Source organism: Pelotomaculum sp. FP (genome assembly GCF_004369245.1).
In the GTDB taxonomy this organism is placed as follows: Bacteria; Bacillota; Desulfotomaculia; order Desulfotomaculales; family Pelotomaculaceae; genus Pelotomaculum_C; species Pelotomaculum_C schinkii.
Window position 1 is genome coordinate 1 of record NZ_QFGB01000016.1, and the last position, 57,671, is coordinate 57,671.

General features: G+C 49.8%; 64 protein-coding genes and 1 riboswitch (1 of these 65 running past the window's edge). Of the genes, 55 read left to right on the forward strand and 9 right to left on the reverse strand.

The window, feature by feature from the left end:
- The 39 genes from Psfp_RS08365 to Psfp_RS08550 form a co-directional block, all read left to right on the forward strand.
- Positions 1-707, forward strand: a 707-nt coding sequence (locus Psfp_RS08365; RefSeq protein WP_243120546.1) for a methyl-accepting chemotaxis protein, incomplete at its 5' end; no start/stop codon positions are given.
- Positions 708-839: 132 nt separating this feature from the next.
- Positions 840-1,682 carry a protein-glutamate O-methyltransferase gene (locus Psfp_RS08370; protein ID WP_134218089.1) on the forward strand — a complete coding sequence of 281 codons (843 nt, stop codon included), beginning with the start codon at positions 840-842 and terminating at the stop codon, positions 1,680-1,682.
- Positions 1,683-1,735: 53 nt separating this feature from the next.
- Positions 1,736-2,791 carry a chemotaxis response regulator protein-glutamate methylesterase gene (locus tag Psfp_RS08375; protein WP_134218090.1) on the forward strand — a complete coding sequence of 352 codons (1,056 nt, stop codon included), beginning with the start codon at positions 1,736-1,738 and terminating at the stop codon, positions 2,789-2,791.
- Positions 2,792-2,994: 203 nt separating this feature from the next.
- Positions 2,995-3,151, forward strand: a riboswitch (cyclic di-GMP riboswitch).
- Between the two features lie 91 nt (positions 3,152-3,242).
- Positions 3,243-3,650: a flagellar basal body rod protein FlgB gene (flgB, locus tag Psfp_RS08380; RefSeq protein WP_134218091.1), complete on the forward strand. Its 408-nt coding sequence runs from the start codon at positions 3,243-3,245 to the stop codon at positions 3,648-3,650.
- A gap of 4 nt (positions 3,651-3,654) precedes the next feature.
- Positions 3,655-4,098 carry a flagellar basal body rod protein FlgC gene (gene flgC / locus Psfp_RS08385; protein ID WP_134218092.1) on the forward strand — a complete coding sequence of 148 codons (444 nt, stop codon included), beginning with the start codon at positions 3,655-3,657 and terminating at the stop codon, positions 4,096-4,098.
- Between the two features lie 15 nt (positions 4,099-4,113).
- A complete protein-coding gene (fliE, locus tag Psfp_RS08390; RefSeq protein WP_134218093.1) occupies positions 4,114-4,410 on the forward strand; it encodes a flagellar hook-basal body complex protein FliE in 297 nt (98 codons plus the stop codon).
- A gap of 29 nt (positions 4,411-4,439) precedes the next feature.
- Positions 4,440-5,966, forward strand: a complete 1,527-nt coding sequence (gene fliF / locus Psfp_RS08395) for a flagellar basal-body MS-ring/collar protein FliF (RefSeq protein WP_134218094.1) — start codon at positions 4,440-4,442, stop codon at positions 5,964-5,966.
- A 10-nt stretch (positions 5,967-5,976) separates the two neighbouring features.
- Entirely contained in the window at positions 5,977-6,984 is a 1,008-nt protein-coding gene (fliG, locus tag Psfp_RS08400) for a flagellar motor switch protein FliG (protein WP_134218095.1), read from the forward strand.
- The gene (locus tag Psfp_RS08405; RefSeq protein WP_134218096.1) at positions 6,971-7,723 is read left to right on the forward strand and encodes a FliH/SctL family protein; all 753 of its coding nucleotides are present in this window, start codon (positions 6,971-6,973) and stop codon (positions 7,721-7,723) included. Before fliG ends, Psfp_RS08405 begins: the two co-directional genes overlap by 14 nt.
- 109 nt (positions 7,724-7,832) lie before the next feature.
- Entirely contained in the window at positions 7,833-9,176 is a 1,344-nt protein-coding gene (fliI, locus tag Psfp_RS08410; protein ID WP_243120547.1) for a flagellar protein export ATPase FliI, read from the forward strand.
- Positions 9,169-9,603 carry a flagellar export protein FliJ gene (gene fliJ, locus Psfp_RS08415; protein ID WP_134218098.1) on the forward strand — a complete coding sequence of 145 codons (435 nt, stop codon included), beginning with the start codon at positions 9,169-9,171 and terminating at the stop codon, positions 9,601-9,603. Before fliI ends, fliJ begins: the two co-directional genes overlap by 8 nt.
- A 28-nt stretch (positions 9,604-9,631) precedes the next feature.
- On the forward strand, positions 9,632-11,008 hold the full coding sequence (locus Psfp_RS08420; protein ID WP_134218099.1) for a flagellar hook-length control protein FliK: 1,377 nt from the start codon (positions 9,632-9,634) through the stop codon (positions 11,006-11,008).
- Positions 11,009-11,023: 15 nt separating this feature from the next.
- Positions 11,024-11,422: a flagellar hook capping FlgD N-terminal domain-containing protein gene (locus Psfp_RS08425; RefSeq protein WP_192895332.1), complete on the forward strand. Its 399-nt coding sequence runs from the start codon at positions 11,024-11,026 to the stop codon at positions 11,420-11,422.
- A gap of 9 nt (positions 11,423-11,431) precedes the next feature.
- Positions 11,432-11,821 (forward strand): TIGR02530 family flagellar biosynthesis protein, encoded by a 390-nt coding sequence (locus Psfp_RS08430; protein ID WP_243120548.1) that lies wholly within the window; start codon positions 11,432-11,434, stop codon positions 11,819-11,821.
- A gap of 114 nt (positions 11,822-11,935) precedes the next feature.
- Positions 11,936-12,772, forward strand: coding sequence for a flagellar hook-basal body complex protein (locus Psfp_RS08435; RefSeq protein WP_134218101.1), 837 nt, complete (start codon positions 11,936-11,938; stop codon positions 12,770-12,772).
- Between the two features lie 37 nt (positions 12,773-12,809).
- Positions 12,810-13,310: a flagellar basal body-associated FliL family protein gene (locus tag Psfp_RS08440; protein WP_134218102.1), complete on the forward strand. Its 501-nt coding sequence runs from the start codon at positions 12,810-12,812 to the stop codon at positions 13,308-13,310.
- A 17-nt stretch (positions 13,311-13,327) separates the two neighbouring features.
- On the forward strand, positions 13,328-13,705 hold the full coding sequence (gene fliN, locus Psfp_RS08445) for a flagellar motor switch protein FliN (RefSeq protein WP_134218103.1): 378 nt from the start codon (positions 13,328-13,330) through the stop codon (positions 13,703-13,705).
- Positions 13,702-14,172, forward strand: a complete 471-nt coding sequence (gene fliO, locus Psfp_RS08450; protein WP_134218104.1) for a flagellar biosynthetic protein FliO — start codon at positions 13,702-13,704, stop codon at positions 14,170-14,172. Before fliN ends, fliO begins: the two co-directional genes overlap by 4 nt.
- Before the next feature lie 4 nt (positions 14,173-14,176).
- On the forward strand, positions 14,177-14,926 hold the full coding sequence (gene fliP / locus Psfp_RS08455; RefSeq protein WP_348981124.1) for a flagellar type III secretion system pore protein FliP: 750 nt from the start codon (positions 14,177-14,179) through the stop codon (positions 14,924-14,926).
- A 63-nt stretch (positions 14,927-14,989) separates the two neighbouring features.
- Positions 14,990-15,151, forward strand: a complete 162-nt coding sequence (locus Psfp_RS21580; RefSeq protein ID WP_192895333.1) for a hypothetical protein — start codon at positions 14,990-14,992, stop codon at positions 15,149-15,151.
- On the forward strand, positions 15,148-15,417 hold the full coding sequence (gene fliQ / locus Psfp_RS08460) for a flagellar biosynthesis protein FliQ (RefSeq protein ID WP_134218105.1): 270 nt from the start codon (positions 15,148-15,150) through the stop codon (positions 15,415-15,417). The genes Psfp_RS21580 and fliQ overlap by 4 nt, the downstream gene beginning before the upstream one ends.
- A gap of 15 nt (positions 15,418-15,432) precedes the next feature.
- Positions 15,433-16,197: a flagellar biosynthetic protein FliR gene (gene fliR, locus Psfp_RS08465; RefSeq protein WP_134218106.1), complete on the forward strand. Its 765-nt coding sequence runs from the start codon at positions 15,433-15,435 to the stop codon at positions 16,195-16,197.
- Positions 16,198-17,274 (forward strand): flagellar biosynthesis protein FlhB, encoded by a 1,077-nt coding sequence (gene flhB / locus Psfp_RS08470; RefSeq protein ID WP_134218107.1) that lies wholly within the window; start codon positions 16,198-16,200, stop codon positions 17,272-17,274. It begins immediately after the preceding gene.
- 138 nt (positions 17,275-17,412) lie between these two features.
- Positions 17,413-19,497, forward strand: coding sequence for a flagellar biosynthesis protein FlhA (gene flhA / locus Psfp_RS08475; protein WP_134218108.1), 2,085 nt, complete (start codon positions 17,413-17,415; stop codon positions 19,495-19,497).
- Entirely contained in the window at positions 19,494-20,798 is a 1,305-nt protein-coding gene (flhF, locus tag Psfp_RS08480) for a flagellar biosynthesis protein FlhF (protein WP_134218109.1), read from the forward strand. Before flhA ends, flhF begins: the two co-directional genes overlap by 4 nt.
- Positions 20,779-21,645 (forward strand): MinD/ParA family protein, encoded by an 867-nt coding sequence (locus Psfp_RS08485; protein ID WP_134218110.1) that lies wholly within the window; start codon positions 20,779-20,781, stop codon positions 21,643-21,645. Before flhF ends, Psfp_RS08485 begins: the two co-directional genes overlap by 20 nt.
- Before the next feature lie 10 nt (positions 21,646-21,655).
- Entirely contained in the window at positions 21,656-22,339 is a 684-nt protein-coding gene (locus Psfp_RS08490) for a flagellar brake domain-containing protein (protein WP_192895334.1), read from the forward strand.
- The gene (locus tag Psfp_RS08495; RefSeq protein ID WP_348981125.1) at positions 22,317-23,171 is read left to right on the forward strand and encodes a FliA/WhiG family RNA polymerase sigma factor; all 855 of its coding nucleotides are present in this window, start codon (positions 22,317-22,319) and stop codon (positions 23,169-23,171) included. The genes Psfp_RS08490 and Psfp_RS08495 overlap by 23 nt, the downstream gene beginning before the upstream one ends.
- Before the next feature lie 50 nt (positions 23,172-23,221).
- Entirely contained in the window at positions 23,222-24,010 is a 789-nt protein-coding gene (locus Psfp_RS08500) for a flagellar hook-basal body complex protein (RefSeq protein WP_134218112.1), read from the forward strand.
- Between the two features lie 96 nt (positions 24,011-24,106).
- On the forward strand, positions 24,107-24,886 hold the full coding sequence (gene flgG / locus Psfp_RS08505) for a flagellar basal-body rod protein FlgG (protein WP_134218113.1): 780 nt from the start codon (positions 24,107-24,109) through the stop codon (positions 24,884-24,886).
- A 10-nt stretch (positions 24,887-24,896) separates the two neighbouring features.
- A complete protein-coding gene (locus Psfp_RS08510) occupies positions 24,897-25,427 on the forward strand; it encodes a chemotaxis protein CheD (protein WP_134218114.1) in 531 nt (176 codons plus the stop codon).
- A 31-nt stretch (positions 25,428-25,458) separates the two neighbouring features.
- Positions 25,459-26,076, forward strand: coding sequence for a chemotaxis protein CheC (locus Psfp_RS08515; RefSeq protein ID WP_134218115.1), 618 nt, complete (start codon positions 25,459-25,461; stop codon positions 26,074-26,076).
- A 30-nt stretch (positions 26,077-26,106) separates the two neighbouring features.
- Positions 26,107-26,481: a response regulator gene (locus Psfp_RS08520; protein WP_134218116.1), complete on the forward strand. Its 375-nt coding sequence runs from the start codon at positions 26,107-26,109 to the stop codon at positions 26,479-26,481.
- Positions 26,482-26,519: 38 nt separating this feature from the next.
- Positions 26,520-27,512: a flagellar motor switch protein FliM gene (gene fliM, locus Psfp_RS08525; protein WP_134218117.1), complete on the forward strand. Its 993-nt coding sequence runs from the start codon at positions 26,520-26,522 to the stop codon at positions 27,510-27,512.
- Positions 27,505-28,704, forward strand: coding sequence for a flagellar motor switch phosphatase FliY (gene fliY, locus Psfp_RS08530; RefSeq protein ID WP_134218118.1), 1,200 nt, complete (start codon positions 27,505-27,507; stop codon positions 28,702-28,704). The genes fliM and fliY overlap by 8 nt, the downstream gene beginning before the upstream one ends.
- A gap of 114 nt (positions 28,705-28,818) precedes the next feature.
- Positions 28,819-29,550, forward strand: a complete 732-nt coding sequence (locus Psfp_RS08535; RefSeq protein WP_134218119.1) for a metallophosphoesterase — start codon at positions 28,819-28,821, stop codon at positions 29,548-29,550.
- 611 nt (positions 29,551-30,161) lie between these two features.
- Positions 30,162-30,791, forward strand: coding sequence for an HAD-IA family hydrolase (locus Psfp_RS08540; protein WP_134218120.1), 630 nt, complete (start codon positions 30,162-30,164; stop codon positions 30,789-30,791).
- 83 nt (positions 30,792-30,874) lie between these two features.
- Positions 30,875-31,150: a DUF503 domain-containing protein gene (locus Psfp_RS08545; RefSeq protein ID WP_348981126.1), complete on the forward strand. Its 276-nt coding sequence runs from the start codon at positions 30,875-30,877 to the stop codon at positions 31,148-31,150.
- A gap of 79 nt (positions 31,151-31,229) precedes the next feature.
- The gene (locus tag Psfp_RS08550; RefSeq protein WP_134218122.1) at positions 31,230-31,670 is read left to right on the forward strand and encodes a C-GCAxxG-C-C family protein; all 441 of its coding nucleotides are present in this window, start codon (positions 31,230-31,232) and stop codon (positions 31,668-31,670) included.
- Positions 31,671-31,936: 266 nt separating this feature from the next.
- Here the strand turns inward: Psfp_RS08550 and Psfp_RS08555 are convergent, their stop codons facing one another.
- Positions 31,937-32,683, reverse strand: a complete 747-nt coding sequence (locus Psfp_RS08555; RefSeq protein WP_134218123.1) for an epoxyqueuosine reductase — start codon at positions 32,681-32,683, stop codon at positions 31,937-31,939.
- A gap of 147 nt (positions 32,684-32,830) precedes the next feature.
- On the opposite strand from Psfp_RS08555, the gene Psfp_RS08560 reads away from it, so the two are divergent.
- The 9 genes from Psfp_RS08560 (at position 32,831) to Psfp_RS08595 (ending at position 40,879) form a co-directional block, all read left to right on the forward strand.
- Entirely contained in the window at positions 32,831-33,715 is an 885-nt protein-coding gene (locus Psfp_RS08560) for a DMT family transporter (protein WP_134218161.1), read from the forward strand.
- A 158-nt stretch (positions 33,716-33,873) separates the two neighbouring features.
- Positions 33,874-35,049 (forward strand): ABC transporter substrate-binding protein, encoded by a 1,176-nt coding sequence (locus tag Psfp_RS08565; protein WP_134218124.1) that lies wholly within the window; start codon positions 33,874-33,876, stop codon positions 35,047-35,049.
- A gap of 59 nt (positions 35,050-35,108) precedes the next feature.
- Positions 35,109-35,288, forward strand: a complete 180-nt coding sequence (locus tag Psfp_RS21585; RefSeq protein ID WP_192895335.1) for a hypothetical protein — start codon at positions 35,109-35,111, stop codon at positions 35,286-35,288.
- An 11-nt stretch (positions 35,289-35,299) separates the two neighbouring features.
- Positions 35,300-36,187, forward strand: coding sequence for a branched-chain amino acid ABC transporter permease (locus Psfp_RS08570; RefSeq protein WP_134218125.1), 888 nt, complete (start codon positions 35,300-35,302; stop codon positions 36,185-36,187).
- A gap of 5 nt (positions 36,188-36,192) precedes the next feature.
- On the forward strand, positions 36,193-37,095 hold the full coding sequence (locus Psfp_RS08575; protein WP_134218126.1) for a branched-chain amino acid ABC transporter permease: 903 nt from the start codon (positions 36,193-36,195) through the stop codon (positions 37,093-37,095).
- Positions 37,096-37,326: 231 nt separating this feature from the next.
- Entirely contained in the window at positions 37,327-38,094 is a 768-nt protein-coding gene (locus tag Psfp_RS08580) for an ABC transporter ATP-binding protein (protein ID WP_134218127.1), read from the forward strand.
- Between the two features lie 3 nt (positions 38,095-38,097).
- Positions 38,098-38,802, forward strand: coding sequence for an ABC transporter ATP-binding protein (locus Psfp_RS08585; protein WP_134218128.1), 705 nt, complete (start codon positions 38,098-38,100; stop codon positions 38,800-38,802).
- Positions 38,803-38,825: 23 nt separating this feature from the next.
- Positions 38,826-39,137, forward strand: coding sequence for a hypothetical protein (locus tag Psfp_RS08590; RefSeq protein WP_134218129.1), 312 nt, complete (start codon positions 38,826-38,828; stop codon positions 39,135-39,137).
- Between the two features lie 416 nt (positions 39,138-39,553).
- On the forward strand, positions 39,554-40,879 hold the full coding sequence (locus Psfp_RS08595) for an OFA family MFS transporter (RefSeq protein ID WP_134218130.1): 1,326 nt from the start codon (positions 39,554-39,556) through the stop codon (positions 40,877-40,879).
- A gap of 211 nt (positions 40,880-41,090) precedes the next feature.
- Here Psfp_RS08595 and Psfp_RS08600 read toward each other — a convergent pair whose 3' ends face one another.
- Together Psfp_RS08600 and Psfp_RS08605 are read right to left on the reverse strand one after the other, a co-directional pair.
- Entirely contained in the window at positions 41,091-41,897 is an 807-nt protein-coding gene (locus Psfp_RS08600; protein ID WP_134218131.1) for a CoA-transferase, read from the reverse strand.
- Positions 41,898-41,910: 13 nt separating this feature from the next.
- Positions 41,911-42,924, reverse strand: a complete 1,014-nt coding sequence (locus Psfp_RS08605; RefSeq protein WP_243120549.1) for a CoA-transferase — start codon at positions 42,922-42,924, stop codon at positions 41,911-41,913.
- Positions 42,925-44,009: 1,085 nt separating this feature from the next.
- Between Psfp_RS08605 and Psfp_RS08610 the strand changes: the two genes are divergently transcribed.
- Together Psfp_RS08610 and Psfp_RS08615 are read left to right on the forward strand one after the other, a co-directional pair.
- Entirely contained in the window at positions 44,010-45,071 is a 1,062-nt protein-coding gene (locus tag Psfp_RS08610) for a CoA transferase (RefSeq protein WP_134218132.1), read from the forward strand.
- 41 nt (positions 45,072-45,112) lie between these two features.
- Positions 45,113-45,898: a CoA-transferase gene (locus Psfp_RS08615; protein ID WP_134218133.1), complete on the forward strand. Its 786-nt coding sequence runs from the start codon at positions 45,113-45,115 to the stop codon at positions 45,896-45,898.
- Positions 45,899-46,128: 230 nt separating this feature from the next.
- On the opposite strand, the gene Psfp_RS08620 is transcribed toward Psfp_RS08615, so the two are convergent.
- The gene (locus tag Psfp_RS08620; protein ID WP_134218134.1) at positions 46,129-46,800 is read right to left on the reverse strand and encodes a response regulator transcription factor; all 672 of its coding nucleotides are present in this window, start codon (positions 46,798-46,800) and stop codon (positions 46,129-46,131) included.
- Positions 46,800-48,134, reverse strand: a complete 1,335-nt coding sequence (locus Psfp_RS08625) for a GAF domain-containing sensor histidine kinase (RefSeq protein ID WP_134218135.1) — start codon at positions 48,132-48,134, stop codon at positions 46,800-46,802. Before Psfp_RS08625 ends, Psfp_RS08620 begins: the two co-directional genes overlap by 1 nt.
- Positions 48,135-48,318: 184 nt before the next feature.
- Here Psfp_RS08625 and Psfp_RS08630 point away from each other — a divergent pair, with 184 nt between their 5' ends.
- Positions 48,319-48,831, forward strand: coding sequence for a gamma carbonic anhydrase family protein (locus Psfp_RS08630; protein ID WP_134218136.1), 513 nt, complete (start codon positions 48,319-48,321; stop codon positions 48,829-48,831).
- Positions 48,832-48,839: 8 nt separating this feature from the next.
- Here Psfp_RS08630 and Psfp_RS08635 read toward each other — a convergent pair whose 3' ends face one another.
- Complete coding sequence (locus Psfp_RS08635) at positions 48,840-49,841, reverse strand: inorganic phosphate transporter (protein ID WP_134218137.1); 1,002 nt, start codon at positions 49,839-49,841, stop codon at positions 48,840-48,842.
- Between the two features lie 10 nt (positions 49,842-49,851).
- A complete protein-coding gene (locus tag Psfp_RS08640) occupies positions 49,852-50,466 on the reverse strand; it encodes a DUF47 family protein (RefSeq protein ID WP_134218138.1) in 615 nt (204 codons plus the stop codon).
- A 192-nt stretch (positions 50,467-50,658) separates the two neighbouring features.
- On the opposite strand from Psfp_RS08640, the gene Psfp_RS08645 reads away from it, so the two are divergent.
- Positions 50,659-50,976 (forward strand): hypothetical protein, encoded by a 318-nt coding sequence (locus tag Psfp_RS08645; protein ID WP_192895336.1) that lies wholly within the window; start codon positions 50,659-50,661, stop codon positions 50,974-50,976.
- Here Psfp_RS08645 and Psfp_RS08650 read toward each other — a convergent pair.
- Both Psfp_RS08650 and Psfp_RS08655 read right to left on the reverse strand, forming a co-directional pair.
- Positions 50,953-51,399 carry an MgtC/SapB family protein gene (locus Psfp_RS08650; RefSeq protein ID WP_134218139.1) on the reverse strand — a complete coding sequence of 149 codons (447 nt, stop codon included), beginning with the start codon at positions 51,397-51,399 and terminating at the stop codon, positions 50,953-50,955. The two genes, Psfp_RS08645 and Psfp_RS08650, sit on opposite strands and share 24 nt — an antisense overlap.
- Before the next feature lie 103 nt (positions 51,400-51,502).
- The gene (locus Psfp_RS08655; RefSeq protein WP_134218140.1) at positions 51,503-51,670 is read right to left on the reverse strand and encodes a small, acid-soluble spore protein, alpha/beta type; all 168 of its coding nucleotides are present in this window, start codon (positions 51,668-51,670) and stop codon (positions 51,503-51,505) included.
- Positions 51,671-52,144: 474 nt separating this feature from the next.
- Between Psfp_RS08655 and Psfp_RS22495 the strand changes: the two genes are divergently transcribed.
- From Psfp_RS22495 to Psfp_RS08665, 3 genes are all read left to right on the forward strand, one after another.
- Positions 52,145-52,273, forward strand: coding sequence for a hypothetical protein (locus Psfp_RS22495; RefSeq protein ID WP_282434332.1), 129 nt, complete (start codon positions 52,145-52,147; stop codon positions 52,271-52,273).
- A gap of 199 nt (positions 52,274-52,472) precedes the next feature.
- The gene (locus Psfp_RS08660) at positions 52,473-54,356 is read left to right on the forward strand and encodes a PAS domain S-box protein (RefSeq protein WP_134218141.1); all 1,884 of its coding nucleotides are present in this window, start codon (positions 52,473-52,475) and stop codon (positions 54,354-54,356) included.
- Between the two features lie 68 nt (positions 54,357-54,424).
- Positions 54,425-57,671, forward strand: partial view of an AAA family ATPase gene (locus Psfp_RS08665; protein ID WP_134218142.1) — the 5' portion only. 1,811 nt of this gene lie beyond the right edge of the window; 3,247 of the gene's 5,058 nt are visible here — the first part of the coding sequence; the start codon lies at positions 54,425-54,427; the stop codon falls past the right edge of the window.

A 57,671-nucleotide genomic window follows, 5' to 3' on the forward strand; every position in this document is an offset into this window, starting at 1 on the left:
TGAGCGATATTAATGAATCCGCCGCTAATATATCTAAAATAATCAAGGCAATTGATGAGATTGCCTTCCAGACCAATATCCTGGCCTTAAACGCGGCGGTAGAGGCGGCCCGCGCCGGCAAGCACGGCAAAGGCTTTACCGTTGTGGCCGAGGAAGTGAGGAACCTGGCCCAGCGTAGCGCCAAGGCGGCCAAGGAGACCGCGGAGATGATCGAAGGCTCGATCCAAAAGACCGAAATAGGCGCCAAAATTGCCGAGGAAACCTCCAAGGCGCTGGAAGAGATCGTGCTGGGCACGGCCAAGGTAACCGACCTGATCGGTGAAATAGCCTCAGCCTCCAAAGAACAGGCTGTAGGTATCGGGCAAATCAACGAGGGCTTGAACCAGGTAGATCAGGTTACGCAGCAAAACTCGGCCGGCTCGGAAGAACTGGCTGCCGCTAGCGAAGAGATGTCCAGTCAGGCTGCGATGGTTAAGCAGATGCTCGATAAGTTTACACTTAGAAAGCAAGGTTTTACGGGCGCTCCGGCAGTTGCAGCCACCACCAAATCGCTTGCTGCGCATCAGCTTCCTGTTCAGGAGCGAAATTGGGGCATTAAGAATAAACCCGTTAAGAAGGGGGTCCTGGAAGTAGCCGCGGCGAAGGATGCCGGGGTAAAGCCGCAAGACATTATTTCTCTGAATGATGCGGAATTTGGCAATTTCTGATAAGAAAAGGGGCCAATAAGATGATACCTGTATTCGGAGGAGTATCCCAATTAATATAATTTGTTTAATTGATTAAACAGTATAATACCGGCGGGAGATTTAGGTGTCTGTTTCAAACTAATTCTCCCGTCGATGGTATTGGTGGTGAACATCATACGGCTTACCGACCGGGAGTTTCAACTGATTAGCAGTCTGGTCTATAAAATTTGCGGGATTAAGCTTGGAGAAAAAAAACGCAGCCTGGTTGCCGCGCGCCTGCAAAAAGTGTTGCTTGCAGGCGGGTTCGGCAGCTTCCAGGAGTATTATGAATATATTATCCAGGATACCAGCGGAGAGGCGCTGCTCAACCTGGTGGACCAGATTTCTACTAATCATACCTATTTTTTTCGCGAAAAAGAGCATTTTGATTTTTTAATAAATGTTGCGCTGCCTGGAATTAGTGAAGAGCAGCGGAATACTGGCAGGCGGAAGGTTAGAATTTGGTCTGCCGGGTGCTCTTCAGGAGAGGAACCTTACACCCTGGCGATGATTCTTAAGGAATATCTAGGCGGTAATGCATTACATATGGACGCAGGTATTCTGGCAACTGATATTTCGTTCAGTGTATTAGAAACAGCTATGGCAGGTATATATCCGGCGGATAAGATGTTACAGGTGCCCATATCATACCGGCAGCGTTATTTTAGCCCTTTAAAAGACGGTAACTGGGCGGTTAAGCAATGTTTGAAGGATATGGTTCTTTTCCGCCGTTTAAACCTGATGAGCCGCGAATTCCGGTTCAAAGGACTTTTTCAGGTAATTTTTTGCCGTAATGTAATGATCTACTTTGACAAAGCCACCCGTCGGGAACTCATCGAAAAGTTACACCGGTATACTGAAACGGGCGGGTATTTGTTAATCGGTCATTCCGAGACCCTAGACCGGGAGGCCGGCTTATATAAATATATCAAGCCCTCGATATATAAAAGAATATAACTTTTCATCCAAACAAAATTTTAAACAGGTCGATCTTTTTAAAGGTGAACATAATGAAAAAGATTAAAGTGCTTGTTGTCGATGATTCTGCCCTGGTAAGGGAAATTCTGGCCCGGGGATTGGCCATGGACCGGGACATCGAGGTGGTCGGGGTGGCCTCCGACCCATTTATAGCCCGCGATAAGATAGTCCGGTTGAAACCGGATGTGCTTACACTTGACGTAGAAATGCCCAGGATGGACGGAGTGGAATTTTTGCGCCATTTGATGCCCCAGTACCCGTTGCCGGTAATTGTGGTTAGCGCCCTCACCAGAAAAGGCGCCGCCATAACTCTTGCCGCCCTTGAGGCCGGAGCTGTTGATGTGGTTGTCAAGCCGAGCACTGACATAGCCCGCGGTTTGAATGTTATGTTGGGGGAATTGCGTAACAAGGTGAAAATTGCGGCCTTAGCGAATGTAAGCGCCTGGAAGGGCAACCGTGAATCTATCAAAACAATTAGGGCGGACAGCCAGGCTTTAGCCGAATCTACAGATAAGGTGATAGCCATCGGGGCTTCTACCGGAGGGACGGAAGCAATCCGCAAAATATTGCAAAGTTTTACCGCCGCAATACCTGGCGTGGTGGTGGTACAGCACATGCCTGTTGGATTTACCAAACATTTTGCTGACAGCTTAAATGATCTATGCGCTATGGAAGTGAAAGAAGCTAAAACAGGGGACAGAGTATTGCCCGGGCGGGTACTGATTGCGCCGGGTGACCGTCACATGACCGTGCGCCGTTCCGGCGGTTCCTATCTGGTTGACTGCCGGTCAGGTGATAAGGTTTGCGGGCATTGCCCTTCAGTTGAGGTGCTGTTCCAGTCGGTTGCAGAATTTGTGGGGGCTAACGCCATCGGGATCATGCTTACCGGTATGGGTAGTGACGGCGCCAACGGTATGGTGGCTATGCGCCGGGCCGGGGCCAGGACAATAGCGCAGGATGAAACTACATCTGTGGTATTCGGCATGCCGAAGGTCGCTTATGAACTCGGCGGGGCGGAATGCCTGGCGCCGCTGGATGTAATCCCATTTACGGTCATGAATTTACTGGCGCAATATAAAACGGTTTGATAATGCGCCTTGGGAGTGACAGGGGGACGGTAGTTGTACAGTTTTTCAAGGAAAGGAAGCAAAAGAACCGTCCCTCTGCTTCCGGTATTGGGTGTGGAATATCAGACTGAATTACCTTTTTTTTTTGGATAATAATTTTGCCCTTGCAGGGGAAAGTGCTTTGCTGTAGAATATTGTTAAAGTTAGTCAAAATATAATATTTTCCATGATAAAGGCAAACCTCCTGAAAGGGAGGGACGCAAAGCTAACGGGCCTAAAACTAAGACTTCGCGGGCTACAAGGCGCAGGATTTTTGGTAGGGTAATATACTACCATACCTGCGAGCTCCGGATGATTTGTCATGGCGGCTGGGTTGCCAGGGTAAGATTGATCCAAGCTCTTTACTTTGGCTTGGTTTTTTTTGTTCAAAATGATCTAATTTTATAATATTTAACCAGAAAGGGTGACGCCGTTGGAGTTGTTTTCAAATCCTATACTCCTATCACTTCAAAAAGGTCTGGATGCGGGCGCCTTGAGACAGCGGGTAATTGCCAATAATATTGCCAACGTGAATACGCCCAACTACAAAAAATCTACCGTCGCCTTTGAGAGCTTGCTTAAGAAAGCATTGGGACACGGGTCCATTGCCTTGAACAAAACCGATCCCAGACACTTTGGTGTAACTGCGCTGTTGGATGAACTGCAGCCCGAAGTGAACCTGAATGAAACAACTTCCATGCGAACCGATGGCAACAATGTCGACATCAATGAGGAGATGACCAACCTGGCGGCCAACTGGATCCAGTGCCAGGCGGTAGGTAGAGAATTAAGCGAGCATTTTTCTATTTTAAGTTACGTCATAACCGGCGGAAAGGGGTAGACAAGTGGGTATTTTCAACTCTCTGGCCGTCAGCGCATCAGGGCTTACGGCGGAAAGTCTGCGGTTGGACCTGATTGCCAATAATATCGCCAATATGAACACCAAGGGCCGGCCCGACGACCCGGCCAATCCTCCCTACCGCCGTAGAATTCCTGTCTTTGCGCAAATACTGGAGCAGGTTTCTGCCAGCGGTTCATCGCTGTCAAGTGTTAGAGGCACGGGGGTACGGGTAGTCCAGGTTCTGGAAGACGCCCGGCCGCCCAGGCTGGCGTATGAACCGGCCGATCCCATGGCCGATGCGCTTGGTTATGTAGCCTACCCGAATATTAATATCGTCAACGAAATGGTTAATATGATTTCCGCCGCCAGGTCTTATGAAGCAAACGTGACAGCTTTAAATGCCGCCAAGGATATAGCCTTGAAAGCCCTGGAGATAGGGCGCGGTTAAAGGGGGGCCATGAGAATGCAGGTATTGCCTGTCGGACAACCATTCTTACCGCCGCAGCCGGCGGGAACCGGGGCTAACCAGGAGGCCGGGGGCGCTTCTTTCGCTGGTGTTTTGGACAACGCCCTGAAAAAACTGAATGATACCCAGATCAAGGCCGATCAGCTGACGAGTGAGTTGCTTACCGGCGAAATTCAAGACATTCACCAGGTGACAATAGCTATGACAGAAGCCAAGTTGGCCATGCAGCTTGCAGTCGAAGTGAGGAATAAGATTATTGAGGCTTACCAGGAAGTTTCCCGCATGCAGGTTTAATATGTCCTTTGACAGTTGAGGTGGTTTAGTTGAGTCCGGGTGACCTTATCGTCAGGTTAAGGGAGAAATGGCAGGCTTTTAACCAAACCCAAAAAGTTATCTCAGTTTTAATTGTCGCAGGAGTCGTAGGATGTCTGTTCTATTTCGGACGGGTAATGATGCAGCCTCCTTTTGCCCCGTTGTTTACCGGGCTTGAACCCAAGGAAGCGGGACTTATCGTGGAAAAGCTCAAAACCATGAAGATTCCCTACCAGATTGCGGATCAGGGTAAAACCATCAAGGTCCCGGAGCGTCAGGTATACGAGACGAGGAATCAGTTGGCCAGCAGCGGGGCTTTAAGCGACAGCGGTTTAGGCTTTGAACTTTTTGACCAGAGTAAGTTCGGTCAAACCGACTTTGAACAGCAGGTGGGGTACCAGCGAGCCTTACAGGAAGAGTTGAGGCGAACGGTGGTCCAGCTTGACGGAGTGGAGCAGGCCAGGGTCCACCTGGTGCTTCCTCCAAAAAGCGTTTTTATCAGCGACCAGGGCACACCTTCCGCTTCTGTGGCTTTAAAGCTCAAACCCGGGGCGCGTCTTAGCCCGGAGCAGATCCAGGGTGTTTGTGACCTTTTCGTGGGCAGCGTGGAAGGCCTTAAGCCGGAGAATGTCCATGTCATAGATACCGAGGGAAATGTGTTAAGCGATAATTTTAAATCAAGCGACTCCAAGGCTGTCGCTGCCAGGACTACCCTTGATCAGAAGACGGCTCAACGGGAATATGAAAAAGAGCTCGAAAAAAGGGTCCAGCAGATGCTGTCGCAGATTATTGGCCAGAGTAACGCTGTTGTCATGGTTACAGCCGATCTTGACTTCGGCCAGAAACAGACCGTCAGCACCATTGCTTCCAATCCGGATAACGTAAAAATTAGCGAGCAGAACATTAATGAAAGCGGAACAGGCGGCGGAGGCGGGGGCGCTGTGGGAACCGATTCGAATATAACTACAACTCCTTTTGCCCAGGGTACCGGCTCTTCGAGTTATACCAAGGAAGAGAATACGATCAACTACCAGGTAAGCACCTTACAGGAGACTGTGGAAAATGCCCCCGGCAGCGTCCGCCGTTTATCTGCTTCGGTGGTGGTAAATGAAGCCGACATCCCGCTGGATGTTCAAAAGATCAGGGATGTTGTTGGGTCGGCTATCGGTTACGACCAAAACCGTGGGGATCAGATCAATGTTACAAGTATGGCCTTTGACGATTCGTATCAGAAAAAAATTGAGGCTGAAATGGCTCAGTATGATGCCGCAGCGAAAGCAAAGGAAAAAGAACGCCTTTACCTATACGGTCTGTCCGGCCTGGCCGTATTGGTCGTGTTAGCCGCAATAATACTGTGGCGGCGCCGCAGCGCTCAGCGGGATGAAGAAGAACTTGTGGAAGAGCTTATCCCGGTGAAAGCAATTGAGCTTGATCAGGAAGAAAAGGCCAAAGACGATAAAAAAGAACAGATTAGAGCCTTATCAAAGGAAAAGCCTGATGAAATAGCCGAGATTTTAAAAGTCTGGATCAGGCATTAGGGGGGTAGCTGTGCAGCCTGCAAAACTTAACGGTATTGAGAAAGCAGCCATTCTATTAATAGCGCTAGGTTCCGACCTGTCGTCCCGGGTGCTGAAGAAAGAATTTCTTGAGACTGAAATCGAACAGCTTACCAAAGAGATATCCAATATGACTCATGTTCCGTCAGAAACAACGAGCGCAGTGCTGGATGAATTCATGAAACTGCAACAGGCACGGGAATACCTTTTGCACGGCGGTTTGAACTACGCTAGAGAAATGCTTGAAAAAGCCCTGGGGAACCAGAAGGCTTCGGATATTTTGAATAAGCTGACAAGTAATATGAAGGCCATTCCCTTCAGTTCGCTTCGTAAAACCGATCCCAAACAGCTCTTAAACTTTATTAGGGATGAACATCCCCAGACTATCGCGTTGATTCTGGTCCATCTCACCCCGGAGCAAGCGGCCGTTATTCTGGCATCCTTGCCCCCCGAGTTGCAGAGCGAAATATCCAAGCGGATTGCCAGCATCGATCGCTTAACCCCTGACGTTGTCAAGAGCGTAGAGGCGGTGTTGGAAAACAAACTGTCATCCGTGCTCCAGCAGGATCACACGGCGGTGGGCGGCGTGCAGTCTCTGGTGAATATTTTGAACAGGGTGGGAAGGAGCGCGGAAAAAGTAATTCTGGAGGGGTTGGAAAGGGAAGACCCTGATCTGGCGGATGAAGTCAAGATGCATATGTTTGTCTTCGAAGACATTAAAATTCTTTCGGATCAATTTATTCAGCGGGTGCTGAAAGAGGTCGATTTCAAAGACCTGGCGCTGGCCATGCGGGGCGCCAATGAAGAGGTGCATGCCAGGATTTATAAAAACATGTCCAAACGTGCCGCCGATATGCTCAGGGAAGAAATCGAATTTATGGGACCGGTACGTCTGAAAGAAGTGGAACAGGCACAGCAAAAAATTGTTACTACTATCCGCAAACTGGACGAAAGTGGAGAAATAATTATTTCCTGGGGTGGTGACGATGTCATTCTATAAGATCATCAAGGCTGCCGAAGTGCCGGAAAACCTTCTGCACGTCTTACCGCTAAGGAGTTATACGACTCTGGTAGAACGGGAGAGCATACAATACGGGGATAATAATGCTGACGTTGCGGCAAGCATTATGAACCAGGCTACGTTGCAGGCTGAGGAAATTGTTAGCCAGGCCCGCGTTAGCGCAGACGAAATAATCAACCAGGCTAAGTCGGCAGCCGGGCAAATCGAGCAGGAAGCCTACCGGAGCGCCTTTGAAAAGGGACGCCAGGCAGGCTATGAGGCCGGTTACCGGGATGGAATGGCCCAAGCAGATCAAGAGGCGGCGGCCATTCGGGCGCAGGCTGGGGAGGTGTTGGCACAAGCTGAAACAATTCGACGCCAAACCCTGGCGGCAATGGACCAGGAGATCGTGGAACTGGCCAGGGAAATAGCGGAGAAGCTGTTGTCGGCCCAGTTGACGCTGGAGCCCGGGATGGTGCTGCAGGTGTCCATGGAAACATTACGCCTGGTTGCAGATCGGCTCAATGTGGTTTTATATATCAACCCGGTGGAATTGGAACTGGTGGAAAGAAGGAAGGATGAACTGCTGGGTGTTCTTCCGGTGAGAGCACAGCTTCAGGTGGTTGCAGATCCTTCAGTGCAGGCAGGGGGATGCAGGGTTGAAACCGAACAGGGGCAGGTGGATGCAACCATGGAAACACGACGGGAAGAGTTAATGAAAGCCCTTTACAGTGAGTGAGCGATAGTGGCTTTTCACGATTACTCCAAGATGATTTCAGTACTGACAACCCCTTATATTTAAGGAAAAGAAAAAGCTTTAGCTTTCTTACAAAAGAAGGATGATTACTTTGCAGTGTGCTCCCATCGACCTTGCCCCATGGCGCTCCCGCTTAAGAGAAGCAAAGTTAATTAAGCTAAATGGCCGGGTGACCCAGGTGATTGGGCTCACCGTTGCAGTACAGGGCATCAACGCGCCCATTGGTGAGGTCTGCGAGATCTCGATACCTGGTGGCCCGGAGCCGGTCCTGGCCGAAGTGGTGGGTTTTCGTGACGGCAGCGCGGTCCTGATGCCTCTGGGCGAACTCCGCGGGGTTTACCAGGGGTGCAGCGTTACGCCCAGCGGTAAATCGTTTAATGTCAAAGTTGGGGAGCAGCTTCTCGGCAGGGTCCTGGATGGTCTGGGGGAACCTATTGACGGGCTTGGTCCGATAGGCGGGCGCCTCAAGGACTACCCGGTGGACAACCGTCCCCCCAATCCCATGAAGAGAAGACGGATCACAGAGGCGCTCTCAACCGGAGTGAGAGTTGTGGACGCGCTGCTTACCTGCGGCCGGGGCCAGCGAATGGGTATTTTTGCGGGCAGCGGAGTTGGTAAAAGCACCTTGCTCGGCATGATTTCCAGGTACAGCAATGCGGATGTCAATGTTATCGCCCTGGTTGGGGAGCGGGGCCGTGAGGTGCTGGATTTTATTGAGACCGACCTGGGTCCTGGGGGGCTGGCCCGCTCGGTGGTTGTGGTGGCTACGTCCGAACAACCTGCGCTGGTGCGCTTGAAAGGAGCCTTTGTCGCCTGTGCCATCGCGGAGTATTTTCGTGATCAGGGCAGGGATGTGATGTTGATGATGGATTCCGTGACCCGTTTTGCTATGGCCCAGCGGGAGGTCGGATTGGCTACCGGTGAACCGCCGGCAACCAAGGGCTATACCCCCTCAGTGTTTGCCCTGCTGCCCCGGCTGCTTGAACGGCCGGGAATGTCTGCCGCCGGTTCGATTACCGCTTTCTTTACGGTGCTGGTGGATGGGGATGATTTAAACGAACCGGTTTCCGATGCGGTGCGGGGCATCCTGGACGGGCACATTGTCCTGTCCCGTTCTCTGGCGGCGGCCAACCTTTTCCCGGCGATTGATGTTTTAAACAGCGTCAGCCGCCTGATGCCTGACATAACTTCCGAGGAGCACCGGGCCTATGCCGGTAGGCTGCGAGACCTGCTGGCAACTTACCGGCAGGCGGAGGACTTGATCAATATCGGGGCCTACGTGGCTGGTTCAAACCCACATGTTGATGAAGCCATCGCTGCTTACCAAAGCATCATTAATTTCCTGAAACAGGATTTGTACGAGCATGCCCAGTACGATCATTCACTGGAAATGTTGAAGACAATTGTGCATAAAGGGGCGGGAGAACATGGCTAAGTTTCAATTTCACCTTGAACCTGTACTCAAGCAGCGCGCCGCCAAGGAGGTCTCTGCCGAACAGGCGCTGGCTTTGGCTCGTAAAGAATACAACCGGCGTTTAACCTTGCTGGAAAATACCAGGCAGAGCCTGCAAGCATTGGAGGCAACCGGAAGGGACGGGCTGGATTATTTTGAAATCAGGCAGCATTTCTTTTACCGGGCATCCATAAATGAGAAAATCAAAGTCCAGGAAAAAGGTGTCAGCGCGGCTGACCGCGTTGTTGCGCATAAGCGGGATGAGGCTGTTCAGGCCAGGCGGGAGCGGCAGGTTTTAGATAAGCTTAAAGAACAATGCGTGCAAAACTACAGGCGTGAGCTGGCTGACAGGGAGCAAAAGGAAGTTGATGAACTGTCCCTCAGCATCTACCACCGCCGGGTCAATTAGTTCGACGTCATAGAAAGGAGGTGATACAGTGCTGACAGCAGCGATTAACGATACCGTTTTGTCTCAGGGCAACGGTGGGAAGTTTGTTAATACAAAATTGAACACCGGGGAATTCGATCTGGTCATGGCACTTATGCAATTGTTGCTCCTGCCGGGACCTTCTGTAAGGCTGCAAACCCGCGACGAATCCGGGGAGAGGGGAGTTTCTGCAACCGGGCCGGCAGGTCTGGACCTTGTTGCCCCCCTTGTGCCTGAGGAGCCCCAAAAAGATGGGGCTGAGCTGACGCAGCTGGTTTGCCTGCCAGGGTGGTATCCGCCGGCCGGCGCAACAGTGGATAATTCTGGAGTAGCTGTCCAACAGCTGCCGCAAGGGGCAGCGCTTTCGTACGGTATCCAAGCAACTCCAACGGCGATGACCGGCCAAAACCAGGAAACAGTTCCCAACGAGGCTGTCGCTATAACCGGGAAGCCACTGCAGCAGCTGTCCATAACCGTACCGGAGCAAGGGCCAATTATTTTGCAAAAGACCGGATTGCCCAAGGCTGTTGCAAATGGTGTCAAGCAGGGGAGTAACCCTGCCTGCGAGCAAAACGAAACAGCGGTTAAACCGGCCGGCGGAGAGATAAAGGAGGTTGTTTTGGACCCGCAGGCCGTATCAAGAGTAAGCTTGGTGGGCAATATGTTTCAAGCGAAACAAACTGAAAATAACCATGCTTCAGAAAACAGATTTCAGAAAGCTTTTGTGGCTGATGAAACGGTCCAGCTTGTGGGAAAAGAGTCCGGGGCAAATCATAAAAATGCCGCATTATTAAAAACATACGGTTCCGATCAAATTGAACCGTTTAAATCCGGTCCGAGACCGGAATTTGTCAGTGCCATTGAAAATTCTCTGCAGCCCAATACAGCTCCGGCCGGCACTATTTTATCCACAGCCAATTTGGCAGAAAGCAACGGGAGAATACCATTGCCCGATCTGCAGGAGCGGTTGGCGCAAGAAATTAAAAATGCCCTGTCCACCGCCAGGGGCGAGGTGCAAAGGCAGGTTCAGCTTAAATTGGAGCCGGAACACCTTGGCCAGCTAACCATTAAATTGTTTTTCAACAAAGACGCATTGAGCGCTCATTTCTACACGGAGAATAACCATGTGAGAGAGATTTTGGAAGGCTCCCTGCATCATTTGAGGGACTCCCTCAGCCAGCATGACCTGAGATTGAATGAAGCCATTGTTTTTGCAGGTGATGACGGCCGGGGGGGCGGCGGTATGGGCCGTTCTTTCGAAGGACGCAACGGACCGGCCTGGTCTTACCGTGGCTCTAATGACCGCACGTATGCAGACACGCAGGTGGAATCGGCAAATACCCTGACAGCAACAACGGGTTCTTTACTGGTTAATTATTTAATTTAGAAAGAGGTGGCTTTTTTGCAGGTAGGTTCTGCCAGTGACAATTACAGTTATGCGTCGAGTACAACGAATCAGCAATCTACTTCACTTGATAAGGACGCCTTTTTGCTGTTGTTTGTTGAGCAGCTTAAAAACCAGGATCCCACCAGCCCTCAGGATACAAACACCATGATCAATCAGATGACACAATTCGGCATCCTGGAGCAGCTTTACAATATCTGTGCAGGTATTGAGCAAATCGGTCTTTCCCTGCAAGTGGGGGAAGCATCGGCGCTTGTAGGCAAGCAAGTGACAGTCCAGACAAGTGAGGGTGAGATCTCGGGGCAAGTAGAAAAGGTATCTCTCTATAATGAAGAGGTGCGGATTTTTATTGACGGAACTGGTTATGAAATGGCTCAAGTTACTGAAATCAAGTAGGAGTGAGGAATGAACCGGGATATAAATTCAATCATGCCGGTGAGGCCGCTGCCGGCAGCTTCCATTGAAAGCAGAACGGCGGCTGCCAGGGATATTAAGCGCGACTTTCAAAACGTGCTGCACCATGAGCTTGCCAGTTGCCAGGAATTGAAGTTCTCCGCCCATGCTGAAAAGAGATTAAAAGAACGCAAGATTACTTTGGGCCGGGAGGATCTGTCCAGGATTGATCAGGCCGTTAAGCAGGCAGAGGCCAAGGGCGCGCGGGAATCCTTAATTATTTACAATGACCTGGCGTTCATCACCAGCGTAAAAAACAAAACGGTTGTTACCGCCCTGGACGGAAGTGCTTTAACCAACCACGTCTTTACCAATATCGACAGCGCAATTATAGTCAGGTAGCGGGATGAAGACGTGGAAGATACCAACAACAAACCAATCAAATACAGCCGGTCCGCAAGGAGGTTGTACGGCCGCCGAACGACTGAGGCGGCCTGCCAAAAAAGGAGGATTATCATGATCAGATCACTGTATTCCGGTTCTTCAGGGATGAAAAATCACCAGGTCCGGATGGACGTTATCGGCAACAACATTGCCAATGTCAATACCACCGGCTTCAAAAGCAGCAGAGCCAATTTCCAGGACGCCATATACCAGCTGCTGCGTTCCCCCAGCGAGCCTGACGCTACTTCGGGCACCGGCTCCATAAACCCGGCCCAGGTGGGAACCGGTATGTCCATAGCGAGCATCGGGATCAATATGACCCAGGGACCTACTCAAAATACCGGCCGGCCGCTGGACCTGGCGATCCAGGGCAACGGCTTCTTCTGCGTTACCGATGGGGACAACTGTTATTACACCAGGAACGGAGTTTTCTACGTCGATAAAGACGGTTATTTGGTCGACTCCAACGGGCGGTATCTCGTGGACGGCAGCGGCGGTTCCGGAACCCCCGGCACTCTCATCCAGCTTAACCTCAGCGGAACGGCCACCGTCAGTACGATCAGCATCGGCAAGGACGGCACGGTTACCGCAACCGACACAGCGGGGGATGATATATCTCCTGCCGAAAAGATAGGTCTTTATACCTTTGCCAACCAGGAAGGCCTAAAACAAATCGGCCAAAGCTATTACCAGGAAGTAACCGGGACCAGCGGAGAAGCAACGCCCATTGACCCAGATGACGTGGGAGTTTACAGCGAAATAGTATCCTGTTATTTGGAGATGTCCAACGTTAATTTAACCGATGAATTTGTAGATATGATTACCACCCAGCGCGGCTATCAGGCCAACGGCCGGGTCATTACCACTTCCGACCAGATGCTGCAGGAGTTATTGGATTTAAAGCGGTAATTTAAAAAAATTTTGGCCCTGAAAAGTGGGTGCACCTATGCCAATAAGTAATACGTCTGAAAATCAGGTAAGAGCGGGCAAGAAAGCCAAACCAAAAAAGAAAAAAATAATATTCATACTGTTAATAGGCTTGATGTTTCTGGCCGGCTCATCTGCAGGCGCATACTTCTATTTTAACAAACCTGCCGGGGCTGCCTCCGAAGTACAAAAAGCTACCGTACCCAAAACAACGGAAACCGAAAGCCTGGATATGGGCGAGATGGTGGTAAACCTGGCCGGTAACGGAGGCGGACATTATCTCAGGGTTAAGATTACGCTGGAGTATCCCAAGGAAAAGAAGTTGAGGGAAGAACTGAAGAAGAAGAAGGTCCAGGTGTTGGATGCGATGATTATCGCTTTGCGCAGCAAAACCCTGGAGGAGGTCGCTCCTGTCGGCGCCAGTGACGCTCTTAAAAAAAGCCTGCTCAATGTCGTAAACAACAATTTGGATTGTGGCGAGGTTGTCGGTATCTATTTTACAGACTATCTGGTCCAGTAAGGGGGAGGTCGCTTTTTTTGACGGAAGAAGAAATCAAATCTTTTCTGGCTGACGGCAACAACGGCGAGGCCGATATTAAAAAAGTGCAGTTTCCCTCCCTGCAGCCGGTTAAAGGAATGGACAATGTCAAAACCGGCATGTCTCACCTGGCGGACGTCTATGTTGAGATCAGTGTCGAACTTGGCCAGGCGGAGCAAAAAGTCAGAGAAGTGCTCGCCCTGAGCGAGGGTTCTGTGATTAAGCTGGACAAGCCTGTAGGCGGCGCCGTTGAAGTAATCATGAACCAGCAGCGCTTTGCCAAGGGAGAGGTGGTTATCGTCAACGATAACTTTGGCGTGCGTATCAGCGCCATAAACCGGACGCATAATTTAAAGCTCACAGAGGGGCTGTTATGAACGGCGATTTGATCGGGGCGGTTGTGCGCTTGCTGGTGGCCTTACCCCTTATCCTCGGCATAGCCTATCTGGTTTTGAAATACGGCCTGGCCCGGCGTTATATGGTGACAACCGGAAACCGGCGGATGAAACTGGTGGAACAGCTTCCACTGGGGCCAAAGACATCCTTGAGCCTGGTTTCGCTGGGAGGTAAATATTACCTCCTGGCGCACCAGGACAATTCCGTCAGCCTGGTTAAAGAACTGGATGAAATCAAGGAGCCGGAAGAAACAATAATTGGCGATATTGTAGAGTTGAGGCCACGGACCCTTAGAGAGTTGGACCGGCTTCGGAAACCCGTGGGAGCAGGTATCACAGGAGAGCTGCCTGGCTTCTTCAAAGAGAAGTGCCGGCATCGGCTGCATAAGTTTAAAGATTTTTTATCGGCAAAATTGGCTGCCGGAAAAAGCTCAGGGAATAGGGAGTAAAAAATTGAAAGTTAAATTCCCGGTGATTTTGTTGACATTCATTCTAATATTGATATGGAGCCGGGAAGCTGTGGCAGCGCCCCTGCCTGCTGTGGATCTGAATATTTACCCTTCCGACAGTCCCGAGCAGGTGGTTGACGGCGTTAAACTCCTGGTATTGTTGACCCTGTTGTCCCTTGCCCCTGCTATTCTGGTCATGATGACTTCTTTCACCAGAATTATCATTGTGTTGTCACTGCTGCGCAGCGCCCTGGGGGTACAAATGGCTCCAGCCAACCAGATTATTGTGGGGCTGGCCCTCTTTCTTACCTTTTTTTGTATGGCGCCTACATTTAAGCAGATCAACGAGCAGGCTATTGAGCCCTATTTACATAACCAGATCAGCCAGCAGGAAGCTGAGGAACTGGGAGCAGGGCCGTTGCGTGACTTCATGCTGCGGCAAACCAGGGAAAAAGACCTGGGGCTGTTTATCAATCTGTCCGGGATGGAAAAGCCCGAGAGACCTGAAGATGTTCCTCTGCATGTGGTAATACCTTCGTTTGTTATTAGTGAACTCAAGACTGCTTTTGAAATAGGGTTCTTGATTTTTATACCCTTTCTGGTTATTGACATGGTAGTAGCCAGTATCTTGATGTCCATGGGTATGTTTATGCTTCCGCCGGTGATGATCGCCCTGCCCTTTAAACTGCTGCTCTTTGTGATGGTGGATGGCTGGTATCTGGTGGTTAAATCCCTGATGGAAAGCTTTAAATAGCAGTTTTTGATATGGAAGCAGGGGGACGGTTCTTTTGCTTCCGGAAGCAGGGGGACGGTTCTTTTGCTTCCTGCTCTGAAAACAGCTGTACGGCTGTTCCACGGAGCGAATCCAAAAAATGATATTTTCATGATACGCTGCGCCGCCGGCGGCGTGGGTAACTACTACGGAGCGAAAAGCTTAATGCAGGCTATAGGCTGCGCTGAATGGGGGGTAGATGGTTGACCCAGACTTTCGTGATCCACCTGGCCCGTGAAGCCCTTTTGCTGACTTTGAGCCTGGCCGGCCCGGTGATGGCTACGGCGCTGCTAATCGGCCTGGTGATTAGCGTCCTGCAGGCAACTACTCAGATCCAGGATCAGATGTTGAACATGGCGCCGAAAATCGTAGGTGTTTTTATTGTGTTGCTGGTGCTGGGAGCCTGGATGCTTAACATTGCGATAAACTTTACGAACAACATCTTCGCCCAAATCCCGAATATTGTTCGTTAACGGGGGATTTAAACGGTGCCCGATTTAGGCCAGTTTACCGCTTTCTTATTAGTTTTTTTAAGAGCGGCCGCCTTTATGATGTCAGGCCCGCTGTACGCGATTAAGGGTATACCGCCGCTTGCAAAAGTGGGATTTTCTCTGGCCCTGGCTACAGTGGTTTTCCCAATGGTGGAATTAAACACCCCCCTGCCCGAAGATAGTTGGGGCTTTGGGTTAGCGGTAATCAGTGAAACCGGAGTCGGTCTGCTTCTTGGTACGGCCGTTACCATGGTTCTAAACAGCATCAGGATGGCCGGGCAGTTCATAGATTTGCAGATTGGCTATGCCATGGCAACTTTAGTTGACCCTACGAACGGAGCGACAAGTACGCTGCTGGCCCAATATCTCCACCTGCTGTCGCTGGTATTTTTTCTAATGTTGGACGGGCATTATACCCTGATTCTAGCCCTGGTCAAAAGCTACGAACTGGTACCCTTAAGCGCCGCGGGATTTAGCGGTGGCGCAGCCTACATCCTCCTGCAAATATTTTCCGGTGCTTTTACCACCGCCTTGCAGGTCAGCGCGCCGGTTTTGGCCGTATTGCTGATTGCCGATCTGGGCCTGGGCTTTTTGACCCGTACTACTCCGCAGATAAATGTCTTTTTAACCGGATTCCCCATCAAAATAGCCGTTGGCCTGTTAACTTTGAGTTTTTTAATTCCGCTATTGGGGACCGTGATCCATGCCATAATGAACGCCATTGAAAGAGATCTGTATTTGCTGATGAGAGAGCTGGTATAAGTGGCCGATAGCGCACAGGAAAGAACGGAACAGGCAACACCGCGGCGGATCAAAGAAGCGCGCCAAAAAGGGCAGGTATCGAGGAGCCCCGACTTGACCGGCGCCTTGTGCCTGATGGCTATGGTGGCGCTGGTGTACGCGATTAAGGGTCAGTTTATTTTAGACCTGCAGCGCTACCTGGCCGGGTATTTCAGTGATGTGGCACATATTCATTTTTATGAAAAAAGCCCGGTATCGCTTCTAAATAACGCGGCAACGTTTTCCTTGAAGCTTCTGGCGCCTTTTTTCGGGGTGTCCTTACTGGTGGTTATTGCCTCCAGCCTGGTCCAGGTGGGATTCTTATTTTCTCCCGAGGTGCTCAAGCCAAAGGCGGCGCATTTAAACCCCATGCCAGGCCTGCAGCGTATGTTTTCCACCCGGAGTCTGGTGGAGCTGGTCAAGTCTGTTCTAAAGTTCGGGATTATCGGCTGCATCACTTACTCTCTGATTAAGGCCAACCTGGGGGAGCTTTTGCTGGTGCTGAACCGCCCTCCCGCAGGAATTTATCAGACCATCATCGGTTTTATTCTGACGGTGGCCTGGTGGGGGGCGCTGGCCTATCTGGCCCTGTCTTTGTTTGATTATATGTACCAGCGTTACGATTATAGGAAGAGTTTGAAGATGAGCAAACAAGAGGTAAAGGAAGAATTCAGGCAAACCGAAGGCGACCAGCAGATCAAGTTCAGACAGCGTGAGATGCGCCGCAGCATGTCCTTGAACAGGATTATCAGTGAAGTGCCCCAGTCAACCGTGGTGGTAACCAATCCGACTCACCTGGCCGTTGCCCTGCTCTACAGGCAGGGTGAGATGTCCGCGCCCAGGGTGGTAGCTAAAGGCGCCGGCCGGTTGGCCGAGCAGATCAGGAAAATCGCCCGGGAAAATAAGGTTCCGGTGATGGAAAACAAAGAGCTGGCGCGTTTTCTATACAAAAACGTTGATGTCGACCAGGAAATCCCCCTGGAGATTTATCAGGCAGTGGCGCAAATCCTGGCGATGGTCTACCGGCTGAAGGCAAAAGAACACTACCGTGCAATTTAGTGGTTGGTGGTTGGTGGTTGGTAGTTAGTGGTTGGTGGTTGGAAAAGGGAAGAGTTTGGGATTGAAAAAATCTAAAGAAATGCCCGGATACCTACGGCCAACGACTAACGACTTACGACCAATATCGGAGGTTTTGTTATGGCTCCTTCCGCTTCCCTGTCCGAAACGGCCAGGATCTATTTAAAAAAAAGCAGCGACCTGATTGTTGTAGGTCTGATCATCGGTATCGTCCTTTTGATCATCATCCCGCTTTCGCCCGGATTTCTGGACTTGCTGCTTGTTTCCAGCATGACCCTTGGGTTGATGATCCTTTTGATCACCATGTTCACCGTTGAGCCCCTGCAATTTTCGGCGTTCCCGACGCTTTTACTGATAACCACCCTGTTCCGCCTGGCGCTGAACATCTCCTCCACCCGGCTGATCCTGGGCAACGCAGCAGCCGGTAAGGTGATCGAGGCTTTCGGTCAGTTCGTAGTCGGCGGCAGCTATGTGGTCGGTATGGTGGTATTCGTCATTATCACCATCATCCAGTTCGTGGTTATCACCAACGGCGCCGGGAGAGTGGCGGAGGTGGCCGCCAGGTTTACCCTGGACGCTATGCCCGGCAAACAGATGAGCATTGACGCGGAGTTTAACGCCGGTTTGATTAATGAGTCCCAGGCCCGCGACCGGCGGAAACAGATACAGCGGGAAGCTGATTTTTACGGGGCTATGGACGGCGCCAGTAAGTTTGTCCGGGGCGACGCCATAGCCGGGATCATTATTATCATGATCAATATTCTCGGGGGATTTGTCATCGGTGTAGCCCAGCATAATATGTCGATGCTTCAGGCGGTGCAAACCTATACGCTGCTGACCATCGGAGACGGCCTGGTTACCCAGATCCCGGCGCTTCTGATTTCAACCGCGACAGGCATTTTGGTTACCAGGTCCACTTCCGATTACAGTTTTGGCAAGGAGCTCTCCGGCCAGTTGTTCAGGTTTCCCAATGTGTTTATATTGGCCGCGGCCATCCTTTTTATCCTCGGGCTGATCCCGGCCATGCCGAATTTACTGTTTCTTTCCCTGTCCGGGATCATCGGATATACCGCTTACAGCATGATTCAGGAGGAGAAGAAAAAGACAGCCAGAGAGCAGGAACGAATCGCCGCCCGGCAGGTCCAGGCGCAAAACAAGGAACCGGAAAATGTCTTCACCTATTTTCAGGTGGATACCCTTGAAATCGAGATAGGCTATAACTTGATTCCCCTAACCGATGAGGGCCGGGGCGGCGACCTGCTGCAGCGCCTGGCCGCCGTCAGGCGGCAGTGTGCCGGGGAAATGGGTATTTACGTCCGGCCGATTCACATCCGGGATAACCTCCAACTAAACCCCGGCACTTATTCGATTAAGCTTCGTGGAATTGAGATAGCTTCCGGTGAATTGCTGCCGGGCCATTTCCTGGCCATGGATCCGTTGGGCCAGGAAATAGATATCAATGGTATGCCGACCACCGAACCGACATTTGGCCTTCCCGCCTGGTGGGTGAGCGCAGGTGAGCGGGATCGAGCAGAGTCGGCAGGCTGTACCGTGGTGGATTGTTCCACAGTGCTGGTAACTCATTTGACTGAAATCATAAAAACAAACGCTCATGAACTGTTGGGCAGGCAGGAAGTTAAAGAGCTGCTGGATATGGTTAAAGAAAATAACCCGGTGGTGGTGGACGAGCTGGTTCCGGACCTGCTAAGCATGGGTGAAGTGCAAAGGGTTCTACAGAACCTGCTCAGGGAAAGAGTCTCTATCAGGGATCTGGCCGGTATCCTGGAAGCCCTGGCTGACGGGGCAAGGACAAGTAAAGATACCGATTACCTTACGGAATGTGCGCGGCAGGCTCTGGGCAGGACCATTTGCCGTCAATACGCCGGAGTTGATGCAAAAATCTCGGTGATCACCCTGCACCCAAAACTGGAGCAGACCCTGGCTGATTCCATTGAGCAGACCCAGCTTGGTTCCTATCCTGTCCTGGAACCACAGGTGGCCAGGCAGGTTTTAAATAAGTTAAAGGAATCATTAGAAAGCCTCACTCTGCGGAGTCTCCCCCCGTTGGTCCTTTGTTCATCGAGGGTGAGACTGCCTTTCAGAAGGTTTACGGAAAAATATTTACCAAACCTGGCGGTGCTCTCTCTAAATGAGATTACTCCAAATATTGAAGTTGAGGTTGTTGGGACGGTGATAATCAATTGAAAATTAAACGTTATGTTGTCAGGGAAATGCAGGAGGCCATCAAGTTGATTAAGGAGGATCTGGGTCCCGATGCCTTAATTGTGAGTAGTTATAAGGTTTCGGCTAAAGGGTTTCTGGGATTTTTTTCACCACGGCTGTTGGAAGTGACTGCGGCGCTGGACGAAAAACCAGAAATTAAATTAAACATGGATGTCCCCCCAGTTCCACAAGACGGTGAAACCAGGAATATCGTTCATGAACAAATCGGTCCGTCAAAAGCTCAGGCCGGAACACTCCTTGCCGGTGAACCTGCGCATAACTCCTCCCGTGTCAGGACTTTGTACCTGGCCACTAGTGAACAAGGAGCAGGCTTAGCGGGTAAAGAGCTTTTGCATGCACAACAAGAAGGAGTAACCACCGGCCCGCCAACTGAAAGCTTATTCATTGAAGAGGCCGGTAACCGGCGGGAAAGAGAAACAGGGGGTCTTTTTGACACGATGGTCAGCAATCATTTAGGAGCAGATTTGTTTGTCGATTCTGTCCACAGGTGGCGTAAAACGCTTCTGGACATGGATGTGCAGGAAAACATTGTTGAGCGCCTTCTAGAGAATGAGCGTCATTTACCAGATACTGATTACCATGATTTGCACATGAATCTATATAAACAAATTGCCAATCTTCTTGCGCCTGCCTATCGTACCAGGGAATCTGCCAGGGTGATGACTTTCATAGGTCCAGCCGGGGTGGGGAAGACGACAACCCTGGCCAAACTGGCAACCAGGTTCAGCTTGAACGACCATAAAAAAATTGCCCTGGTGACGGTCAACGCGTACCGGATTGGCGCTGTGGAGCAGCTCAATGCTTATGGAGATTTCCTGGGCATTCCGGTGGACGTGGTAATGACCCCGACCGAATTGGCCAAAGTTTTGGAAAGCCATAGCGACAAAGATTACATATTTATTGATACTGTCGGGCGAGCAGCCCGCAATGTAGGGAAGTTACTGGAACTAAAAGCATATCTGGACGCTGTTGAAGAGAAACAGGATATTTTCCTGGTGTTGAGTTCAGCTACTAAAAGCCAAGATCTTAATAAAATAGCCTGTGAATTTCAGGTAACCGGTTACTCCAAGTTGATTTTTACAAAAATCGATGAAACTGAAACATTCGGCCCGATTATCAATCTTATTTGCACTCTGGGAGTACCTGTAGCCTACCTGGCCAATGGGCAGGTCGTACCTGATGATATCATTGAAGCCGGACCGAAAAAAATGGCCAAATTATTGTTGAGGGGAGTTGACCCCGATGAGATTATGGCCATCTAGAACAGATCAGAAGTTTTACCGGGAGACGTTTAAAATAAAGGAACAGTTCTCAGCGGCGCCCAGGGCTATTGCTGTGTCAAGCGGTAAAGGCGGGGTGGGCAAAACCAGCCTCTCGGTTAATTTAGCCCTCTGCCTGGCTAAAATGGGCTGCCGTGCTACCCTTTTTGACGCGGATCTTGGTATGGCCAATGTTGAAGTAATGCTGGGGTTGGCGCCCCCCTACAGCCTTTATGATGTGCTTTATGGGGATAAGACTCTGGAAGAAATAATTATGCAGGGTCCCTGGGGCCTTAACATTATATCCGGCGGGTCCGGGTTTTTGGAATTGGCCAACCTGGACCAGAACCGCCGCCAGCGGCTGATAAGAATGTTGAATCAGTTCAGCAGCCGGGATGATTTCGTCCTTATTGATACCGGCGCCGGTATCAATAAAAATGTCCTTGGGTTTGTAGCAGCGGCCGGGGAAGTAATCATCGTGCTTACCCCGGAACCCACATCATTAACTGACGCTTATGCCCTGATTAAAGTACTGGCCAATTTTAAGGTGCATTCAAAAGTCCACGTGGTGGTAAATCGTTCATCCGACAGGCGGGAGGCCGAGCGTACCATGGATAGGCTTCTTATTACCGCCGAACGGTTTCTGAATATAAGAATAAACAGCCTGGGTTGGATCCCGGAAGACAAACTGGTTTCCCAGGCGATCAAAAAGCAGCAGCCCTTTTTCTTAACCGATCCCAACTCACTGGCTTCCCGGAGTGTGACTGGAATTGCGGAACTGCTTACTAATACGGCCCGGCCATCGCAAATGGAAGGGTTCTGGGGCAAATTAATGGCTTTATTTGGCTAGGAGGGTGACATTGGCAGTAGAGTTTGAGATTCAGGTAAACCAGGTCATCTGGGTTACCCGAGCAGAAAGTGGGACAAGGAACCTGTCCCTCTGTCCCGATGGTCAAGATGATTGGTATGTTTCCAGTGTGCAAGATCGGGATAACAAGAATTTCTGTATCTCGATCCCGACGCAGGGACCAAACCCTCTGATTTTGCATGAAGGAGATGCGGCCAAAGTATTATTGATTTCAGAAGCGTCAAGATTCGAGTTTAAGACATTGGTAATGGGGCGTCGCTACGACAACATCCCACTGTATGTGCTGGCTTTGCCAACAGAGTATAAAAGAATTCAATTAAGGGATTTTGTTCGGATACCAATTGTTCTGGAAATGTATTATGCCGAGCTCCCGGAGGACGGGCAGGCGCCGGTTTTTATGCCATGCAGCTGTGTTGACTTAAGTGGTGGCGGGGTCAGGTTGTTGTTTAAAAAGGGGTATAAGTCCGATACCGGGTTGCTCTTAAAATTTACCCTTCCGTTTGGTAATCATGTAGAGGAGGTGGAAGCTATGGGCAAGGTAGTGCGGTCGTCGCTAATTGAAAGTGTTAACTTATATCACGTTGGTGTCGAGTTTGTGAAAATTAGCCGCAGGCAGCAGGATTTGGTTGTACGCTTTATACTAACGAAATTGTATGGACAAAATCGTCTCAGATAGTGTTAATACATATAACCTCCTTAGCGGGAAGAGGGGCTCCAATATGATTGCAGCGGAAAGTCTTTGGCGGGAATACCGCCGCTCCAGGGATGAGAAACTCAAGCATGAGCTGGTCCTGGCCCATCTCTCTCTGGTCAAATATCTTGCCGGCCGGCTGGCCATAAAACTACCTTCTTACATCAGCCAGGAGGATTTGGAGAGTTACGGCGTCTTCGGCCTTTTGGAAGCGGTGGAAAAGTACAATCCTGATTTGGGCGCCAGCTTTAAGGCTTACGCGTACAGCAGAGTCCGCGGCGCCATGATCGATGAAATAAGAAGGTTAAACTGGATTCCCCGCACCATGTGGCAGAAGATACAGCAGTTAAACATCACCAGGGAGAAGCTGCAAAAGGAACTTGGCGATCAGGTCACCGACGATACTCTGGCTGCGGCAATGGGGATCAAGGTATCCGAATTGCATAAACTGGCAGGACAGGCAAACCTGCTTGCCATTTCCTCCCTTGATGAAACTGTGCCGGTTGCCTGCGGAGAAAAGGTGCAGCTGGGGGACATCATCGCTGATCCGTTGAGTCCCGATCCCCTTGATATTATTGAGGGGGATGAGGGTCGGCGAATGCTGGCGCAAGCTATCGCAGAACTTCCGCAAAAAGATCTTACGGTGCTGTCACTTTATTATCAGGAAGGATTAACCTTAAAGGAAATCGGCAAAGTACTGGAGGTATCGGAGTCACGGGTTTGCCAGATCCATACCAGGGCTTTGAAGAGGCTCAGAGATAAGTTGGAGCAGGTTGAAACAACTGTTAAATGTAAACCGGTAAAACAAAGAACTTAAGGATGTTTGCAGTATAACAGCTCTTAATGATGTTGAAAGGGGATTGCAAAGTGATCAGAGGTTTGTATTGCGCCGCGTCTGGGATGGATGTACAGCAGGCGAAAGTTGAAAGTATCTCCAATAATCTGACCAATAGCGCCACGCCGGGTTTTAAAGCGGAAAATATACAGGTGCAGAGCTTCCCGGAGGTCCTTCTGATCCAACAGGGCGGACCAAAACGTCAAGTTGGGGCAATGGCGCTCGATGCGCCTCAAGAGATTGGCTCCGCTGGAATGGGCGTCCTGGTGACCGGGGTCCCCATCGACCATGCGCCGGGGGCGGTTCAAGAAACCGGCAAGGCAACCGACATGGTACTCAAGGGGCCTGGGTTTTTTGCGGTTAACGCGCCTGCCGCAGAAGATCCCGGGAGGGTTTGTTATACCCGCAACGGGGCATTCAAGGTAGACCAGGAGGGCTATCTGGCCGTTGGAGGATACCGCGTGCTGGGCGAGGGTGGCGCCATAAGGGTGGAAGACACCGGGTTTAACGTCGCCCCCGATGGAACAATTGAGGCCGGCGGCGCGGCAGTGGATAAGTTAAGGCTGGTTGAATTTGACGATGTGAACGTACTGCGCAAAGAAGCCGGCGGTATATTTGTCGACGTCGAGGGAACGGGCGGCAGACAGGCTTCCTTGACTACGGTTGGCCAGGGTTTCCTGGAGAGGTCCAATGTTAACGTTGTTGACGAGATGGTGGGCCTGGTTTCGGTAATGCGTTCCTACGAGGCTAACCAACGGTTAATTCAGGCCTATGACGAACAGTTGTCCAAGACGGTAAACCAGGTGGGAAGTCTCAGGTAACAGTAATTTCATCTTACTCAAATGCATCCGTAGGCTAAGCGGGTACAAAAGGAATGCCCTCGTTTATGATGAAAAACTTGCAACCCAACAGAGGTGATGAATGTGTTAAGAGCCCTCGGAAGCGGCGCTTCCGGACTTAACGCCCAGCAAATAAAGGTTGATATTTCGGCCAATAATCTTGCTAACATCAATACCCCGGGCTTTAAAAAAAGCAGCCCCGATTTTTTCGAACTGGTCAGCCAGGATTTATTGAACTCCGGCATCCCGGCAACTGCCGGCGATAACCGGCTTGCGCTGGGAAGCGGTGTACACGTAGCGGAGGTGACGAGGATTTATGAACAGGGAAATATGATTGAAACCGGAGCTTCAACAGATTTGGCAATTCAGGGTGAAGGGTTTTTTAAAGTGCTTCTGCCTGACGGGGAAGAGCGATATACCCGGGGTGGTAGTTTTACCCTTGACCCGGAAGGGAATATCGTTACATCCGCCGGTTATATCCTGGAAGGAATTCAGATGACGCCAGGTTCAAGTAAAATAAATGTGGCTCGAGATGGAACGGTAAGTGTTGTCAACCACGATGAGACCATCACTGTGGAGGGGCAAATCCAGTTGTACCAGTTTACCAACGCGGCGGGACTTCAAGCGGCGGGTGAGAACCTTTATTCCTTCAACGGGCCTGCAGCGGAAGTTGTTGCGGGAGATCCCGGTACGGGGGGAGTCGGTATAGTCAGGCAAGGCTGCCTGGAAAAGGGCAACGTCGACCTGGTTGAGGAAATGACTAACCTGATTGAAGCCCAGCGCGCCTATGGGTTCAATACCCGTATTGTGCGCACGGCTGATGAGATGTGGAGTATGGCCAATAGTTTACGGAAGTAAGGTGATTTGCATGCAGTTATCGCCGGCACGGGAAAACCAGGTAAGCCAGGCTGTGCTTGTTACCGAAATTCAGGTTGGTATCGCTGAACTGAAAGTGGCCGGGCATCCTGACCGTTTGATTACCTTTAGCCTTGGTTCCTGTGTCGGGGTCAGCCTTTATGACCCTTTTACCAGGGTGGGAGGGCTAATACATATTATGCTTCCTGACAGTACCCAGTTCAACAATGTTACCAAACCGGCCAAGTTTGCCGATCTGGGCATCCCCCTGCTTTTAAGTGAGATCAGGCGTTATGGGGCAAGGAGCGCCAACCTGCAGGCTAAGCTGGCCGGCGGGGCCCAGATGTTTTCCGGTTCAAATGAAAAGTTTGAGCTCAATATAGGCATGCGAAATGCTACTATGGCCAGGCAGACATTAAAAAAGCTTGGGATTAAAATATTGGCCGCGGAATTGGGCGGCAACAGGGGCAGGACCATGATCCTGGATACGGTCAGCGGACAGGTTTTTATTCGGACGGCGGGTAGCCAATTAAAGGTGATTTAAAGATCATCAAGATCCGAAGAAGGGAAGAAAAATGAGTGAACGCATAGAAATGTCATACTCCCATTTGGATGTTCTTCAGGAAATCAGTAATATCGGTTTGGGTAACGCTGCCACAGCCCTGGCCGAATTACTGAAAAAAAAAGTTAATATAGCTGTGCCTCATGCCACTTTTTTGGAGATGGAACAGGTATTTCCTCTGGTAGGCGGGCTGGAGGAAGTTGTTGCCTGTGTCAACCTCAGTTTTGACGGTGATGTTGCCGGAACAGTTATGTATATTTTTGCAGAAAAAAGCGTCTATAAGCTGGTGGACATGTTGCTCGGGCAGGAGATAGGCACTACCGGGGAACTGAACGCTTTGGGCCAGTCGGTTATAATGGAAATCGGCAACATTTTGACCGGCTCATTTATGAACGCCCTCGGTAGTATGACCGGCTTGACCATGCAAACTTCCGTGCCGTTGTTTGCTTTTGATATGATGGGGGCGATCTTAAGCGCTTCTCTTGTAGCCAGCGGTCACTGGGATGAGCAAGTGCTTTTAATCGAAACAATTTTTTTGCAGAACAATGACCAGATTAAAGGGCACTTTTTCCTGTTGCCGGAAACCGGCGCGCTAAACAGGCTTTTCGAAGCATTGGGTATACCTGCATAATGCTAAGATAGAAACGGAGGTAGCATAACGTTGGGTAAGAGAATCCTGATTGTAGATGATGCTGCATTTATGAGAATGATGATTAAAAATATCGTCACGAAAAATGGCTATGAAGTGGTAGGTGAGGCTGAGAACGGGCAGGCTGCTTTGGAATTATATAAGGAGCACAAACCCGACCTGGTGACTATGGATATCACCATGCCTGAGATGAGCGGCATTGAGGGTGTGAAGGCCATCCTCCAGTTTGACCCTGCCGCCAACATAATCATGTGCAGCGCTATGGGCCAACAGGCCATGGTAATGGATGCTATTCAGGCGGGGGCAAAAGATTTTATCGTTAAGCCCTTCCAGCAGGACCGCATTCTTCAGGCTATCGAGAGAGTCCTGGCCAGAGCAGGCCAATAAAAAAAATAATTGTATAACTAGGCTGGGATGATTAAATCATGGATGTCCTATCTCAAAACGAAATAGACGATTTGCTCAATGCGTTGTCCACGGGCGAAGTTAAGATTGAAGAACTTAAAGGAACCGCACAACAGGTTAATTATAAAAACTATGATTTCCGGCGCCCGAATAAATTTTCCAAGGAACAGCTGCGTACCCTCCAGGCCTTGCATGGTGTCTTCGCACGTATCCTGTCGAACTTTTTAACCGGATATCTGAGGAACAACATTCAGGTTGAGGTTGCTTCTGTGGATCAAATGACTTATGAAGATTTTATTGGTTCAATACCAAGTCCGGCGGTCCTTACGGTTTTTTCCTTGGAGCCTTTAAAGGGTACGGCCATTGTGCAGTTTGATCCTATGTTTCTTTTCCCCATGATCGACCTGTTCTTCGGGGGGAAAGGGGAAGCCCCGGGTTCAGTCCGGGAGTTTACCGACATCGAACTGGCTGTGGCGCGCAATCTGGCCGAAAAGGTCTTGGAAAACCTGTCCATGGCCTGGAAGGACATTATTCAGGTCAAGCCGGTTATTACTTCTGTGGAGACCAATCCTCACCTGCACCAGATATTATCTTTTAATGAAATTGTGGCCTTGATCACCCTGACTACCCAGGTAGGCGACGCGACCAAAGGGTTTATCAACTTTTGTCTGCCCTTTCCTTTATTGGTTCCTGTAGTCTCCCAACTGGCTTATCACAAAAGCTTTAAACCCGACACTACTGATATTAGTATTCAGGAAACAAAAAGACTACAATACTGGCTCGGCTTTCCAATGATAGAACTGACGGTTTTGACCGGACAAACCCAGATAACCGTTCATGATTTTTTACAGTTGCAGGAAGGTGACGTGTTGCTTCTGAACAGTAAGGTAGATCAGGATATGGACCTGTATGTAGGAGAATCCTTGAAATTTAAAGCGCAGCCAGGTACGCTGGGGAACCAGCTCGCCGTACAAATTACCGCGTTGACGTCGGGAGGTGAGCAAGATGACTAACAAGCTTCTGAAACAGGAAGAAATAGATGCGCTCCTGAACGGTCAGGAGCCGGAATCTGACCATCCGGAAAAATATGTGGAACATGAAAAACATGAACCACTGGAGTCTGCCGGGGTGGATTCTACCGGAGAGCAAAATGCTGCTCAAGCAAATGGGGCGGTATTGATAACGGAACAGTCAGCTATGGGGCTGTCGTTATTAACAGACGAAGAAAAAGACGCCCTGGGGGAGGTCGGCAACATATGTATGGGTTCTTCGTCAACCACCCTGTCCATGCTGCTCAACCAGCCGGTAAACATAACCAGCCCAAGGGTGACGATCACCACCATGGAAGAGCTTTTCAACAGTTTCGTTACTCCTCATATGTCCATACGCGTGCGTTTTATAGAAGGAATTTCCGGTTATAATCTTTTGATCATGAGAGTACAAGACGCCGCTGTCCTGGCCGACTTGATGATGGGAGGCGACGGTATAAGCACTTCTGATGAGCTTACTGAAATTGGCATCAGCGCGGCTTCCGAAGCCATGAACCAGATGATCGGGGCCGCATCTACGGCTATGGCTACGCTGTTTAGCCGTACGGTAAACATATCTCCCCCCGTAACAAAAATTTATCATACCCCCGAGGAATTAACATCTCTGGAGCAAGGCCAGGTGGTGGTTGTTTGGTTCAAAATGACCGTCGGCAGCGTCCTTGATACCCAGATCATGCAGGTAATGGATATGGATACAGCCAGGGAAGAAGCCGGTTTAATTCTGGGCCAGTTGTTAATAGCGGAAGGGGAAGAATGTTTACCTATTCAAGAAGAGCCGCACGCGCAGGCTGCAAACCAGTCATCTCTTCCGGAACAGCAGGCCCGTATTGAAACCTCCAGCGCCAGGCCGCCTGCGGCAAGAAGGCCTGCGGCGACTCAATCCGGTCTTGATCAGCAGCGTTTGGGGCTGATTCTCGATATCCCTTTGAAAGTTACGGTCCTCCTGGGCCGGACCAGATGGCCGATTAAAGATATACTGGAGTTAACGCCCGGATCTGTGGTTGAACTGCAAAGCCTTGTGGACGAGCCGGTGGAAGTGCTGATAAACGGTACCCTGGTGGCGATGGGGGAAGTGGTGGTTGTAAATGAAAACTTTGGAGTACGGCTCACCAACATCATTAAACCGGAGGAAAGGCTGCAAAAACTCAGAAGCTAAGGATGCCCTGAAATAAATCTTTAGGCATGACAACATAACATATTTTTTTATTTCTCCTACTATATTAATTCCAGATTTTTGGTTATATTTAATGGTAATATAGGGAGGGAGAATTTGAAAATTTACGCCATAGGTGATATGCACTTTTCTTTCAGCCGTCCAGTTGACCCGTTACGCTGGGATGATGTCGAAACCTACAAGCCGATGGATATATTCGGGGCGGAATGGCGCGGGCACTACCGAAAAATATATGACAACTGGGTTAAGATGATAAATAATGAAGATATTGTTCTAATACCCGGTGATTTTTCATGGGCCATGAAACTGAGCGAGGCGCGCTACGACCTGGATTTCCTGGGCTTACTGCCGGGGACCATTGTGGGTATACCAGGAAACCATGATCTCTGGTGGCAAAGTCTTTCACGTGTGCGTGAAGCGCTGCCTCCAAACATGAGATTGCTCCAGAATGATCATACTGAGGTTGGCAATGTTTCGCTTTGTGGTTCAAGGGGCTGGCTTTGTCCGGGAGCAGAATATTTCAGTGACCATGACCTTAAAATATACCGCAGGGAATTAATAAGGATGGATAATTCCTTAAAGAGCGCTGGTCCTGCCGGCAAGGAAATTATTGTAATGATGCATTTTATGCCTGTTAATGACCGCCACGAGAAGAATGAATTTATTGAAATGTTTCAATATTACCGGGTAAACACCGTGGTTTACGGCCATTTGCACGGAGCGGCAACCAGGCTTCGGCTTCCAGGCCGCGCCTGGGGGATAAAGTTCCAATTGGCCAGTGCGGACTTTCTGCATTTCGCGCCTGTATTAATAAAGGACAACTGCTAGATACGGTCGCAGGTCGTAAGGCGTAGGGCTTAGGTATATACTGCATTCCTTATGGGTCAAAGAATAGCAAGAAAATTATTTTGTATTCAGGTTTTCAATCACAAAATACAAATGAAAATGTACACTGGGGAGTGTCAATGGGGAGACATATGTCTCGTCATTTTCCTCGCCTGTCTCAAGAATATTGCTCGAAAAGGCTTGACTTGCGGGCTTGGGGCTAAAAATAGTCGTAAGGCGTAAGGCGTAAAAATATTAGCAGGGGATCATTCCCCTACCTTTTTTAATAACCTTACACCCTACGCCTGACCCAGATACAAGTCAGTATAAGCCTACGCCCTACGACTGACCGGTAAGAGATGCAGTATAAGCGCCTGGGTGCGTTCCTTAGCGCGTGCGTAGCCTAAAAGTCAAAGCTTAAATAGCGCGTAGCTACCGGATGGCTGTCTGTAGATGCGGTCGGTACGACGATCTTGATGTACAAATGGAGAATTGCGTAGAGAGCGGAGGATAACCCCAAGCCCACTACCCCAAAGGCTTTTCGAGATCCAGTTAACAATGACCTTAACCATTGCGGCAAACTCGTATATATGATAAACACCATGGGGGTGAGTATGAATACTGAAGCAGTTTTATTCGACCTGGACGGTACTCTGGTGGATTCACTTCCTTTAATAGTACGTACCTACCGCCATGTATTCAAGGAAATGGACATACCATGGGGAAATGATGATGTCGTGAAAATGATCGGCCTCCCCTTGAAAGATATCGGACGCCGCTTTGTGGGTGAAGCGGCCCCTGCTTTTGAAGAGCGGTACCAGTACTATTACCACCGGGACCATGACCTCTATACCCGCCTTTTCCCAGGCACGCTGGAGATGCTGGAAAGTCTTAAAAGCCAGGGGATTCGATTGGGCATCGTTACTTCAAAGGGAAAGCCCGGCACAACCAGGACAGCTGCTTTTACCAGGCTTGACGGTTACATGGATGTGATGATTACCGCCCACGACGTGGCCAGACATAAGCCTGACCCGGAACCCATCTTAACAGCTCTGGCAACCTTGCATGCGCAGGCTGAAAGAACTATTTTCATTGGGGACAGCAGTTATGATATCCTCACCGGGAAAAACGCAGGATGCCTTACTTTGGGAGTCGCCTGGGGACTCGACAGCCGTACGGAACTGGAGAAACTCAGCCCTGACGGCATACTTGCAAGCTGGGAGGAACTTCAGGAGTATCTATAACTTGGAGGAACCTTTGGTATATAAAACGCGCCCCGGTAGATAGTTATAGATCAAGGCGGGAACTGGAGGATAACAGATTGATAGTGGGATTATTGACGGTTGAACTCTTTCTTGGTGAAGCAAATTCCCTAAAGGAGAAACGAAGATTGCTAAAAGGCCTTATCGACCGGATCAAAGCCCGCTTTAACGTATCAGTTGCCGAAGTAGGCGAACAGGACACCTGGCAGCGCTCCGTGGTGGGTATTTCTTTCGTCAGCTGTGAGCAGGCTCATGTCCACCAGGTTTTAGCGGCGGTGGTAAGATTCATAGAGCGCCAGGGTACGGTCCTAATCACCGACTATCAAACCGAGTTGCTTTAACTGTCGATTTGAGGCAGGAGGATATGCTGCTGTCTTCGTAGAAGACTCTGTAAAATATTTCTTTACGGGGGGGCATATTATGAGTCAGGAGCTGATTTCAGCTGCCAGAAACAAAGCCGGGGATTATTTTCGCCAGGGGTATAATTGCTCGGAATCCATTTTCCTGGCCTTCCGGGATCTCGTGGCCCCGGAGTTGGATGCGGGGCTGGTTAAAATGTTTACCGGTTTTGGCGGTGGCCTCGGTCACGCCGGCTGCATGTGCGGGGCTTTAAGCGTAGCGGAAATGATCATCAGCCTTTTTACTGGACGGACCAGTAACCAGGAGGACCGCGAGGTAAGCTATCAAGCCGCCCGGGAGTACCACGATCTGTTTAACGAGCGTTTTGGCGGGACCTGCTGCCGCGCGCTAAACCCCCATTCCTTTGACACACCCGAACATCTCAAAAACTGTCTTAAAATTACCGGCAACACCGGGAAGCTATTAATGGAATATTTAATTCAAAAAGGTCTGGTGGCCTAAAGGATGCAGAAAAAAGGCGGCGCCTGAAAAACGCCGTCTTTTTTCTATAATGTTAACGGAAGCAAAAGAACCGTCCCCTGCTTCCCGGCTTTGCATTTAAACGGGGAGCAGCCCCCGGCTTTTGCCATCCATGAATACCTGTCCCGACGGCGGCCCCTCACCGTTGAAGAGCCAAGGCAGGTGGTCAGACGCAGATGCTGTTTACCGGACACCTTCCCCGCGCTTCTATTATGGCCGGAGGTAGTGCTTCTTATGCGAAAAATTCATCAATCAATCACCGCGCAGGGGCCGCAGGCGGCGCACTTGCCGCAGGCGTCACACACGCCGAGGTCACTGTAAAAGGAGTCAACCTCGAGGAGGTAGTTATAGCATTTCTGCTTGTCCAGTCCCTTTGTGGTCAGTGCCCCGGAGGGGCATTTTTTAACGCAAGCCAGGCATTTCCCCCGAAGGTAAAAAAGACATCGCTGCACCGCCGGACGGGGTGATGGGGAGAGAGGCAGGTCGATGACCAGGCTGCCGAAACGGCCGGCACAGCCGTAAGCGGTAATCAGCATTTGATGCAGGCCGAATTCCCCCAGGCCACAGATGTAAGCCACGTGTTTATGGGACCAGTGGGAGCAAAGCTGTACCGGGTCAAAGTTGTGGGTGGGCTGCTGCCATGCTGCTTTCACTCCATTACTGGCGAGGGTAGCTGCAATTTCCTTACAACACAAGCTGATCAAAGCGTTGGTTTCGATGTAGGCTATAGCCCAGGATCTGGCCACATAAGGATGCTCCCGGTTGTTTTCAACCAGCTGCTTGGTGAACGGCAAGAAAAAGGCCAGCACAGTTGCCGCTTCCGGCAGCAGGTCATCTGGCAGCAAATGGCCGGGACCCACGGCAGTTTTCAGCTGTTGAAACAGGGGGTCGGCCGCTTGCGCATAACCCAATAGCGGCGCGCGGTAGGCAGTCTGACCACCCAATTGGTTTTCTGTAATGACTCTTTTAATCGTGTTTTCAATGAGGTCTTTCATACAGTCTGTAATCACCTACTTATAAGGAGTTTTGCCTTGGTCTCTTAAAGGAGAGGCCGTTTCTCAATATTATAACAAAATAAAAGGAGACTGCTTGCGGCCGGAGAATATTATTTTCATTCAAATGATATTTCGGAGGTGCAAGTACTGAAACTGGAAACTCCCGCTGTTAACCCCTATCTGGCTGTAATACTGGCGGTGGTTGCCACCGCTTTTTCGTCAATATTTACAAAACTAGCCTTTGCTCCGCCGAATGTGATAGCTTTTTACCGGCTGGCCTTTACCGTGCTATTGCTAACCCCGCTGGCGCTGAACTCCTCCGGGCGCCGGGAGCTCAGGCGGATACCCGGGCGGGATCTGGCGATGGCGACACTGGCCGGGGCCTTTCTGGCTTTGCATTTCGCCGTGTGGATTGCCTCCCTTCAGTACACCTCCGTGGCCAGTTCCACTGTGTTGGTTACCATGCAGCCGCTATTTGTAGTAACCGGCGGATTCTTTTTCTTCAAGGAGAAGATTCCCCTGCGTGGCCTGGCCGGGGGCGCCGCAGCGCTGTCCGGCAGCGTTATCATTAGTTTAGGAGACTTTCAGGCCGGCGGACAAGCTTTGTGGGGAGATATACTGGCCTTTAGCGGCGCCTTTATGGTAGCCCTCTACATCCTGATCGGGCGCAGCCTGCGGAGCAGGCTTTCCCTTTTTCCCTATGTTTTTCTCGTTTATGGTACTTCGGCATTCTTTTTACTCCTGATTAATCTGGCTAGCCGTACGCCGCTGTTCCCATATCCGGTTATGGACTGGGTTTGGTTTCTGGCCCTGGCCGTGGTGCCCACCATATTTGGGCATACCGTTTTCAACTGGGCGTTGCGCTATGTGAAGGCAGCGGTGGTTTCTGTCAGTATCCTGGGTGAACCGGTCGGAGCCACACTGATGGCCTATTTTATTTTTAAAGAGGTCCCGGGACCGCTGCAAATAACAGGAGGGCTTGCCATTATAGCGGGGCTCTATATCTTTATTACTGCTTCACGTGGCAAGTGACTACTGTATTTATTTATTATCAACAACATCATGGTTTTACCGGGAAAGAAGGATAAAAACCGGTTAATGTTGAAATTAAGTTACTCAATGAATCAACGAGGCACGGGAGTGTTCGCCCGGCAGATTGATTTAATCTTAAAAAAAGGGGGAAAAGGGTTTTGAAAAAAAACAGGTATCTATTGGTCCTGGTGGCTTTGCTGGCCTTAGCCTTGATGGCTGCCGGCTGCGGCGGCGCCAAGGAGACACCCAAGGCGGCTGGTGGAGACACCATTAAGATTGGGTTCCTGGGGGGGTTGACCGGTGGCCACGCTCACTATGGAATTGAAACTCTGAAAGGGATGCAGATGGCCGTCGACGACATCAACAGCGCCGGCGGGGTTAACGGCAAAAAGCTGGAGATCGTCCAGGGAGACCACGGCAGCAACAGCAGTGAGGCCGCTAACGTTACGCAAAAGCTGATCACCCAGAAAGTGTCTGCCATTGTCGGCGACCCGACCACTGGTATTACCAAATCGGCCGCCCAGATTTGCCAACCGGCCAAGGTTGTCCTGCTCTCGGCAGGGGCTGTCGGCCCGGGAGTTGTTGAAATTGGTGACTACATATACCGCGATACCTTGCTTGACGCGGTTGCGGCGCCGGCGGTGACCAGATATTTAGCCGAAGATCTCAAGTGGAAAAAAGTAGCCCTGGTTACAACTACCGGTCTTTCCTACAGCGAAGGGCTGACCAGTATCTTTAAACCGGCGCTGGCCAAGTATGGTATGGAAATTGTGGCCGAACAGAGCATCATGGAAAAGGACACCAACTTCAGCGCCCAGGTTACGGCTCTCAGCCAGAAACAATTTGACGGTGTGATTTTTACCGGCTATTATACCGAGGGCGCTCTGTTCATGAAAGAAATGCGCAAGCAGGGGCTCAACCAGGTGATGGCCGGAGGTGACGGCCTCCTGGGTAAAGAACTTTACGAACTGGGCGAAAATGCCGTTCAGGGGAGTATGGTTTACGCCGGTTTTGCAGTGGACACCCAGAACGCCACCGGCAAGACCAAAGAATTCATTGAGAAATACAAAGCCAAGAACAACAATGCCCTGCCCGACATGTTCCCCGCTCAGGGCTATGACGCGGTAATGCTCCTGGCAGACGCCATGAAGGCGGCCAATAGCAGCGATCCCACTGTTTTCAAGGATAAGCTCGCTCAGACCAAGGATTGGCAAGGCGTTACCGGTACGATTACTTTCGACGAAAAACGTGAACCGATCAAGAGCCCGGTCTACCTGCAAGAGGTTAAGGGACAGGCCTTTGCGGTCAAATCGGTTATCCCCATCACGCAATAAAGCCGGCGACGGCGCTAAAACTATAAAGCAAACAATCCCTTAGAAGGATCGTTTGCAGTATGGGTCGCGGACCTGCCAAAGAACAACTGTTACCGGAGGACGTTCCTTATGAGGATGAGGCTCGAAATCCTTACGCTGGCCCTTGGCAGGCCGCGGCTGATTTTAATTTTTACACGGGTATTCGTGCAGCAAAGGTCCTTTCGACAGTTGCCGTCCCGGATGGGCTCTTGAAGCAATAGGAGGTTGTAGAATGGTCTGGCAGCAGTTCTGGCAGCAGCTGGTTAACGGGGTGACCCTGGGCTCCACTTACGCCTTAATAGCCCTGGGTTATACCATGGTTTACGGTATCATTCAACTTATTAATTTTGCGCATGGCGAGGTCTACATGATCGGGGCTTTTACCGGCCTGATTATGGTAACTGTGTACAAAGTCAATTTTATGGTTGCAATCCTCGCTGCCATGCTGGTTTGCATCCCGCTGGCAATTCTTATTGAGAGAGTCGCCTACCGTCCCTTGCGCAGATCCACCAGGCTGGCCCCCCTGATTTCCGCCCTGGGGGTCTCCATTTTTCTGCAGACACTGATTACGCTGATTAAAGGCGGCCCGAACCCGCTGGCTTTTCCCCAGGTAATTCAGGATACTGTTTACGTACTGGGGCCGGTCAGGTTTTCCACAGTCCAGGTCCTCATATTAGTCATGGCCAGCCTTTTGATGGTGTTCCTGCAATTTACCGTGAAATACACCAGGATCGGCAAGGCCATGCGGGCCACCTCGGAAGATTATGAAACCGCCAGCTTAATGGGCATCAACGTCAATCGTGTTGTTTCATTTACCTTCGCGGTGGGCGCGGCTCTGGCCGGAGCAGGTGGTGTACTGGTGGGCATGTATTTTAATTCAATCCATCCCTTTATGGGTGTGAGTGTCGGTCTCAAATCCTTCTGCGCGGCGGTGGTCGGGGGAATCGGCAGTATTCCGGGAGCCATGCTGGGTGGAATATTCCTCGGGATTGCCGAGGTAATGGGTGTTGCCGCGGGCTTTGACACCTATAAAGAGGCGATAGCCTTTGGACTCCTGATCCTGGTTTTACTTTTTAAACCGACAGGCCTGTTGGGCCTTCCGATACAAAGGAAGGTGTAGGGTTTATGGAAGCCTTTGTTAATGTGTTGACCAACCCTTATTACCTCCAAGTTGCAACCATGATGGGCATATTTCTGATTGCAGCCCTGGGGCTGCACCTGATTACAGGTGTTACCGGACAGTTTTCCTTCGGGCACGCTGCCTTTTTGAGCATAGGCGCCTATAGTTCAGCTTTGATGACCATCCACCTGCACACCCCCTTTATCCTGAACATGCTTGCCGGCGGGCTGATGGCAGCCCTGTGGGGTGTCCTTCTGGGATTTCCCAGCCTCCGGTTGACCGGAGATTACCTGGGAATCACCACCCTGGGCTTCGGTGAAATTGTACGGGTGGTATTTATTAACATGAAAATCACGGGAGGAGCCGGCGGGCTGGGCGGTATACCCAGAGAAACAAATATTTTAATTGTTTATATTGTTGTGGCGCTGACCATCTGGGGTCTCTACCGCATCCAGAATTCCCGCTTCGGACGGGCTCTGGCCGCTATCCGTGAGGATGAAATTGCCGCCGAGTCCATGGGTATCAACCCACTTCTCTATAAAATACAAGGCTTTGCCCTCGGAACCTTCTTTGCCGGGATCAGCGGCTCCCTTTTTGCACACATGATGCAGTATCTCAATCCAGCGGACTTTGGTTTTGCAAGGTCATTTGAGATTTTGAACTACGTGGTTTTGGGTGGACTCGGCAGTATTCCGGGGGCTATTCTTGGTACGGCTGTCCTGTCTCTGGCGCCTGAATTTTTGCGGTTCGTTCAAGAGTACAGGATGCTAATTTACGGCGCCCTGATGGTTTTGATGATGATTTTCCGCCCCCATGGCCTGCTGGGCGGGGTGGATTTTGCCCGGCTATACAAAAAAATCAAGAATAAGCGCAAGTCTGTAGAGAGTAATAATGCTGAAGGCATATAAACATTGCATTTTCTATAGGCATGTTGGACCAGGTCGTAGGCCGTAGGGCGTAAGGCGTAAAATAATAGCGCAGGATGTTAGTGCTTAAGATATATGACGGCCTTCAAGAAGACCTAAAAGAAAACTACGCCCTACGCCTTACGACTTACGACCTAAACGATGTCGGTTGGATTAAATTAGATGTTTTTAAATAAAGCCTGTATAAAAGGAATTATTTACTGAGGTGCATTTATGTCTTTATTACTGGAGCTGGAAGATGTAACCATCCGTTTCGGTGGTTTGATCGCTGTTGACCACGTCAGCCTTCAGTTGGAGGAAGGTCAGGTGGTGGCTTTAATCGGACCCAACGGGGCCGGTAAGAGCACTGTTTTCAACGTGATTACCGGTATTTATCCCCCTACCAGCGGCAAGGTGCTGTTTAAGGGCGCTGATATCACAACCATGAAACCATACGCCATTACAGCCCGCGGCATTGCGCGGACCTTCCAAAATATTCGTCTTTTTAAAAACCTCTCTGTTATTGATAACATTAGAATAGGTTGTCACTGCCGCAGCAAGGCGGGAATAATCGGGGCGCTAACCAGGCTGTCCGGTGTCAAGGAAGAGGAAAGAATTATTATCGAAAAAACCCTGGCCGTTATGGATGTGGTCGACCTGACTGCCAAAAGGGAAGAGCTGGCCAAGAACCTTTCCTACGGTGAGCAGAGGCGGCTCGAAATAGCCAGGGCTTTGGCGGCTGAACCATTGCTTTTGCTGCTGGACGAACCGGCTGCCGGGATGAACCCGCTGGAGAAGCAGACTTTAATGCAGATGCTGCAGCGTATCAGGACGATGGGCGTTACTATCCTGCTGGTAGAGCACGATATGAAATTCGTCATGAGTATTTCCGACCGTGTGGACGTATTGGATTACGGGCAGAAAATTGCTTCGGGCACACCGGCGGAAATTCAGAACGACCCTGCGGTAATTGCCGCCTACCTTGGGAAGGAAGTGGTTTAGAGGATGCTCCTGGCTGTTGAAAACCTTACCGTTTCTTATGGGGGTATCCAGGCCTTAAGAGGTATTTCCTTTACCGTGGAGGAGGGTGAAGTGGTGACCCTGATCGGCGCCAACGGGGCCGGAAAAAGCACTACTTTAAAAACCATCTGCGGCTTGGTCCGGCCCCAGTCAGGTAATGTCTCTTACCAGGATGAGTCACTGCATAAAGCGTCACCCCACCAAATCGTTTCCATGGGAATATCTCAGGTGCCGGAGGGGCGGCGTGTCTTTACCAGGCTGACCGTGCTGGAAAACCTTGAGATGGGCGCCTATACACGGAACAAACAGGAAACCAGGCAATCGCTGGAAAGTGTTTTTGAGAGATTCCCGCGCCTTAAGGAGAGGAAAAATCAGCTTGCTGGAACCTTGAGCGGGGGAGAACAGCAGATGTTGGCTATGGGTCGGGCCTTGATGTCCAGGCCCCGCTTGCTCCTTCTTGATGAACCTTCCATGGGGCTGGCGCCGATGCTGGTGAGAGAGATATTTTCGATTATTACTGAAATCAACCGGTCGGGCATGACCATACTGTTGGTGGAACAGAATGCCAACATGGCGCTATCTATTGCCAAGCGGGCTTATGTACTTGAAACAGGTCAAATTGTACTTTCAGGCTTGGCCGCCGAGATGGCCCGTAATCCGGAAGTGCGCAAAGCTTATCTCGGTGAGTAACGAAAGTGCAGGAGGGTAGAAAAGTGAAAAGGCCCGATTTTGATTCTTTCAGGACTATTTTTCTGGAATGCCTGGGGCAGTCCACTAACCTGGAGCCTTTAAACAGCACTGCGGCCAGGTGGGATGAACTTGGCGACCTGGAGATGCGACGTCAAATTCTGGAGTCGGTTAATGCCAAACTGCAGGATAGCTGCGGTTTGAGCTTTGAGGTCAACCACCGGCTGCTTAAGGTAGAAGGTCCGGTGGAAAGCGTGATCATCCAGGCTTATCACGAGTTGAACACTATTTATCTGGTTGAAAAAATCAACGACAAGATTAGGGGGCGGCTCAATTAATAGGACGAAATGTAAATTAACTAAAAGTAAATAATTTTTTGAATTTTTAGTTTTGCATAGAAGGAATTTTTAAAAGTCGGTTGAATATAATAAATTGAGGTTGGTAGGACGGTCACTTTGCCAGGCCGCTTGTCAAAAATACCATCCTCTTATAATGGTTAATGGGGGTATAGAACCGGCTCCGGCCTGCCACATGGGGTTTTTACGATCATGTGGCAATGACGGAACGTAGTGTCGGTTTGTAATTTGCGCCCATTCAACCATTATTTTTATTTTTAGGCGAAGAGGGGGTGGTAAAAAAAAGAAAGTAATCAACAAGCGCCCATGAGAAAAATATGGAATTATCTCACATCTTGTTTATTGTTGGGTAACAGTGTTCATACTGACTTGGCGAAAAATTGAGAGGGAGTGAGATTATGTCAGTTGAAAAGGCAACGCTACCAAGGTGGATTCCTCTACTGGGTGGATTGCTGGGTAGTACAACCTGTGGTTTGCTGCTGTATGCCTTTAGTGTTTTTATCAAGCCTCTGAGGGCGCAGTTTGGTTGGACAGCTGCTGAAGTATCCCTGGCTTACGCCATTGCCGTGCTTATATTCGGTCTCATGACATTCCCTGCGGGAAAATTAAGCGACAAATTCGGCCCCAGGCCGGTAGTTGTTATCGGGGGAGCTATCGTTGGTATCGGCTTCTTCCTGACTTCAACTATCGAGACCAAATTTCAACTATACCTCTACTACGGCCTTATCGCCGGTTTTGGCGGCGGCCTGGTCTACCTTCCGCCAATTTCCACCGCTCCCAAATGGTGGCCCGACCGGAGGGCGCTGGCTACCGGTATCGCAGTGGTAGGCCTCGGTTTGGGCTCGTTTATCATGGGTCCGCTGGCTACCGGCATGATCAACTATTTTGGTGGGGCGTTGCCCGTATTTAAGTATGTCGGTATTGCAATGTTCTTTATGGCTATTATTGCCGGGCTATGCCTGCAGAACCCTCCGCCCGGCTACAAGCCGGCCGGCTGGAACCCGCCGGCGCCTAAGGCGGGGGCGCCGAAGGTGGGCAGGGACTATACCTTCGGCGAGACGATCCGGACAGTCCAGTTCTGGATGCTTTATCTCGCTTACTTCTGCGGCTCATTTGCCGGGCTGATGGTCATCGGGGTTATGGCGGCCCACGGGATTAATGAAATGAATAAAGAGGCGGCTGCCCTCGCGGGTGTTGCAGTAAGCGCCCTTCCCAAGGAATTGACGGCTAAAATCGCCATGCAGGCTGCTCTTGCCACCAGCAGCTTGAATGCCGCCAACGCCCTGGTGCGGATATTGATCGGCGCCATCGCCGACAAGACCGGAACGAGGATTTGTTTCCTGGTAACCTTTGTCCTCCAGGTAGCCGCCATGCTGCTCCTGTTCCCGGTTGGGAAAACCCTTTTCCTCCTCTGCATTGTTGCCATTATCATTGGCTGGAACTATGGAGCCATGTTTACCCTGTTCCCTGCCACTTGTTTGCAGTACTTCGGTCCGACGGCTCAGGGGTCAAACTACGGCCTGCTGTTTACCTCCTGGGGCATTGCCGGCTTCGTAGCGAACTTACTGGCCGGTAGAATGTTTGATATCTTTGGAACCTACATGATGTCGTTTACGGTAGGCGCGGTTTTGGTTGCGGTTGGTGTTATAGTTCTAGCCATAACCAAACAGCCGCAGAGGCTATCGGCAGATGCAAAAGTCGGCTCCGCCCACCTGTCAAGCTAATAACAATTAACGTGTTTATAGACCATGTAGAGCGTCCTGTATTGCACGGGGCGTTCTACTATTTGTCGCTTAAAAATCCGCCAGGAAGCGGCAACGTAAGACCACAGGCCGACGGGCCGGCAAATTTGTTTTGACATAAAAATAAAATGGCGCCTTCTCTCAAGACGCCTTAAAGTAGGGGGCTATTTATAAATATACAGGTATAAGTATATTATTCTTTGATTTTCTTTCTCACGAAATAACCCTGCGGGTCAATAACTTCCCGGATTAAACGGACTTCCTCAACCGTTGGAGGCTCAAATTCGTAAACATCATCGGGAATAATCAGTTTAAAACCGGTGGCTTCCTGTACGCTATTAACCGTTTCGCCGGGCATGGTGGCGATTAGTTTCATCCGTTTGGTTTCATCGTCAAAACCCATAAGGGCTTTGGTGGTGATCACCCTGTAGGGGCCCTGTCCGACCAGGCCGGCGCGCCAACGGGCGTTGGGAGAACCGTCCAGGTAGCCGGGGCTGGTGATGTAATTGATCTTCTCTGCGAAACGTCTCGGCTCGTGTACCATGATAATGATGGTGCGCTCGCAGGAGCATGCCATATCGCTGGCGCCCCCGCTGCCGGGCAGACGGGTTTTGGGCTTCTGGTAGTTTTCCGGAAACTTGCCCATCATGGTGGAGTTCAGGTTGCCATACGGGTCGATCTCAGCGCCGCCGATAAAGCCGAAGTCGCAAAAGCCACGTTGGGTCAGCTCAAAGGCTGAGTTGAGGCCGAGCAGATAGTTGGCCTTGTATGTGGTCCTGGATCCACCCACAGAAAGGGGCAGGCCGCGGGAAAGCTCGGGACCGACGGCTCCTGCCTCAAATACCGGAACGATGCCGGGGCCGTGCGTCAACTGGGCCAGGGTAATGGCCACCATAGGCAGGCCGGTGCCTGCGAACACTACTTTATTATCAATCAGGGTTCGCGACCCAGCGACTACGATCATCTCTTGAGGAGTAAAGTCTTCAGAATAATTTGCCATTTATTGCCACCCCCTAACCTAATACCGTGTAGCCTGCATCAAGGCGGATGCCGGGCTCGATTTTTTGAATATACTGAATCTGGCTGAGCGGAAGCTTGTTGATAAATTCGGTTGTATTCTCTACTCCAAATATATAGGTGTCGTAGTAGTTCTGGAGCGGAGCAGGATCCCCTTTACGTAACTTCTCGCAGGCTCCCCTGAATTCGGCGGTGTGTTTTTCGTCGAAGTAATAGAGTCCGTTGGAGTTGCCCGGGTAAGCTCCGTACGGCACTTCAATGACGGCGTCGACACTGAAGAACGGTATGCTGACCCGGTTCGGGTACCGTGTCATGTCGTCGTGCTCGATCAGGCGGTCACAGGTAACAATAGTGTGCGCGGAAGCCATGGCAATTTCCGGACAGGTAAATAACGGACCCTGGATCCGGCAATTGCCGTAGATGTCAGCCTCCTGAACGTGCACCAGGGCAACGTTCGGGTGTGAGGCAGGCAGGAGCATAATCGGCCGCCCGGTGAAGGGGCATTCAATGACCTTGGCCCTGTTGGTTTGAAGCATATCGCTGCCAAGGGGACTGCGGCAAGGAATAAACGGCAAGCCAATGGAGGCTGCTTTAAAGCGGGCGGACATGTTGTAGTTGCTCCAGTCTTCGAGCTCCACCTTATTGTTTTCAGTCAGGTAGCGTAAAAGCGGGGAAATACCGAAAGCTTCGTGTGCAAAGTAGGCAAATTCCATTCTTTTGATACTGTTTTTGCTTTCGTCCAAAGCCATAGCTCCGGCAAAATATTCAGGCGCAAGTCCGGCGGATTGGAAAGAAAGGGTTAAATCTTTTCTTCCCTGCCTGATAATCTCATGTACGATTGCAACTGGTTGCCGGGCGTTGACAAAACCAGCAATGCCGACATTGTCTCCATCCTTGACAAATTTTTGCACGGCCTCTTTGAGGCTCATCCTTTTGTCTCTTTTGGATTTATCTTTGTTTGCCAGGAACTGTCTGGCCTCATCCGGTGATAGGCCTGTCCATTCAATCATTGGCTCTCTCCCCCTGGTTTCTGTAATCCGGGCATCCAAAATTTGCACAGATTTACTCCCGCCGACGAACCGGGACGCTGTTTACATGAATTCTGGGAGCTGTGGCACGGCAGTCTGGTACTTAACAACAGGTTATAATACAACAGATACTTTACGTTCCTTTCTGCATAGAAAAATATTTCTACTCCGAAATTCCTGCATCATCGACCCGTGACTAGATGGTTTCCCATCCCCGTCGAAAGGGATCTCTACAGGCTTAAATTCCCGAAGAACTTCCGGTGCTCATATTTCAGGCAACGCTTCTTGCATATCCTTCAGGTTGATAGTAGCATGAACGTCACGGTCATGGACTTTGTGCCATGAAAGAAATATATTTCTATATTTTCATTAACAATTTGGACCCCCCCACTAAATACTATATGTTGTTTATGGTTACCTGCCGCCAGCACCTTTTTAACCTGGTGTGCAATTTATGCCAGATGTAAACAGCCAGAAACCTTTCCTTTCTTCAAAAGTTTTTTAGATTTAAACCTTCTCCACCTTCCTTACAAGCAAATTCTATCGTTCTTATAAACAATAGACCATTGTCTGAAGGAACAGTATGGATCTATCTTTGGGACTAGTACTTTAGATACAATCCATGGGTGAGAAGTTAATAAATGGCTATGAATAACCGGCTTCTTGTTTTGCCGTAAAGGTTATCACCCCAGATCAAGGAATATCTTGTTTACCCTGCAAGTATAAATAGATTGTCTTATAGAACGAGAGGAACTAACCGGTTGACCATGAGGACTAGGACGCCGGATACATTGTCAGAATATTAAAACATTGATAAGATCGTTTTGCAGCAAGTATTATCTTCGGCTCAGGATTATTTATAGCCCTAAAAACCTGAGCATGAGCATGCTTTTGAGAAACAGGAGCGCATATAGAGATTAACCGATATGATTATCCGTAATTTCCTTCATTATTAGATGGGCAGATACCGTAAGGCGGCTAATAGCTGAGAGGGGGTGGCCTGGAAGTCTGCTGGAATGGGGAAGTGGGCTGGATATTAGAAAAGTTTTTTAAAGGGAGGCAAAAAAATGACAAACAATGTAAGCTCTAAAATTAAAAATATTTCCACCCTGGAGTACAAGGAAAAAGAGTTTGAATACTGGGGGCCGACCCCCGACGAAGCCAGAAAAATAATGGTCAATAAGTCGCACGGTCTGCGCGATAAAAGACACACTTTAAAGGATGCGGTAGCAAAATTTATCAAGGACGGGATTAACATCGGAATTGGCGGTTTTGTTAACACCAGGGTTCCCGTAGCTATCATACATGAAATCATAAGACATGGGGCAAAAGATTTGACCCTTTCCTTCCAATCCAACTCAATTTGTCCAGAGCTTCTGGCAGGCGCGATGATCCTTGATCCAGACCGGGTTTCGATCAAGCGGGTGGAGCTGGCCTGGTGGGGGTATGAAATTATCGGCATTGCCCCCATGGTGCGCTATCTGACCACCAATGGAATGATCGAGATGGATGATTACACCAACTACGGTATGTCCGCCAGGTTTAAAGCCGCGGCCATGGGGATACCTTTTATCCCGGTCAGGGACCACGGCGGTTCAGATATGGAGTTGATTAACAGGGGCAGGATGATCGAATGTCCCTTTAGCGGCAAGAACGTTTACCTGCTGCCGGCCTGCCATCCCGATGTCGGCATCGTCCATACCACGGCAGCTGATATGTACGGCAATGCCAGGATTTTTGGGGCGCATTGCACCTGCCCCGAGATCGCGATGGCGGCTACCTACACGATCATGACGACGGAAAAGGTGATCCCGACTGAAAACATCAGGTCCTATCCCAACCTGACCGAAATTCCATATCCCGCTGTAGACACAGTGACCGAAGTGCCTTTTGGAGCTACACCTGGAGCGAGTTACGGCAACTACTGGTTTGACATGGATCACCTGAAAATGTTCCGCAGCCTCTGCGAGGACTTTCGCAAGACCGGCAACAAGGAAGGGCTCCAGAAATACTACGATGAGTATATCTTCAGCTGCCAGACCTTTGACGAGACCCTTGAGAAAATCGGGTACAAAGCTCTTAAGAATTTAAAAGACTTGGACGGCGGCCAGCCCATCATCCTAACCTAATCTTGGCTAACCGGCAAATTAGATAATAAGGAGGTAAAAAAATGTCCGAATACACTCCATTTGAGATGATAGCCTATACCGGCTCCAGGGTTCTTGAAGACGAAAAAATCGTCTTTGTGGGTACCGGCCTGCCGATCATTGCAGCCATGCACGCTCAGCTTACCCATGCGCCCAACCTTTATATGATTTACGAAGCGGGATCGATGGCGCCTATTCTTGAAATGGGCATGCCGCTTTCCGTCGGAGACACCAGAGCGGCTCGCAAGGCCTGCTACCTCAAGGGGCTGTGCGCGGTATTTGAAATCACGCAACGGGGCTACGCCGACTACGCCTTTATCGGAGGAGCGCAGGTCGATATGTATGGCAACATCTGCTCTACCATTGAAGGGCACAACTATGACCAACCGAACATCCGCTTTCCGGGCAGCGGCGGCGCCGGCGCCATGGCGGCCAACTGCGAGAAAACCATTGCTATTATGGCGCTGGAAAAAAGGAGGTTCGTGAAGAAGCTGGACTTTGTCACCAGCATCGGCTTTGGCGACGGCGCCGGCGATTACCGGGAGAAAGCCGGTGTGATGGGCTCCGGTCCCTACCGGGTCATTACCAACCAGGCCCTTTTTGGTTTTGACCAGGAAACAAAACGTATGAAACTGCTTGAAGTAAAACCGGGTAGGACACCTCAGGATATCCAGGACCTGGTGGACTTTGATTTAATTATTCCGCCGGATGTCAAGGAGATGGCTGAACCCACCGATGAGGACTTAAGACTGCTCCGGGATGTGATCGACGCCGAGGGTTATTTCCTTAAACGAGTTATAAAAAAATAGTTGCGGCGATGTAAATATTGGAGGAGGTGATGTTTCTAACGAAATAAACCTGCAGTACCGCGGAATAACAATATAGAATTATTCCGTTAGCTGTTTAAAAAGGTAATCTACCCCCTACTCACCCGCGCCTTGGGCAAAAGGCGCGATTTTTTTGGCTGAATACAACGAGCATGACTGACTACAGGCCGCCGTAGTAGGATTCGTTCCGGCAAGATGACCTTTTTGCCCGGTCAATTGGTAGTATCTAAAAACTTTTCCTGGATGGCCAGGACCGCCGCCTGGGTGCGGTCGTTCACGTTTAACTTCGTTAAAATACTGCTGACATGAGCCTTGACGGTGCGTAAAGTGATCTTTAAGCTGGAGGCGATTTCCTTATTGCTCAAGCCGTTGACGATCAGCTGCAGGACCTCTTTTTCCCGGCAGGTCAAGAGGGAAGGTTCCTTCTGAGCCTGCTGAGGCGGGGTTCCCTGCACCAGGTTAACCAGCAGTTCGTTGGCGATAGTGGTATCAACAAAATATCGTCCTTCAGCAACGCTTTCGACAATTTCGATCAGCTGCTCGGGAGAACTGTCTTTTAAAACGTAGGCGGAGCTCCCTTCACGTATGGCCTGGACCACCTTGTCGTGCTGGTTGTGCACCGTTAGTATAACTACCTGGACGGATGGGTGTTTGGCCTTAATTATTTTGGCCGCCTGGATGCCGTCCATCTTCGGCATATTCACATCCATAAGCACCATGGTGGGCTTTAGCCTGGCCACAGCTTCAACCGCTTCTTCCCCGTTGGCCGCTTCTCCTGCGATGGTCACATCATGCAGTTCGAAGAGCATACGCAGGCTGCGGCGCACCAGGGGGTCGTCATCGACCAGCAGCAGCCTGATCTCGTTGACCAGGAACTCATTCATTAGACCACTCCGTTCCGTCCTGGATGTTGAACAAACAGGGTTATATTGAATTTAGTGCCCCAACCCGGTTCACTCTCAACTTCAATGACGCCCCTGTGAGCTTCTATGTTTTTTTTGGCAATGGCCAGCCCGAGGCCGGTACCGCTCTGCTTGGTGGTAAAAAAAGGGTCGAAAATCTTTTGTTGGATTTCGGGTGAAATCCCGTCACCCCAGTCCTCAATGGTGACCACGACCCGGTCAAAAGAGGGGTTGGTTGATACACGTACGGTACCCCCGCTTTCAGTGGCGGCAATGGCGTTGGACAAAAGGTTGCTGAAGGCTTCTTTTAATTTTTCATGGTCGGCCAGGACCAGGGGTGTGGGTTTGTGCAGCGAGGTTTCAATAATCATTTGGCTGCTCAAGTGTTTCTTATGCTCGGTTACAAGGTTTCTTAAGAGCTCGTTTATGTCAATTTCTTTTATTAACAGGGTGGTATTACCGGAAAAATGCAGCAGGTCCTCCGTGGTGCGGCTGACACGCTCCACAGCTTCTTTGACAATGTTCAGATCTTCGTTGAAATCCATCCGCCAGGCCGCTTTTTTTTCAACTGAATAGAGAGAAAGGCGAATGGAGGTAAGAGGATTTTTGATCTCATGGGCGATAATCGCGGCTGCCCTGCCGAGGGCTGCCAGCCTTTCCGCTTGTTTAACTTTTTGTTCGAGGACGGTGATCAGGTGCTCCTTTTCCTTTAGACCTTTTTCGTAAGTTAGGGCGTTTTTCACGGCTATTCCGACTTGGTGAGCAACCAGTTCCAGCATACGCTGGTCCTTGAGACTGAAATCCCGCCTGCTTTCAGGACGTGTGAGCTGGATGGTCCCGATAAAGTTACCGTCTAAAATAATAGGCGCGCCAATGCCGTAGAGTACTCCAATCCCTTCCCGGCGAAGAGCGGACTGGAAGTAAAGGGTCTTTTTTATTTCCTCGACCGTGAGGATATCGGTGGCCCGGCAGCTTTTTTGGGTTTCAAACAGTTTTTTAAAAAGGAAGTTCTGCTCGGTGTTTTCAGTAAAAAGTTTTGCCAGTCGCTCACTTAAGCCTATGTTTGATTGCAGCGTGATTCTTCCGGTCTTTTCCTGGTAGAAAAAAATACCGCTTTTGGTGTGTGGGATCAGCTTGGGCAGGTAAGCGTGTACACAGTGGAGGATTTCATCAAGGTCTAAATTTGAGGTTACTGTTTCACTTATGTTAAGTAATATATCGAGCTCGTCTACACCAAGTTCGCTCTTAAAACCCTCCCTGCCGCTAACCCGGGCGGTTTCATGAGATGTTTTGATTTTCCGGTTGTCGCTTTTCATCTCAAATCCTTCCCCTCAGATCATAAAAAAAGCTGTTCAGTCAATAATATAATTTATATATTCCTTTTATTATAGCAGTTTTCAAAAGATTTCGCACTTTTGAAAGAGGAGCAATAACTTGCTCAGCCCGGAGTTTAAGGGGATAATAGTAAAAAGACTAATAGTATTGCCGGGAGGTTTTTATATGCCTTATGAATATGACGGGATTAAGCCCAAGATTGATGAGACAGTGTTTATAGCTCCGGGGGCGATTGTGGTTGGAAGAGTTGAAATTGGGCCGAACTCCAGCATTTGGTACAACTCTGTGGTCAGGGCGGACGTCGATACCATAACAATCGGCTCCCGCACGAATATCCAGGATGGTTCCATACTGCACGAGCATACCGGTTTTCCGCTGGTCATAGGAGACCGGGTAACAGTAGGGCACCGGGCTCTTCTACATGGCTGTACAATTGAAGACGATGCCTACATTGGTATGGGTGTGATTGTGCTGAATGGCGCTCACGTGGGGGCAGGGGCCGTAGTAGGAGCCGGGTCCCTGGTGCTGCAGGGCCAGCGCATACCTGCCGGCATGCTTGCGATGGGACTTCCGGCAAAAGTGGTGAGGGAGTTGAAGGAAGGGGAGTATGAACGGTTTCGGGGCGCCGTCGGCAGGTATCAAAATCTGGCTGAAATACACAACAGACTGCTGGAATAAACACTGTTTTACAAAAAGACGACTGCCACCGCCCGGTATACTAAGCCGGCCAGCAGGGCCGTGACCGGCAGGGTGATCACCCAGGTGATCACCATTCTTTCCGCTGTATCCCAACGGACCGAATTAAAGTGTTTGGCCGAACCTACTCCCATAATTGAAGAAGAAATAACGTGGGTGGTGCTGACAGGCATTTTGATCAGGGTGGCCAGGATGATAATCATGGCCGAGCTTAAATCTGCCGCAAACCCGTTGGCTGGTTCCAGCTTGATAATCCTGGAGCCTACGGTCTTGATTATTTTCCAGCCGCCTACGGAAGTACCAAGGGCCATGGCCACGGCGCACACCAATTTAACCCAGAAGGGGACGTCAAGGGTGGTTTGGAAGCCACCCGCCACCAGTGCAAAAGTGATGATACCCATCGTTTTTTGGGCGTCATTGGTGCCGTGGCTGAATGATTGAAAGGCGGCCGTTAACACTTGCAGGAGGCGAAAGCGCCGGTTTAATTTGGCATGGTGCCCGTTTTTAAAAATGAATCTGATCAGGCTCATAATGATGTAGCCAACGGTGAAAGCGATCAGCGGGGAGAAAAGCAGCGCGCTCAAAACAGTAATAAAGCCGCCGAAATTCACCGCGTTATGCCCGGCTGAGGCAATTACGGCGCCGGTTAAAGAACCGATCAGGGCATGGGAGGAGCTGCTGGGAATGCCGTAATACCAGGTGATGAGGTTCCAGGCAATGGCGGCAACCAGGGCGGCAACGACGATGTATATACCATGTTCGAGTTGTAGCGGGTCGGCAATCTGGCCTCCGATGGTTTTGGCAACCCCGGTGAAGGAAAGGGCGCCTAAAAGGTTCATGCATGCGGCCAGAACGATGGCAGCCCTCGGAGTGAGCGCTTTGGTCGATACAGAAGTGGCGATGGAATTGGCCGTATCGTGAAAACCGTTGATAAAGTCGAAAGATAAAGCCAGCGCTACGACTATAACCAGGATCAGGTTTATTTCAGACATTTAAGACTCCTTAGTTCCGCATCATGATTCTTTCTAAAATATCAGCAACATCCTCGCATTCATCCGTGATCTCTTCCATCATATTATAAATTTCTTTTTTCTTGATAATATCGATGGGGTCGGTGCAAGTAGAGAACAGTGTTTTTAACCCATCTCGCAGCAGGTCGTCGGCGACCTTTTCCAGGTCGTTAATTTTATGGGTATGCTTGCTCATATCCTGTAATTTTTTCTCACCCAGATGCCTGATCGCCTCGACAATTTCTTCAATGCACATCTCAATATTTTTGGAGAAAAGCTTCATGTACTCGTCGGTTTCAACGATGTTGAAAAGCTCAAACCTCCAGGTGCAAGCTTCAATAAGGTCGAGCACGTCATCCAGCTTGATGGTTAGTCCAAGTATATCCTCTCTCTCAAGGGGCGTTATAAAGCTTTTGTTCAAGGCAAACATGATTTCATGGGTGTACTGGTCGCCGATATTCTCAAGGTTTTTGATCTGGACGGCAAATTTTTCAGTGTCGCCCAGGTTGGAAATCTCCTCCCGGAATATTTTGGAAGCCATTTGAAGGTTTTTAGCTATCAGTACAAAATATTCATAAAAAGTATCCTTTTTCCTGGTTTGAAACATCTACAGCACCTCTTTTGGGGATGTTTGTCTCATACTGGTATCTTATCATAAGCGCCGGGAACGTAATGTTAAATCTGTGTTAATATTTTACCGCCAGGTAATAAATAAAATTTTTTAATAAAACAATAATTTTGTCAAAAACTGATAATGATATTTGCATGGCAAGAAAAATATTAAAAGGAGCTGCCTTATTTGAAACAGGATATTTGTATTGCCGGGCTTTTAATAAACGAAAAATCTCAGCAGGCGCCGCAAGTCCAACAGGTTTTATCCAAGTATGGCAAACTGATTTTACACCGGAGCGGTATACCTTATTCCGACTGTGACCGCGGGCTTATTAATGTGACCATGAAAGCCTCCGAAGAAGAACTGCAAAATTTTAAGGCCGAGCTAAACAGAATAGGTGGAGTGAAAGTTGAATCGCTGTGCCTCATCGATGACGCCGATGAACTAATACCTGCGAAACCAGGTAGTACTCCAACCGCTTTAGTTGGATTCTTCACCACCTAGGAACTTCAGATTCAACCGCAGGCCGATAAATCCGAGTACGGCTGCAACTAGAGCTGTCAAAAACATCCCCATCCCAAGGGCGGTGCCCAAGCCTGCGGTCAGCCAGACACTGGCTGCCGTGGTTAGACCCTGGACCTTGTTTTCTTCTTTAAAAATGAGACCGCCGCCGATAAAACCAACCCCCACCACAATTTGGGCGGCAATTCTGGCGGGATCCATGTTAGTCCGGTAGTAAGGCGCTCCGCTGAATTCAAAAAACCCATAAACCCCAATGATGGTAAAGAGGGCGGCCCCCAGCCCTACCAGGGCGTGTGTTCGCAATCCGGCAGGCTTGTGCCGGATTTTTCTTTCTGCGCCGATTACGGCGCCCACCAGGAAGGCCAGGACCAGTCTCAACGCAATTTGTTTTTCATCGACAGGCATACCCATCTCTCCCGTTTTGACGATTTTTATACTTCTTTTACATGTATTTATTTTTAATTAAAAGGATGCCCCGGTGGGGCATCCTAATTTTGGCTATCGTTCCCTAAAAAGCTCGCTCGGCACGTTCGATGGCAAGCCGGACCAGGTTGCCACAGTTTCTGGAAGAAACTTCACCAAAGCCCTGCCTGCGCGCCACGTCGCCAACACCGAGTTCGTCGGCTAACTCGAACTTCAGCCTTTCAGACATAACTCCTCCACGCCTTCTGCTCATTTAGCCCAACCCCCTTATTCAGTTAGAACGACAGCCGTTATTATTATTTCTATTTCAATAAGGTTTAGACCTGGGAAATTTATTTAGTTGAAAGGGGTAGCGTAGAGGCTTTAATTACATAAAATGGCCGGTTTTTCAGTGAAAGTTGGGTAAAAATCGTTACTTATTGTATTAATAAATACATATTGTCAATACCTGAATTTGCTTAAAATAGGCTAATTTCCAGAAATATCATGGTGTATCAATAAAAAACTCCTTATAATAGAGATTATAGTAAGCAACTCTAATCCCTAACTAAGGAGAATAGACATTACAGGATACCGTATAGTCCATATTTAATCAAGTCCTCAAACAGTTTCCCTCCGACGATTTGGTGATAATATGTTGCAAGACTTAAAACTTTATGGTTACAAGAGCCTTTGGTTTTTATGCAACACTAGTGTAGTAGATCATAAAAAGTGGAGCCTTCTAAAGATGTCAAATTTTGTTACCGGTAATGAAATAATTTTGCTTTCGACAAGCAATGACTTTTTCTCCAAAGGGGATCTGATTGTGTTTGTCAAATGCATGATTGGTTGGAAGAACAACCTGGACCTGACATAGTTCTAGACAGCAATCTAGCCAGTCCTATCTAGTTCTTCTATGGAATTAATATTTGGATATAAACCGTAAACGGATCAATGTTAACAATACTGTAAGCTTAACATTGTAAAAAGGCGCATGTCCTGTCGGGGACAAGATTAGGGCTCAGTGATAAAACACTCCCTTTGGCTGGATAAAAAAATGAAGGAGATTGGGCAACATGCAAAACGATGAATCGAAGACCAAAGAGGAAATTCTCCAAGAATTAAAAGAATATCGCGCTATCTTTGAAATCTGCGGCTCCGGCATTGCCATAGTAGAAGAAGATGCCACTATAATTCGTGTTAATACGGAGTTTGTGACGCTCTTTGGCTATTCCAAAGAGGAAATAGAAGGCAAAAAAAAGTTGACTGAACTTTGCGTAGCGGAAGATAGAGACAAGGTCAATAATTATCACCGGCTGAGAAGAATTGATCCTGCCAGCGTACCTCGTGATTATGAGGTGCGCTTTGTCCACAAAGACGGCAGTTTTGTCGATACCTATGTTGCCACTGCTCTGATTCCGGGTACCAAAAAATCTGTTCTGGCCGCTGTTGATGTCAGCGAGCACAAGAAGGCTGCGGAGGTATTACGCAGGTCGCATGAAGAACTGGAGTTAAGAGTCAAAGAGCGGACAGCCGAACTGGAAAAACTCAACCGGGTACTGCTGGCGGAAATTGAAGAGCGCAAACGGGCCGAGGCGTCAGTAGTAAACGAACGGAAGCGGTTCAATGATGTCCTGGAGCTGTTGCCTGCTTACCTTGTACTGTTAACTCCGGATTATCATGTGCCTTTTGCCAACCGCTTCTTCCGGGAGCGCTTCGGCGAGTCTCACGGCCGGCGTTGTTTTGAGTATCTGTTTGGACGCAGCGAACCCTGCGAGATCTGCGAAACCTATGAAGTCCTGAAAACCATGACGCCGCATGAGTGGGAGTGGACCGGCCCGGATGGCCGCAATTACCATATTTTCGACTATCCTTTCACTGATGCTGACGGTTCCACCCTCATCATGGAGATGGGCATTGACATCACCGGGCACAAGAAGGCGGAAGAAGCGCTGCAAAGGGCATATGACGTTCTTGAAGCCAGGGTCGCGGAGCGGACTGCTGAATTAAATATAGAACTCACGCAACGCAGGCAGGCTGAGGAAGCATTCCGGGAGGCGAACGCTTACCTGGAAAACCTGCTCAACTATGCCAACGCCCCGATTATCGTGTGGGATTCGGATTATAAAATAATTCGTTTCAACCAGGCCTTTGAGCGCTTGACCGGGTACAGCGCTGATGAGGTTTTGGGCAAATCTTTGGAGATCCTCTTCCCCGCTGCCCAAAAGGATGAATCAATGGCCCTGATCCGCCGCACAACGTCCGGCGAGCGCTGGGAGGTCGTGGAGATCGCCATCGCCCGTGTTGACGGAATGGTGCGGACGGTGCTCTGGAATTCGGCCACCCTGTTTGCGGGGGACGGCACGACAGTAGTCGCCACCATCGCCCAGGGGCAGGATATCACCAGGCGCAAACAGGCGGAGGAAGCCTTGCTAAAGTCGCATGAAGAACTGGATGCAAGAGTCAAAGAGCGGACAGCGGAGCTGGAAAAACTCAACCAGGCGCTGCGGGCGGAAATTGAAGAGCGCAAGCGGGCCGAGGAGATTATCTCCCGCCAGGCCCAGGAAATCCTCGAGGTTTCTACTCCAGTCATACAGATATGGGAAGGCATCGTGTCCGTACCCCTGATCGGCACCCTGGACAGCGTGCGGGCGCAGCAACTGATGGAGCAGTTGCTGCAGAAGATCGTGCAAACGAGTTCATCTGTCGCCCTGCTTGACGTTACCGGCGTTCCCGCCATCGATTCGAAAACTGCCCGGCACCTGCTCGAAACCATCAGCGCGGTACGCCTGCTGGGGGCGGAGGTGGTATTGACCGGAATCCGCCCGGCGATTGCCCGGACACTCGCCCAGTTAGGCGTCGATCTGTCCAACGTGAACACCCGCTCCTCCTTTGCCGCAGGTCTGCTCTTTGCCATGACTCTATTGAAGCTGAAGGTGGTCAATCAGGCTTCCAGCTGATTACTGCATTGTCAAGAGTGAATAGGCAGTAATTAAGCGCGGGGATATGAAAGGTGATATGAAGTAATATGATTATCCCGAATTATGAGATTATAGAAAAGATCGTCGAAAGCAAAGAGGCTGTTATTTACAAAGCATATCAGAAAAAAAATGCGGAACGGCTGCTGGCGCTCAAGGTTTTGAAAACGGTCTTTTTATCCGAATATAAAATATCGCAATTCAGCCACAGAATCGAACACCTCAGGATCTTACACGATCCCCTTGTTATCACGCCCCTAGCAATTAACGTAAATGACGGAATCTGCTTTATAACACAGGACTTTTTCGACGGGGTCCCTCTCGATAACCTGACTGCAGCGCATTCCAGGGTTTCTTTAAACAGTTTTTTCACCATAGCCTGCCAGCTGGCTGAAGCTCTGAATAAAATTCACGAAGCAGGTATTGTCCACGGAGGAATGAAGCCGCACAATATACTTGTCAACCTCAGCACGCTCGATATCAGGTTGATAGACTTCATAGGCACAGTTGATGTAAGAGATGTAAGCCATTTTATTTACGACCGTTCCTTTGTAAAGGACATCCTGTCTTATACCTCGCCCGAACAAACCGGCCGCATCAACCATAGAGTGGTTTTTTCTTCGGATCTCTATTCTCTCGGGATCATATTCTATGAGATGCTGACCGGTAGTCTGCCTTTCTCTTCTGATGATCCCCTTGAATTAATCCATTCACATCTTGCTGAAGAAGCTCCTTTCGTCCATGAATTAAATCCGGATGTCCCAATCGCCTTAAGTAACATCATCGCCAAATTGATGCTTAAAGCGCCCGAGAAACGCTACCAGAGCGCAAACGGACTCCTTGCCGACCTGGTAAGATGCAGGGATGAATATGCCGCCACCGGTATGATACGCGAGTTCCCTCTGGAAAGCTGCGCTTATACCCACAGAGTTACCTTTATCTCCAAGTTGGTCGGCCGCGAGCATGAGTCTGAGATTATTCTTGAAGAATACGAACAGGTTACCAGGGGTGCATTCCGCTCACTATTCATTTCCGGGCTGTCCGGGATCGGGAAGACACGCCTGATCCAGGAACTGCAAAAGCCGATTGTAAAACACAGAGGTTATTTCACATCGGGAAAATTTGACGTGTACCAAAGGAACATCCCTTACAGCTCTTTAATCCAGGCGCTTAGAAATTTGATGCGGACTTTTCTGACGGAAAGCGACGAAAGGGTTGCGCTCTGGAAAAAAAGCATATTGAAAGCCGTGGGACAAAATGGAAAGATCCTGACAGATGTCATCCCGGAACTGGAGATCCTGATTGGCCCGCAACCGGAGGTCCAACAGCTTCCCCCGGTTGAATCGCTGAACAGGTTCAATGATCTCTTCGACCGGTTTCTGAAGTGTCTGGCGAGCGAGCAGAATCCCCTGACTCTGTTCATAGATGACCTGCAGTGGTGTGACGCTGCATCCTTTGAATTCCTGACAAATATATTCGCTAATTATAAGGACCACCCCTATCTTTTCTTTTTGGGCGCGTACCGCCATAACGAGGTGGAATCAAGCCATCCCTTAACCAAGCTCATCCGGAGCGCCAAAGAGAGCAGCCAGCCATTGAAGGAAATCCGGCTGGGGCCCTTGCAGCCGCAACATTGCCATGAAATGGTCTCATACATTCTTGACGCACCGCTTGTCCAAACAGAGACGTTATCTGATTTTATAAGCATGCTAAGCGAAGGGAACCCGCTGTTCGTCAGTGAGAGCCTGTCATATCTTCACAATGAAAGCCTTCTTTACCTTGACGGTGAGGGGCAATGGCGATGGGATATGGAAAAGATCCGTCAGTCCCGCATGCCGAACACCGTAGTCGCTCTTTTTGGCTCAAAGATCCAGAAGCTTCCGCCTGACCTGGTAAACCTCCTCGAATTCTGCTCCTGTATGGGAAATACTTTTTCACCTGCCGATATGGCAGCGCTCAGGGACACAACTCTGGTAGAGATCTTTGAGTTGTTGAAACCTGCTCTTGGACAAGGACTGCTGATGGAAAACAAGGACAAATTGCAGTTTGTCCATGACAAGGTCCAGGAAGCGACGTTGTCCGCTATTTTGACGGAAAGACGCCGCCGGATTCACTGGCAAATCGGAAATCACCTCCTCGGGACTATGCCGGAGGGCGTTCAAGACCTCGAAAAACAAGAGGACTTGTTCACAATTGTTTCCCACCTCAATATAGGAAGGGAAAGTAATCCGGATGCAAAGACGGCTTATCTTTTATCAGATCTCAACTACCATGCCGGCAACAAGGCACTGGCTTCCCTTGCCGTGGAAGCGGCAAATGAGTATTTCAAACTCAGCAGACAACTATTGCCGGTTGACTGCTGGGGGAATGATCACTACGACCGTACCTTCAGGATATTCCAGAAAGCGGCAAAGACAGAGCTTATGTGCGGTAATTATGATAATTTTGAATTTCTACTCAACCAATTGCTTGATCATGCCAAAACCGATTTGGATAAGGCCGAATGTTTGGCGGAACAAACGACTTCGCTGTCATCCGTCGGTAATTTTATCAAGGCTATTGAAACGGCCAACCGGGGCCTTGCCTATTTTGACAAGGCCATCCCGTTAAGTCCGGATAAAGCGGACAGGCGACGGTATGAGATAATGTCTGAGATTTCCGCAAAGGAGATCGACGTCTGGGAAGCCATTCTGAACATGCCTTTCGCCACAGACAGAAAAAGCAAAATTGAGCTTGCGTTTTACAGCGAGCTTATTCCTGACCTGTATATGTCCGGTCTGGTGCCGCAGCTTTATCTCTCGGCTGCGCAATCAACGCAGCATTGCCTGTCTGGCGGCATGGATGAATCCGTGATTTATTCTTTCAGTATCATGGGACTTCAGTTTGGAGAAGAGGAAGACTTTGCACAGGCATTCAAATACGAAGACCTGGCGCGGGACCTGTCTGCAAAATACCCGAACACGTTCGGCGCTACCCGCGGGATGAACGGGATCGTCTGGTGCAACATGCATTCAAGGAGTCACCCCAAAGAGATCGTTGATTATTGCCTGAAGTCGATCCAGTGCGGGAAAAACTGCGGTGACCTGTATAACGCCGGACTTTCCTACGGCCCCCTGATGTGGAACCTGCAGGTCCAGGGGGCGGATCTGTCTGCTATCGAAGCCTACGCCAAGGAATGCCTGCAGTTCTCTAACAGATATCATCTGTCTTTTTCCATAGGCCTGGCCGAAGCGGTGCTGGCCGGCTGGAGTGAACCCATGCGGAAAGGCTATTCCCTTATACCCATGGAAGAAAAAC

Coding starts and splice junctions, on each gene's coding strand:
- Psfp_RS08370 (WP_134218089.1), top strand. CDS start 840: ATGGTATTGGTGGTGAACATCATACGGCTTACCGACCGGGAGTTTCAA.
- Psfp_RS08375 (WP_134218090.1), top strand. CDS start 1,736: ATGAAAAAGATTAAAGTGCTTGTTGTCGATGATTCTGCCCTGGTAAGG.
- fliE (WP_134218093.1), top strand. CDS start 4,114: ATGCAGGTATTGCCTGTCGGACAACCATTCTTACCGCCGCAGCCGGCG.
- Psfp_RS08405 (WP_134218096.1), top strand. CDS start 6,971: ATGTCATTCTATAAGATCATCAAGGCTGCCGAAGTGCCGGAAAACCTT.
- fliJ (WP_134218098.1), top strand. CDS start 9,169: ATGGCTAAGTTTCAATTTCACCTTGAACCTGTACTCAAGCAGCGCGCC.
- Psfp_RS08430 (WP_243120548.1), top strand. CDS start 11,432: ATGAACCGGGATATAAATTCAATCATGCCGGTGAGGCCGCTGCCGGCA.
- Psfp_RS08435 (WP_134218101.1), top strand. CDS start 11,936: ATGATCAGATCACTGTATTCCGGTTCTTCAGGGATGAAAAATCACCAG.
- Psfp_RS08440 (WP_134218102.1), top strand. CDS start 12,810: ATGCCAATAAGTAATACGTCTGAAAATCAGGTAAGAGCGGGCAAGAAA.
- fliO (WP_134218104.1), top strand. CDS start 13,702: ATGAACGGCGATTTGATCGGGGCGGTTGTGCGCTTGCTGGTGGCCTTA.
- flhA (WP_134218108.1), top strand. CDS start 17,413: ATGGCTCCTTCCGCTTCCCTGTCCGAAACGGCCAGGATCTATTTAAAA.
- Psfp_RS08485 (WP_134218110.1), top strand. CDS start 20,779: ATGAGATTATGGCCATCTAGAACAGATCAGAAGTTTTACCGGGAGACG.
- Psfp_RS08495 (WP_348981125.1), top strand. CDS start 22,317: ATGGACAAAATCGTCTCAGATAGTGTTAATACATATAACCTCCTTAGC.
- flgG (WP_134218113.1), top strand. CDS start 24,107: ATGAATGTGTTAAGAGCCCTCGGAAGCGGCGCTTCCGGACTTAACGCC.
- Psfp_RS08510 (WP_134218114.1), top strand. CDS start 24,897: ATGCAGTTATCGCCGGCACGGGAAAACCAGGTAAGCCAGGCTGTGCTT.
- Psfp_RS08515 (WP_134218115.1), top strand. CDS start 25,459: ATGAGTGAACGCATAGAAATGTCATACTCCCATTTGGATGTTCTTCAG.
- fliM (WP_134218117.1), top strand. CDS start 26,520: ATGGATGTCCTATCTCAAAACGAAATAGACGATTTGCTCAATGCGTTG.
- fliY (WP_134218118.1), top strand. CDS start 27,505: ATGACTAACAAGCTTCTGAAACAGGAAGAAATAGATGCGCTCCTGAAC.
- Psfp_RS08540 (WP_134218120.1), top strand. CDS start 30,162: ATGAATACTGAAGCAGTTTTATTCGACCTGGACGGTACTCTGGTGGAT.
- Psfp_RS08550 (WP_134218122.1), top strand. CDS start 31,230: ATGAGTCAGGAGCTGATTTCAGCTGCCAGAAACAAAGCCGGGGATTAT.
- Psfp_RS08555 (WP_134218123.1), bottom strand. CDS start 32,683: ATGAAAGACCTCATTGAAAACACGATTAAAAGAGTCATTACAGAAAAC.
- Psfp_RS21585 (WP_192895335.1), top strand. CDS start 35,109: ATGGGTCGCGGACCTGCCAAAGAACAACTGTTACCGGAGGACGTTCCT.
- Psfp_RS08570 (WP_134218125.1), top strand. CDS start 35,300: ATGGTCTGGCAGCAGTTCTGGCAGCAGCTGGTTAACGGGGTGACCCTG.
- Psfp_RS08575 (WP_134218126.1), top strand. CDS start 36,193: ATGGAAGCCTTTGTTAATGTGTTGACCAACCCTTATTACCTCCAAGTT.
- Psfp_RS08580 (WP_134218127.1), top strand. CDS start 37,327: ATGTCTTTATTACTGGAGCTGGAAGATGTAACCATCCGTTTCGGTGGT.
- Psfp_RS08585 (WP_134218128.1), top strand. CDS start 38,098: ATGCTCCTGGCTGTTGAAAACCTTACCGTTTCTTATGGGGGTATCCAG.
- Psfp_RS08595 (WP_134218130.1), top strand. CDS start 39,554: ATGTCAGTTGAAAAGGCAACGCTACCAAGGTGGATTCCTCTACTGGGT.
- Psfp_RS08600 (WP_134218131.1), bottom strand. CDS start 41,897: ATGGCAAATTATTCTGAAGACTTTACTCCTCAAGAGATGATCGTAGTC.
- Psfp_RS08605 (WP_243120549.1), bottom strand. CDS start 42,924: ATGATTGAATGGACAGGCCTATCACCGGATGAGGCCAGACAGTTCCTG.
- Psfp_RS08610 (WP_134218132.1), top strand. CDS start 44,010: ATGACAAACAATGTAAGCTCTAAAATTAAAAATATTTCCACCCTGGAG.
- Psfp_RS08615 (WP_134218133.1), top strand. CDS start 45,113: ATGTCCGAATACACTCCATTTGAGATGATAGCCTATACCGGCTCCAGG.
- Psfp_RS08620 (WP_134218134.1), bottom strand. CDS start 46,800: ATGAATGAGTTCCTGGTCAACGAGATCAGGCTGCTGCTGGTCGATGAC.
- Psfp_RS08625 (WP_134218135.1), bottom strand. CDS start 48,134: ATGAAAAGCGACAACCGGAAAATCAAAACATCTCATGAAACCGCCCGG.
- Psfp_RS08630 (WP_134218136.1), top strand. CDS start 48,319: ATGCCTTATGAATATGACGGGATTAAGCCCAAGATTGATGAGACAGTG.
- Psfp_RS08635 (WP_134218137.1), bottom strand. CDS start 49,841: ATGTCTGAAATAAACCTGATCCTGGTTATAGTCGTAGCGCTGGCTTTA.
- Psfp_RS08640 (WP_134218138.1), bottom strand. CDS start 50,466: ATGTTTCAAACCAGGAAAAAGGATACTTTTTATGAATATTTTGTACTG.
- Psfp_RS08650 (WP_134218139.1), bottom strand. CDS start 51,399: ATGCCTGTCGATGAAAAACAAATTGCGTTGAGACTGGTCCTGGCCTTC.
- Psfp_RS08655 (WP_134218140.1), bottom strand. CDS start 51,670: ATGAGCAGAAGGCGTGGAGGAGTTATGTCTGAAAGGCTGAAGTTCGAG.
- Psfp_RS22495 (WP_282434332.1), top strand. CDS start 52,145: ATGTCAAATTTTGTTACCGGTAATGAAATAATTTTGCTTTCGACAAGC.
- Psfp_RS08660 (WP_134218141.1), top strand. CDS start 52,473: ATGCAAAACGATGAATCGAAGACCAAAGAGGAAATTCTCCAAGAATTA.